The following is a 57,192-nucleotide window of genomic DNA, read 5'->3' as shown; positions in this document are numbered from 1 at the left end:
CGCGGCCTCATGCGGCCCGAGGAGATCGCGGCCCGGCGCGGCCTGCCGCTCGAGGACGTCGCCCCGCCAGCCATGCTGCGCGCCCGCGTGGCCGGGGCCGGTGTGTGATGGCCAAGCTGCGCATCACGCAGATCCGTTCCGGGATTGGCGGCACCCACAACCAGCGGGCCACGCTGCGGACCCTCGGCCTGCGGAAGATCAACGCCACGACCGTCCGTGACGACCGTCCCGAGGTTCTCGGGATGATCAGGACTGTGACCCATCTTGTCCGGGTCGAGGAGGTGGACTCCTAGCCATGGCCGAACTGACCAAGACCGAGGACGCGACCGACAAGGGCCAGACCGGCTCGGCGCAGACCGAGCGTGGCCGCGGCCTGAAGGTGCATCACCTGCGTCCGGCGCCCGGTGCCCACCGCAGCCGGATCCGCGTCGGTCGCGGCGAGGGCTCCAAGGGGAAGACCGCCGGCCGGGGGACCAAGGGCTCCAAGGCCCGCAAGCAGGTGCCCGCCCGCTTCGAGGGTGGCCAGATGCCCCTGCACATGCGGCTGCCCAAGCTCAAGGGCTTCAGTAACCCGGCCCGGGTGGAGTACCAGGTGGTGAACGTGTCCGCGCTGGTTGAGCTGTTCCCCGAGGGCGGAGACGTCACCAAGGCCGACCTCGTGGCCAAGGGGGCCGTGCGTGCCAAGTTGCCGGTGAAGGTGCTGGGCAACGGCGACATCGACGTCGCGCTGCACGTCAGCGCTGACGCATTCTCGGCATCCGCGCGGGAGAAGATCGCGGCTGCCGGCGGGAGCGTCACGCAGAGTTGAGACCCAGGGCGAGGGGCGGCCCCAGAGCCGCCCCTCGCCCTGCTTGTCCGGAGCATCCCGCGCGGCAGCCGGCGCGCACTGGCATCAGCTGGTTCTTCCCGGCCACCGCTGCTTACTGGGCGTGATGTCCGGACGAGTGGACCGGGTGTCCTGTTACAGTCGCCTAACCAACGTCGGCCGCCGGCCGTCGTAGGCGCTCCGCACAGGGCAGGATGTCCACTCCCCGTCGGTCCGCAATCCCAGCAGGAGGAGCCGTGCTCACCGCCTTCACGCGGGCATTCCGCACTCCTGACCTGCGCAAGAAGCTGCTGTTCACCGTCGGGATCGTGGTGCTGTTCCGGTTCGGCAGCGTCATGCCCTCGCCCGGGGTCTCGACCCGCGCGGTCAACACCTGCCTCAACAGCGCGAGCGCCGACAGCAGCAACGTCTACTCGCTGATCAACCTGTTCAGCGGCGGCGCCCTGCTCCAGCTGTCCATCTTCGCGCTCGGCATCATGCCCTACATCACCTCGAGCATCATCATCCAGCTGCTCGTCGTGGTGATCCCGCGGCTCGAGCAGCTGAAGAAGGAAGGCAGCTCGGGCGAGCAGAAGCTCACCCAGTACACCCGCTACCTGACGATCGCGCTCGGCGTCCTGCAGGCGACCGGCATCGTGGCACTGGCCCGCAGTGGACGGCTCTTCCCGAGCTGCTCGGCCGCCATCATTCCGGACACGAGCCTGTTCCGGGTCGCGACCATCGTCATCACGATGACTGCCGGCACCTCGGTCATCATGTGGATGGGTGAGCTGATCACGGCCCGCGGCGTCGGCAACGGCATGTCCTTGCTGATCTTCACTTCGATCGCGGCGCGGCTTCCCTCCGAGGGCACCCGGATCCTCCAGGTCGCCGGAGGCGTGGTGTTCAGTCTGGTGATTCTGCTGGGGATCGCGATCATGGTCTTCGTGGTGTTCGTCGAGCAGTCCCAGCGGCGGATCCCCGTCCAGTACGCGAAGCGACTGATCGGCCGGCGGATGTACGGGGGCACCTCCACCTACCTGCCCATCAAGGTCAACCAGGCCGGGATCATCCCCGTCATCTTCGCCTCCTCCCTGCTCCAGCTCCCGCAGCTCGCCGGACAGGTCTGGAGCAACCAGGGCTTTCAGGACTTCGAGCAGAGGTATCTCTCACGTGGGGACCATCCGCTCTACCTGGTGACGTACTTCGCACTCATCATCGCCTTCACCTACTTCTATGTTGCGATCACCTTCAACCCAACGGAGGTCGCGGACAACATGAAGAAGTATGGTGGGTTCATCCCCGGGATCAGACCGGGTAACCCGACGGCGGAGTACCTCAAACACGTACTTGACCGGATCACGCTCCCCGGCTCCCTGTTTCTCGGAGTGATCACGGTCCTTCCGTTGGCACTGTTGAACCTGACCAAGGACCAGCCGTTCCCCTTCGCGGGTACCTCAGTCCTGATCATGGTGGGGGTGGGGCTGGAAACCGTGAAGCAGATCGAAAGCCAGCTCATGCTCCGCAATTACGAAGGTTTCCTCCGGTAGTGCGCCTCGTACTGGTGGGACCGCCCGGTGCCGGAAAGGGTACGCAGGCCGCGTTCATTGCCCAGGCGCGGTCCATCCCCAAGATCTCGACTGGGGACATCTTCCGAGCGAACGTGCGACAGGGAACCGAACTGGGCGTCAAGGCCAAGACCTTCATGGATGCCGGTGACCTCGTGCCGGACGAGATCACCATCGGGATGGTTCGCAACCGGCTCGCCGAGGATGACGCGGTCAAGGGGTTCCTGCTCGACGGGTTCCCCCGTAACGTCCCCCAGGCCGAGGTGCTCGGGCAGATGCTCGACGGGATGGGGACCCGGCTGGACGTGGTTCTGGAGCTTGTCGTCGACGACGACGAGGTGGTGCGGCGGCTCTCCGGCCGGCGGACCTGCCGCAACTGCGGCCACATCTGGCATCTCGACTTCGACCCGCCGTCGGTCGAGGGCCTGTGCGATCGTTGCGGCGGCGACCTGTTCCAGCGCGACGACGACCAGGCCGGGACCGTGCGCCACCGGCTCGAGGTGTATGCGGACCAGACGTCGCCGCTGGTGGCGTACTACGCGGAGAAGGGCATCCTGATCGGCATCGACGCCACCGGCCCGGTGGACAACGTCACCGATCGGGCGCTCGACGCGCTGCGTCACTACGGGGACTGAGGCTCCCGCCGCTCAGCGTCCACCCACACTCGTGGTGGGGGGTGGGTGCCTCGCGGTGGGTAGGAACCGTCCAGGCGGACGCCGACGGTCGGACGGTCGTCCGCCCTGCCGGTGCCGGCAGGGCGGTTAGCATCGAGAATCGGACCAGTACACGGACACAGACCGAGGCGAGAGCGTGGCGCGACGAGAGCACGTCCAGATCAAGACCGCGGCGGAGATCGCCAAGATGCGGGTGGCCGGCCTGCTCGTCGCCAAGACGTTGGCCCGGCTGCGCGAGGCGGTCGTCCCCGGCGTCACGACTGCGGATCTCGACGCACTCGCCGAGAGAACGATCCGGGCCGACGGCGGGATCCCTTCCTTCAAGGGCTACGCCCAGCCGCCGTACCCGGCGTCGATCTGCAGTTCTGTCAACGACGAGGTCGTCCACGCGATCCCGACGCGCAAGCGGGTACTGCGCGAGGGTGACATCATCTCGATCGACTGTGGAGCGATCGTCGACGGGTGGCACGGGGATGCGGCGATCACCGTTCCGGTCGGCGAGGTGGCCCCCGAGGCCCTCGACCTGATTGCGACCTGTGAGGGCTCGCTGTGGGCGGGCCTCGCGGCTGCCCAGCTCGGTGGCAAGCTCACCGACATCAGCGCCGCCGTCGAGCGCCACATCCGTCCGCACGGCTACGGCATCGTCGACCACTACGGCGGCCACGGCATCGGCACCGAGATGCACCAGCCTCCGCACGTGCTCAACTACGGCCGCCCCGGCCGCGGCATCCGGCTGGTCGAGGGGCTGGCGCTGGCGATCGAGCCGATGATCACCATCGGTGCGCCGGACACGACCGTGCTCGCCGACGACTGGACCGTCGTGACCCAGGACGGCAGCCTGGCCGCGCACACCGAACACTCGGTGGCGATCACCGATCGGGGCCCCTGGGTGCTGACCGAGCCCGACGGTGGGGTCGCCCGGCTCGCCGCGCTCGGCGTCGCCTGCGGACAGCCTGCGGACGCCCCGTCCGGCATCGGCTGAGCCTGTGTTGGCCCTTGACGGATGGGCCACGTACACTCTTCAGTTGGCGGTCTCCTCACGCCGGTGTGCTCCACCGCGTCGATAGCAGTCCTGAAACGTGGCAGTTGCGGTCGGTGGCAGTGTGGTTGGCAGTCCGTGGTCCCTCCTGGGATTCGGGCTTCTGACCTGGGTCTTTCCGGGCGGTTGTTCGGTCAGCTCGACCGGTCGTGACCAAACCGCCGATTCAGTCGTCGACGTCAGGACAGCGGAGGACATGCCGAAGAAGGACGGGGCCATCGAGATCGAGGGCCGTGTGGTGGAGCCGCTCCCGAACGCAATGTTTCGGGTCGAGCTTCAGAACGGTCATCGCGTTCTCGCCCACATCAGCGGCAAGATGCGTCAGCACTACATCCGGATCCTGCCGGAGGACCGCGTCGTGGTCGAGCTCTCGCCCTACGACCTGTCTCGCGGCCGCATCGTCTACCGCTACAAGTAGTCGATCTCCTCCACACTCGCCCGTACCACTACTCATCGCCACGCGCGGCCCGCGGCTGCGCAGGAGGTCCGCAACAGCCGTGAAGGTCAAGCCCAGCGTCAAGAAGATCTGCGACAAGTGCAAGGTGATCCGCCGACACGGGCGTGTCATGGTCATCTGCGACAATCTGCGTCACAAGCAGCGTCAGGGCTAAGGCCACTGACGGGTGGGCCTCTCCCCGTCGCCAGGGTGCGCGTACGCGCCCCGGCGGCTCGGGGTTGGGGAGCTACCGCACTCAAGCGATGCCAGGCGTCCCGCATGGGGCGTCTCACCCCCGGTCGGAGGCCGGGGCCCGGCCGGCACTGCGCCGGTTGGGGCGACATCGCCCGAGACCTCCGGATGCAGGAAGGAAACATCCGTACATGGCACGCCTCTCCGGCGTCGACCTCCCCCGCGAGAAGCGGGTTGAGATCGCCCTGACCTACATCTTTGGGATCGGTCGCACCCGTTCCCGGGAGACCCTCGCTGCCACCGGCGTCAACCCGGACACCCGTGTCCGGGACCTGAGCGAGGACGAGATCGTCCGGCTGCGTGAGTGGATCGACGCGAACTACCGGGTGGAGGGCGACCTCAACCGGGAGATCAAGCAGGACATCCGTCGCAAGATGGAGATCGGCTGCTACCAGGGCCTGCGGCACCGGCGGAACCTGCCGGTCCACGGTCAGCGGACGCACACCAACGCCCGCACCCGCAAGGGCCCGCGCCGCGCCATCGCCGGCAAGAAGAAGGCCGGCAAGAAGTAGTCAGGGCGCCCGGCGGGCCACTCGGCCCGGCCCCGGACGACCACTGATCGACGACCTCGCAGACGGAGACCACACGCAAAGATGCCTCCCAAGACTCGCACCGCCGGCGCCAAGAAGGTCCGGCGCAAAGAAAAGAAGAACGTCGCCCACGGGCACGCTCACATCAAGAGCACGTTCAACAACACGATCGTTTCGATCACCGACCCCAGCGGGAACGTGATCTCCTGGGCCTCCGCCGGCCACGTCGGCTTCAAGGGCTCCCGCAAGTCGACCCCCTTCGCCGCGCAGATGGCCGCCGAGAACGCGGCCCGCAAGGCGCAGGAGCACGGGATGCGCAAGGTCGACGTGTTCGTGAAGGGCCCTGGTTCCGGCCGGGAGACCGCGATCCGCTCGCTGCAGGCCGCGGGCCTGGAGGTCGGGGCGATCCAGGACGTCACCCCTACCCCCCACAACGGTTGCCGCCCGCCGAAGCGGCGCAGGGTGTGACCGTGCGGCGTGACGATCGTGGTCGGGGTGGCGCCCCGGCCGGAGTCGTGGCGTCGCGTTCGAGTTCGCGCCAGGAGACGAGAGAGAAGGACTAGATGGCCCGTTACACCGGCGCGGACTGCAAGCGTTGCCGCCGCGAGAAGACGAAGCTGTTCCTCAAGGGCACCAAGTGCGACACCCCGAAGTGCCCGATCGAGATCCGGCCCTACCCGCCGGGCGAGCACGGCCGGGGCCGCACCAAGGACTCCGAGTACCTGCTGCAGAAGCGCGAGAAGCAGAAGTGCGCGCGGATCTACGGCATCCTGGAGAAGCAGTTCCGCGGGTACTACGACGAGGCGAACCGGCGGGCCGGCAAGACCGGTGACGAGCTGCTGAAGATCCTTGAGTCGCGGCTCGACAACGTCGTCTACCGGGGTGGCTTCGCGCCGTCCCGCGACGCCGCTCGTCAGGCCGTCCGGCACGGCCACGTCCAGGTCAACGGGCGCAAGGTCGACATTCCGAGCTACCGGATCAGCGAGAACGACATCGTCGAGATCGCACCGAAGGCCCGGGAGCTGACCCCGTTCATCGTCGCTCGGGAGACCGCGGGCCAGGGCCGGACTGTCCCAGCCTGGCTGGAGTCCATCCCGAGCCAGATGCGGATCCTGGTGCACTCCCTGCCGGCCCGGCAGGTCATTGACACCCAGGTCCAGGAGCAGCTGATCGTCGAGCTCTACTCCAAGTAGGACCAGACGCCCCCGGGGGCGGTGCAGCGGTGGCCCGGCCACCGGCGGCCCCGCCTTGGGGGTGACCTACGCTCCCGCCACCGGGCCGGTGGCACCGTGCCCGTCACTGCTGTGCGGCGGCGAGGCACACTGAAGGAGCGACAACCGGTGCCGTGCGCACCACCCGGGTGGTTCACCGGGTGGGCGGGCGTGCACCGGGCTCGCGGGTGGAACGGACCGATGTCCCACCCGCCGGCTCCCGAACCGGGAGCCTGCCCTACACGGCGTCATATGGCGGTCGCCGTGGTCGGAAGGATCGCAACATGCTGATCGCTCAGCGTCCCACCCTCGTCGAGGACCCGATCTCCGAGTTCCGGTCACGTTTCGTGATCGAGCCGCTGGAGCCGGGCTTCGGCTACACCCTCGGTAACTCGCTGCGTCGGACCTTGCTGTCCTCCATCCCCGGCGCGTCGGTCACCAGCATCCGCATCGACGGGGTGCTGCACGAGTTCTCCACCGTGCCCGGCGTCAAGGAGGACGTGACCGACCTGATCCTGAACCTCAAGGAACTGGTCGTCAGCTCCGACAACGACGAGCCGACGGTGATGTACCTGCGCAAGCAGGGGCCCGACGAGGTCACGGCGGCGGATATCGCCCCGCCGGCCGGCGTCGAGGTCCACAGCCCCGAGCTGCGCCTGGCCACTCTGAACGACAAGGGCAAGCTCGAGATCGAGCTGACCGTCGAGCGAGGCCGCGGGTACGTCAGCGCGGCGCAGAACAAGCAGGCCGGCCAGGAGATCGGGCGGATCCCGATCGACTCGATCTACTCACCGGTGCTGAAGGTGACCTACAAGGTCGAGGCAACCCGAGTCGAGCAGCGCACCGACTTCGACCGGCTCATCGTCGACGTCGAGACGAAGCCGTCGATCTCCCCGCGCGATGCGATGGCGAGCGCCGGCAAGACCCTGGTCGGCCTGTTCGGGCTGGCCCAGGAGCTCAACGCCGAGGCCGAGGGCGTGGACATCGGCCCGTCCGCTGCGGACGCGGCGCTGGCGGCGGACCTCGCGCTGCCGATCGAGGAGATGGACCTGACCGTCCGCTCCTACAACTGCCTCAAGCGCGAGGGCATCCACACGATCGGCGAACTGGTCTCGCGCAGCGAGGCCGACCTGCTCGACATCCGCAACTTCGGGCAGAAGTCGATCGACGAGGTCAAGACGAAGCTCGGCGCGATGGGCCTGCAGCTCAAGGACTCCCCGCCCGGATTCGACCCGCGTCAGGCCGTGGACACCTACGGCACCGACAGCTACAACCCGGCGTTCTCCGACCCGTCCGACGACGGCGCGGAGTTCGTTGAGACTGAGCAGTACTGACCTTCACGAGGGCCCCCGCCCACCCGCGGGGGCCCTCGACGACCTCCGGTGGCGCATGCCGCCGTCCTACGGGCGGGCAGCCTGGCGGGACAGTGAAAGGAACGAGGAGCACTCATCATGCCCACGCCAACGAAGGGCGCCCGGCTCGGCGGCAGCCCCGCACATGAGCGGCTGCTGCTGGCCAACCTCGCCACCGCGCTGTTCGAGCACGGCGGCATCACCACCACCGAGGCCAAGGCGAAGCGGCTGCGCCCGTACGCCGAGCGGCTGGTGACCTTCGCCAAGCGCGGCGACCTGCACGCCCGGCGTCGCGTCATGCGCCACGTGCGGGACAACTCGGTGGTGCACACCCTGTTCACCGAGATCGGTCCGCGCTACGCCAACCGCGACGGTGGCTACACCCGGATCATCAAGCTCGGCAACCGCAAGGGTGACAACGCTCCGCTGGCCCGCATCGAGCTGGTGGAGGCGCTGACCGTCGGCCAGCAGGCCGTCGGTGAGGCCGAGCGCGCGCGCGGCACCCGCTTCTCCGAGCGGCGCACGCCGACCGGTGCCACCGCCGAGGCCGCCGAGGACCTGGCCAGCGAGTCGCCGACCGCCGCCGCCGTGGCCGCGCAGTCCGCCGAGGCTGCGCAGTCCGCCGAGGAGAAGCCGGCCGGCGAGGAGAAGCCCACGACGGCCCAGGCGTCCGAGGCTTCGGCTGCCAGCGCCGAGGCGACGGACGACGACGGTTCGGCCGAGTCGAAGTCCTGACCACGGCGACTTGTCGTCACAGGCACGGATTCGCACCGATACCCGCGTCACGCCAGTAGCTCCCGCAAGGCCCGCCGCCCATCATGGGCGGCGGGCCTTCGCCGTTCATGTCGCTGCGTTCGGCCCGCACCGGGGTGTCGTCAGGTCCGGCCGCGTCCTGCCCCACCGCCACGCCGCCGTACGGGGAGAAGCAGATGTCCGATGTCGTGGGATCCGGTCCGAGTGCGCCTCATGCGGTGCCCGGCGCCGGGGCGGACGTGACGGTGATGGCGGCGGGCCTGGTCCGGCTGCGCCTGGACATCGCCTACGACGGCACGCCGTTCGCCGGCTGGGCCCGCCAGCCTGGTCAACGGACCGTGCAGGGCGACGTGGAGGACGCTCTCATCCGGGTCGCCCGGCTGCAGGCCGTGCGCCTCACGGTCGCCGGGCGGACCGATTCCGGAGTGCATGCCGCCGGGCAGGTGGCCCACGTCGACCTCCCCGCTGACGTGCCACTCGGCGGGCTCGCCCGGCGGCTCAACGGTGTCCTCGACCGGTCGGTCCGGGTCACCGGTCTCGCGCCCGCTCCGGCCGGGTTCGACGCCCGGTTCTCGGCGCTGTCCCGGCGCTACGTCTACCGCATCACCGACGCGCCGTTCGGTGCCGAGCCGCTGCGGCGTTTCGACACCCTCGCCTGGCCGCGGCCGCTGGACGTGCCGGCGATGGCATCGGCGGCGTTGCTGCTGGTCGGCGAACACGACTTCGCGGCCTTCTGCCGCCGGCGGGAGGGAGCGACGACCGTGCGTACCCTGCTGCGCCTGGACGTGCTGCGCCGCCCCAACGGGGTGGTCGTCGCCGACGTCGAGGCGGACGCCTTCTGCCACTCGATGGTCCGGGCGCTGGTCGGGGCGCTGCTGGCGGTGGGCGAGGGACGCCGGCCGCCGCAGTGGCCGGCGGCGGTCCTACGCCGTGGAATGCGGGACCCGGCCGTGACGGTCGCTCCCGCGCACGGGTTGACGCTGGTCGAGGTGCGCTACCCGCCAGACGCGGAGCTGGCGGCGCGGGCCGAGGTCACCCGGGCGGTGCGGGTGCCCACCACCCCGTCGGGGTGAGACACGCCCGGGTCTCGGTCGGTCCGGGCGAGATCGCCGCCGCCTCAGCTGGTCAGCGCCGCGGGCCGTGCCCGAGCACCGCCCGGTCACCGATCGGCTCGGTGGCGAGGGTGGCCAGGTCGGTCTGGGCGTTGCGCAGCGGCTGGTCCGTCGCCGTGCCCGAGGTGCCGTCGACGTAGGCGACCTGGGTGTAGATGAGGTAGTGCCCGCGGCTGACCGCGCCGCGCCAGGAGTTGTTTCCACCCGGGCCGGTGATCTGCGCGTTCTGGATCGAGCCCGCCGGGATCGGCAGCGGCGCGATGCCGCCACGGCCCTGGTTGAGCACCTGCGCGGCCTGGGTGGCCGTCGCGCTGGTGTCCAGGGAGAACACGGTCGCTCCCGCCAGTACCTGGCGTTCGCCTTGCTGGGGACGGCTGAGGAACAGCGAGCGCACCACCTGCCGGCAGCGCGCTGCCTTCAACTGAACGATCAGATCGCCGGTGAGGTTCGGGCAGCCGGCGTCGAGCTTGCGCGCGAGTCGCTGGTAGCCGTGCGTGTCGACGGCGACGGACTGTTCGGGGAAGAACTCGTCGGGGGTTATCGGATCGGCGTCGACCGCGGCGGTGCTCAGGAAGTTCGCCGGAACTGGCGGCAGCGTGCCCGACGCGGTCGGCGCGTCACCGCCCTTGTCATCGTCCCCGCCGCGCAATGCGACGATCGCCACGGCCGCGATGAGCACCAGGACGGCGCCGGCGACGATGGCCAGCAGCCGCCGAGAACTGCGGGCCCGGCCCGCCAGGCCGCGCCGTTCGCCGGTCCCTGCCGGTGGAGTATCGGCGTCGGCGTGTTCGCCGCCGGAGTCGGTCTCGCCCGGGTAACCGTCTGCGTTCGGGTGTCTGTCGAGGGCTGCCTGTTCGTCCAGGTCACCGCGGTCGGCCCAGGCGGTCGCGGTGAGCGGGTGGGTCGTGCCAGCCGAAGGAACCCTTCCGGGGAGGGGATACGGCCCGGTGGGGGGATTCGGGTCGCTGAGGGGGGTGATGCCCGTCAGCTGTCCGGGTGCGCCCGACCAGCCCGGGATCGACCAGCCGGTCGCCGGTCCGGAGGGACCGTGCGTGGTCTCTGACTGCGGTGGGAGGCCGGTCGGCGCGGACGAATGCGCCGGGAGGACGATCTGCTGCCCCGATGACGGCGACGGCTGGGCCGCCGTGGTCGGCTCCGCCGTGGTCGACTCCGGCGTGGTCGACTCCGGCGTTGACGCCGTGGAGGTCGACCAGGCCGGGTCCGGATCCGGCAGGTCCGCCGCGCCGGCGGGAGCGACCCCGCCGTCCCCCATGGGATCGGACGGGCTGCCCGCGGACCCGGTCGGTGCCTCCGGCCGGGCGGAGCGGTCCGGTCGGTCGCGCCGCGGAATGCCCGACCCCGCGCGTTTCTCGTATCCCCCGCCACCCAATTCAGTCATCTCGGTCAGAATAGCTAGCTCGCTGGAGGGCGCCAGCCCGCGCTCGGGCATCGCCGCACCGGGCTACCCGCCGGCGTCCGCCCGATACGCTGATCCTCCAGCGAGGTTCCGACAGGCCGGGCGGGTCAGACCCGAGTGGTGCGGGGGTGTAGTCCAGCGGCGGTGGCCGGTCGGGCCGCTCGCGGTCCACTCCGATGGCCTGGTAACCTCAAAGACTGCTGCGCGTGACACGTCCCGTCTGCGCGCTCACCATTCTTGACGAGATCCGTCCGAGGCCCTTCGGAGTTCCCGGGCGGGATCGTCCGAACGAGAAGGCAGACCTGTGCGCACGTACCAGCCCAAGCCCGCGGATGTCCAGCGTGTGTGGCACGTCATCGATGCCACCGACGTGGTGCTCGGTCGGCTGGCGACCCAGGCCGCCGCGCTGCTGCGCGGCAAGCACAAGCCGTACTTCGCTCCGCATATCGACACCGGCGACTTCGTCATCGTCGTCAACGCCGGCAAGGTCGCGCTGAGTGGGAACAAGCGCCAGCAGGCCCAGTACCACCGGCACTCGGGTTTCCCGGGCGGTCTGCGCAGCACCTCGTACGGCGAGCTGCTCGACACGCGGCCGCAGATCATCATCGAGAAGGCCATCAAGGGCATGCTGCCGAAGAGCAAGCTCGGCCGCGCCCAGGGCACCAAGCTGAAGGTCTACGCGGGGTCGACGCACCCGCACGACGCTCAGCAGCCCACCCCGTTCGAGATCATCCAGGTCGCGCAGTAACCGCTGACCTCCTCCAGCCGGTCAGCGGGCGGTGCTGATCCGCCCCGGGCGCCGGCTACGGGAACCACGCATCAACCGAGGAAGGAACGCGACGTGGCTGTCGTGACCGACGTACAGGGCAATCCCCGCGCGACCGGGCGGCGCAAGGAGGCGGTCGTCCGAGCGCGCCTGCTTCCGGGCTCCGGAAAGTGGACGCTCAACGGGCGGACGCTGGAGGAGTACTTCCCGAACAAGGTGCACCAGCAGCTCGTCAACGAGCCGCTGAAGGCGCTGGACAAGGCCGAGTCCTACGACATCGTCGCCCGGCTGCACGGCGGCGGTGTGTCGGGCCAGGCCGGCGCACTTCGACTCGCCGTCGCCCGCGCGCTGACGCTGGCGGAGGAGGAGTCACGGCCTACTCTCAAGAAGGCCGGCTTCCTGACCCGGGACGCTCGGGTCAAGGAGCGCAAGAAGTACGGGCTGAAGAAGGCCCGCAAGGCTCCGCAGTACAGCAAGCGCTGACCTTGCGCCCCCCTCCGCAGGCGCGCCCCCGCGGTGGGCGCGCCTGCGGAGGGGGGCGGGTGCCGCCGGTGCGTGCCTTGGTCTCCGCCTGAATCTTCGACTTCATGGGGGACCTCAGTGACGAGGCTTTTCGGCACCGACGGCGTCCGAGGCATGGCGAACGTGAACCTCACCGCGGAGCAGGCGTTGTCACTGGCCTCCGCGGCCGTGGAACTACTCGGCGCCCCGGGCGGCCGGTCCACCGAGCCGGCGAGGCCTCGGCCGCTTGTCGTCGTCGGTCGGGACACCCGTCCGTCCGGAGAGTTCCTCGAGGCCGCGGTCGTGGCCGGCCTGGCCGCCTCGGGTGCCGACGTCGCCCGCATCGGCGTCGCCCCGACCCCGGCCGTGGCGCACGCGGTCGCCGCCAGCGGCGCGACCTTCGGCGTGATGCTCTCCGCCAGCCACAACCCCATGCCGGACAACGGCATCAAGGTGTTCGCCGCCGGCGGCCTCAAGCTCCCCGACGAGGTCGAGGACGCCGTCGAGCGGCGGATGGCGCAACCGCCCGGCCCCCGACCCGTCGGTGCCGCCGTCGGGCGGGTCAGGGACGAACCAGGACTTCTCGACCGCTACGCGGACCATCTGCTCGCGGCCCTTCCGATGCGGCTCGACGGCCTGCGGGTTGTCGTCGACTGCGCCCAGGGCGCGGCCTCTGCGCTCGCGCCGCGAGTGCTGCGCGCCGCCGGTGCGGATGTCATCGGACTACACGCCGACGGCGACGGCACGGCGATCAACGACGGCAGCGGCGTCACCCATCTGGACAGCCTGCGCGCGGCGGTCGTCGAGCAGGGCGCCGACGTCGGCATCGCCCACGACGGCGACGCGGACCGCTGCCTCGCGGTGGACGCCGTCGGCGAGATCGTCGACGGCGACCAGATCCTCGCCATCTGCGCCCTGGCCATGGCCGAGCGCGGCGAACTCGCCGACGACACGGTCGTCGTCACCGTGATGTCGAACCTGGGCTTCCACCATGCGATGCGCGAGGCCGGGATCACCGTCGTGACCACGCCCGTCGGCGACCGGTACGTGGTGGAGGCGATGCGCGCCGGCGGCTATGTGCTCGGCGGCGAGCAGAGCGGGCACGTCGTCTTCCTCGATCACGCCACCACCGGTGACGGGCTGCTGACGGCGCTGCGGCTGCTCGGTCGGGTCGCCGAGACCGGCCAGCCCCTTGGCGAGCTCGCCAAGGCCATGACCAGGCTGCCACAGGTGCTCGTCAACGTCCGTGGTGTTGACCGGACCCGGGCGGGCGCCTCGCCCGAGCTGCTGGCCGCCGTCGCCGCTGCCGAGGCCGAGCTCGGTGACGGCGGCAGGGTGCTGCTGCGGCCCTCCGGCACCGAGCCGCTGGTCCGTGTGATGGTCGAGGCGGAGACCGACGCCGTGGCTCGGGACACCGCCCACCGCCTCGCGGCTGTCGTTCGCGCCGCGCTGCCAGCCCCCCGCTGAACCTGCCCGCGTCAATCCGCCGGCGAGGCCACGCCAGGACAACTTGCGGTCCGTTCGGCCGGGCACGTCCGCCGGCCATGGGAACCTGCGTACGCTGAGGCGCATGTGCGGGATCATCGGGTACGTCGGTGACCAGTCGGCCCTGGACGTCGCGTTGAACGGCCTGCGTCGCCTCGAGTATCGAGGTTACGACTCCTCCGGCATCGCGGTCGTCGGCGCCGGGGCGCTGCGGATAGCGCGGCGGGCCGGCAAGCTCGCCAACCTGGAGAAGTTGCTGTCCGAGGGCGCGGAGGCGGACCCGATGCCCGGGACGACCGGGATGGGGCACACCCGGTGGGCTACCCACGGCGGCCCGACCGACGCCAACGCCCACCCTCACACCGACTGCACCGGCGCGATCGCCGTTATCCACAACGGCATCATCGAAAACTTCGCCGCGCTGCGCGCTGAGCTGGAGGCGGTCGGGCACGAGCTCGCGAGCGAGACCGACACCGAGGTCGTCGCCCATCTGCTGGAGGTCGAGCTGGGCAACGTCGCCGCCGCGCCGGCAGCGGCGGTCCCGGAGGACGTCACCCCCCGACCGATCCGCCCCGGTACGGGTGGCGCACCCGGCCCTGGCGCATCGGCCAATCTCACCGCCGAGCCGGGGACGCACCCGTTGACCATGGCGCTGCAGCGTGTCTGCCGGCGGCTGGAGGGTGCCTTCACCCTCGTCGTGCTGCACCGCGACTTCCCCGAGGTGGTCGTCGGTGCCCGGCGCAACAGCCCGCTGGTTGTGGGGCTGGGGGCGGGCGAAGCCTTCCTCGCCAGCGATGTCTCGGCGTTCATCGCCCACACCCGCGAGGCGATGGAGATCGGGCAGGACCAGGTGGTCGAGGCTCGCCGGGACGGCGTCACCGTGACCGACTTCGCCGGCGAGGTCATCGAGGGGCGCCGCTACCACGTCGACTGGGACGCGGATGCAGCCGAGAAGGGCGGTTACCCGTACTTCATGCTCAAGGAGATCAACGAGCAGCCGACCGCGCTCGCGGACACCCTTCGGGGTCGGCTTTCCACCGACGGCGCGATCGTCCTCGATGAGGAGCGGCTGTCCGTCCAGGACTTCCGGGACGTGGACAAGGTCTTCATCGTCGCCTGCGGGACGGCGTACCACGCCGGCCTGATCGTGAAGTACGCCATCGAGCACTGGACCCGGCTGCCCTGCGAGGTCGAAATGGCCTCGGAGTTCCGCTATCGGGACCCCGTGCTGGACCGTTCCACCCTCGTGATCGCGATCAGTCAGAGCGGCGAGACGTTGGACACGCTCATGGCCGTCAAGCACGCCCGCGAGCAGAAGGCCCGGGTTCTCGCGATCTGCAACACGAACGGGTCGACGATCCCGCGGGAGTCCGACGCGGTGCTCTACACCCGCTGTGGGCCGGAGGTGGGCGTCGCCTCGACCAAGACCTTCCTCGGCCAGGTCGCGGCCTGCCTGCTCGTCGGCCTCTACCTGGGGCAGGTACGCGGCGTGCTCTATGGCGACGAAGTCGCCGCCTACGTCGAGCGGCTGCAGCGGATGCCCGACCTGGTGGAGCGGACGCTGGGCCGACTCGAACCGATCCGCGAGCTCGCCCGCAGCCTGGCCGACGCCAAGGCCGTGCTCTTCCTCGGCCGCCACGTGGGCTACCCGGTGGCACTGGAAGGGGCACTCAAGCTCAAGGAACTCGCCTACATGCATGCCGAGGGCTTCCCGGCCGGAGAGCTCAAGCATGGGCCGATCGCGCTCATCGAACCGGGCCTGCCGGTGATCATCGTCGCGCCGTCGCCGCGCGGGCGCGCGCACCTGCATGGCAAGATCGTCTCTAACATCCAGGAGGTCCGGGCGCGCGGCGCGCGGACCATCGTGATCGCCGAGGACGGTGACGTCGTGGTGGAGCCCTACGCCGACCATCTCATCCGCGTGCCGGCGACCTCGTCCCTGTTCGCGCCCCTGGTGACGACCCTGCCGCTGCAGGTGTTCGCCTGCGAGCTCGCCCTCGCCCGAGGCCTCGACGTGGACCAGCCGCGCAACCTCGCCAAGTCCGTCACCGTCGAATAGCGGCGTATCACCAGGCCCCTGGCCGCGGGACTGCGGTCAGGGTGAGGGGGGGGCGGCGTGCTGGCGGCCGTGCCAGGCGACGGTGGCCTCCCAGAGGGCGTCGGCGACCGCCTCGCTGTCGTCCGCGGCATCGAGCAGCGTCTCCACGAGCTCGGCGCGGGGGGCGCGGCTGAGGAACACCCGCATCGCTGCGTGCACCGGGTCGTCGGTGAACAGCGAACTTTCGCCGATGATCCCGCCGTTCTCGCCGTCGCCGTCGCCGTCGGCCAGGCCCGCGGAGCCGGTGGCGACGAGGGCGACGGCGACCGCGTGGCGGCAGAACGAGCCGGTTGCGCCCTCGGGACACGTGCAGCCGGTGCGCGGCCCGTCGTCGGCCGCCTCCAGCCGGACCTCGTGAGGCCCGGCGTCGTCGACCGTGCCCGAGGCGTTGGTGGGCCGAATGCGGAGCTGCTCGACGCGGCCGAGCAGGGCCAGGTTCACCCCTTCGATGAACACGTCGGTGCCCGCGCGCTGCGCGCAGGCACGTTCCTCGAAGGCTGCTTCGAGCGGGGTGACGGCGTCCGCGTCGTGCCCGTTCTCTCCGGACACAGAAATGATCACTGGCCAATCCTACGGAATGCGAGCGCCGATCGTACCGACCAGGTCCCCCGCACTCACCGAGACCCGCTTGTCTTCCGTAGCATCGCGATATATCGCGAGTGTACGCGATAGCGTGCGGATGGCCTCCGTTGGTCATTCATGGAGACGAAAGGAAAGATCATGACATCGCAAGTGATACCAGGCCCCTGGGGTAGATGGGGGCGCGCGGCGGGGTTCGATCCCGCGAAGCTGTCGGAGTTCTTCGAGACGATGGCCGGATGGGTGGACCGCGAGGTCGGTGGCTGTGGAACGAAGGAGTCGGCGGCGCGTGACCAGACCAGCCGCACGGCGCGCGGCGGACACGGCGGAGGGCACCATGACCATGGCGGACCCGGCGAGGGCCGGCCGCGTGGGCGCCGTGGCGGTCCGGGCTGGCCGCCGTTCGCAGGCTTCCCCGGTCCCGGGTTCGGTCCGGGATTCGGCGGTCCGGGTGGTTTTGGCCGTGGGCCGCGGGTGGGCCGGGGCGACGTCCGTGAGGCGTTGCTGGCCCTGCTCGCCGAGCAGCCGATGCACGGCTATCAGATGATCCGTGAGCTGGCCGAGCGCAGTGGAGGCAGCTGGCGGCCGAGCCCTGGCTCGGTGTACCCGGTGCTGTCTCTGCTCGCCGACGAGGGGCTCGTGCGCGCGGAGGAAGCGGAGGGCAAGCGGGTCTTCCACCTCACCGACACCGGGCGGGCCCACGTCGAGTCCCGGACGGGGCAGCGCAAGCCGTGGGAGACCGTCGCGGCCAGCGACAACGACGAGCTGGCCAGCCTGCGCTCGCTGGCCTTCGCCGTAGGTGCCGCGGTGGTCCAGGTTGCCCAGGCCGGGGACGGCGCGCAGATCGCCGCCGCCCGATCCCTGCTCACCGAGACCCGCCGCAGCCTCTACCGCATCCTCGCCGGCGACGAGGGCGACCCGACCGCCGAGGAATCCGGCAGCACTGAGGAGACCGGCACCGCCGGAGAGGATGACGGCGGTGCCGCGCTGGGCTGGAATGCGAAGCACTGAACCCGGTCGGGTCCCGCCGGGCCGGAGCCACCGGCATGCCACCCCTTCGGACCTGGCGACGTCATGATCCGAAGGGGTGCGTCCGGTGGCAGCGCGGGCGGGGCGCCGCGACGAGGCTCGCGCACGGTTCGCCACGGACTGCCAGCGCCGGTATGGGACGCTTGCCCGATGGCGGTGGTGGGTGTCGGCGTCGACGTGGTAGGCGTCGACCGCTTCGCGGCGACGCTGTCACGCACGCCGGGGATCGCGATGCGCCTGTTCACCCCGGCGGAACGTGATCTGGTCCGACCGGAGCGGCTGGCCGCCCGGTTCGCGGCGAAGGAGGCCGTGGCGAAGGTGCTCGGCGCGCCGCCCGGGCTGGAGTGGCATGACGCCGAGGTCGTCCTGGGCGCGAGTGGACGGCCGTCGCTGCAGGTCCGCGGCACCGTGGCCGCCGCGGCGGCCCGGCTCGGCATCGCCTCCTGGCATCTGTCTCTCACTCATGATGGCGGGGTCGCCATCGCGATGGTCGTCGCCGAGAACTGACCGGCGACCAGCCAGCGCCTGCGCCCGCCTGTGGGATCGGCCGTCCCGGGGGTTTCTGCGGCATCGGCCGCCCGGCGCGGGGCAGCATTGCATCATGCGGAATGCGCACACGGTCGCCAAGATCCGGGACGCCGAGGCGGCGCTGCTCGCCGCCCTGCTGCCCGGTGCCCTGATGCAACGCGCGGTGTACGGGCTGGTAGCCCACGTCGCCCGCCGGCTCGGCCGGGTGTACGGCGCCCGGATCGTCGTCCTTGCCGGGGGCGGTGACAACGGCGGTGACGCCCTGTGGGCCGGCGCACGCCTGGCCGAGCGCGGCGCCCGAGTCGACGCGATCGCGCCCGGCCGCACCCACCCCGAGGGCACCGCGGCTCTGCTGGCCGCCGGTGGCAGGCTGCACGGTCCCGCGCCGGCCCTCGACGACGAGACGTTGCGCAGGCTGTTCGACCAGGCTGAGCTCGTCCTGGACGGGTTGCTCGGCATCGGTGGGCGCGGCGGTCTACGGGCGGACCATGCCCGGCTCGCGGCCCTCGCGCCGCCCGAGCGCACGGTGGCCGTCGACGTCCCCAGCGGCGTCGACGCGGACACCGGCGCCGTCACCGGAGCCGCCGTGCGGGCCAGCGCCACGGTCACGTTCGGCACCCACAAGCGCGGCCTGTGGCTGACGCCGGGGGCCGCCCACACCGGGCCGGTGGAACTGGTCGACATCGGGCTGGAGTTGCCCGAGCCCGACCTGCGAGCGCTCGACGACGCCGATGTCGCCGCGATGATCCCGGTGCCGGGGCCGGAATCGTCCAAGTACCGCCGGGGGGTCCTCGGCCTGGTCGCCGGCAGCGACGCCTACCCGGGCGCCGCGGTGCTCGCGGTCGGCGGGGCGCTGCGCGGCGGCGCCGGCTACCTGCGGGTCGTGACCGAGACGGGGGTAGCCAGCCGGGCGGGGGACTTCGTCCGGCGGGCGCACCCGGAGGCGGTGGTGACCGCCATCCGGGCCGGGGACCGCGCGGCCATGCTCGCCGCCGGCCGGGTCCAGGCCTGGGCGATCGGCCCGGGCCTGGACCCGGGGCCGGCGGTCCGGGAGCTGGTGGCCGGACTGCTCGGCACCGACCTGCCGGTCGTGGTCGACGCGGGCGCCCTCGACCCGCTGGCGGAGCTCCTCGCGGCCGATTCCGCGGCGCTGCGCGCCCGGGACGCGCCGGTTCTCATCACCCCGCACGAGGGCGAGTTCGGTCGGTTCACCGCGACCGCGCTGGGCTGGGATCCCGATCGCACGACGGCGGATCTCGCCGCGGACCGCCTCGCCGCCGTTCGGCGGGCCGCCGCGGCGACGGGCGCGGTGATCCTGCTCAAGGGCACCCGCACCCTGATCGTCGAACCGGTCGGGGCGGCCTGGGTGAACACGAACGGTTCCGGGTGGCTGGGGACCGCCGGCACGGGGGACGTCCTGACCGGCCTGATCGGCTCGCTGCTCGCGGCTGGGCTACCCGCCGCCGGTGCCGGGGCGGTCGGCGCCCACCTGCACGGGCGCGCCGCCGAGCGCGCCGCCGTGCCGCTCGCCGCCGGCGACCTGCCCGACCTGCTGCCCCGGGTCGTCACCGACCTGCTGGCCGCGCCGGATCGGGGCCGCCCGAGGGGCGGTCACGGCGGGTAGTGTAACCGCCATGAGCGTGCAGGCTACCGAGGCGTCGGCCGGGAGCGCACCCCGGACGTATGCCGCCGTCGAGCTCGACGCGGTCCGTGACTCGGTGGCCGCCCTCGCGGCACGCGCCGGCGACGCCGCCACCATGGCCGTCGTGAAGGCAGACGGGTACGGCCACGGCATGGTTTCCTGTGCCCGGGCGGCGCTGGACGGCGGGGCGAGCTGGCTTGGCACGGCGGTTCTGGAGGAGGCGCTGGCGCTGCGCGCGGCCGGGATCACCGCGCCGGTTCTCTGCTGGCTCGCTGCGCCCGGTGAGCGTTTCGCCGAGGCGATCGCGGCCGGCATCGACGTGTCGGCGTCCGCATCGTGGACCCTCTCGGAGATCGCCATGGCGGCGCGGCAGGCCGGCCGACCGGCCCGGGTGCACCTGAAAGCGGACACCGGTCTCGGCCGGGCCGGGGCGATGCCCGGAGACTGGCCGGGGCTGTGCGACCAGGCTGCGTCGCTGCAGGCCGAGGGCGTGATCGAGGCGTTCGGGGTGTGGAGCCACTTAGCGTTCGCGGACGCCCCAGGGCATCCGACCGTGCAGGCCCAGATCGGGGCGTTCCGGGACGCCGTCGACCTGGCTGAGAAGGCCGGGCTGGCACCGACCGTGCGGCACCTGGCCAACTCCGCGGCGACCCTGGTCAGTCCCGAGGCGCATTTCGACCTGGTGCGACCCGGAGTGTCCGTCTACGGGCTTTCGCCCGGACCGGAGGTGGGCACGCCCGCGCAGCTCGGCCTGCGACCGGCGATGTCGCTGGTCAGCCATGCCGCGCTGGTCAAGCGGGTGCCGGCCGGCACGGGTGTGTCCTACGCCCACCGCTACACCATGGCACGAGAGACGACACTCGCCCTGGTACCACTGGGCTACGCCGACGGCATCCCCCGGGCCGCCACGAACATCGGGGAGGTGCTGTTTGGCGGCCGCCGGCGGCGCATCGCCGGCACCGTCTGCATGGACCAGTTCGTCCTCGATGTCGGGGACGATTCCGTGGCCGCGGGGGACGAGGTGCTGCTCTTCGGCCCGGGTGATCGCGGGGAGCCGACCGCGGACGACTGGGCCGCGGCGCTGGGCACGATCAACTACGAGATCGTCACCCGGATTGGCGGGCGCGTCCCGCGCGTCTACGTCTGATGCCGCCTTGGCCCCGATGCCGGGCGCGGCTCCTGGCTGGATCAGCCGCAGCCGCCGGAGGAGCAGCCACCGCCGGTGGGGGTGCTGCCGCCGAGCGCGCCGCGCTCGATCCGACGGCGCATCGGACGGGCTGCGGCCTCGACCGCCTCCCGCTCGGCCTGCTCGATCTTGGAGCGGGTCGTCAGCGTCAGCATGACCGGGCCGGCGGCGGCGGCCACTGGCGCCGCCGCCGGCGCTGCGGCGGGCTCCGGCTCTGGCTCCGATTCCTCGACCATCCCGAGTGCGGCGGCCCGCGCCGGGCCGGTCAGGCCGCGACCGGCGTCCACCGGAATGTCCCTGCTCCTGTGCCACGACAGCTTCACGATTCCCGCCTCCGCAACGAAACATCCACCGCCTCGGCCGGGCTTCCCGGCCTCGCTCCACGGTTAGGCTCCTTCCCAAGGTAAGGGACGCGGCCCGGCTCGGCCCGGCCTGGCGGCCCGGATGTGATCTGGCCGTGCCGTCGGCCAGCCGACTACCGGACCGCATGGCCCGGGGCGCCACCGCCCGCAAAGCCTGCCCACCCAGGGCAGATGGTCCCGCCGCACCCCACCCGTCCGCCGCTGGCGGGGCTCGGGCAGCCTGATGGCTAGAATGTTGGGGAGTCGTGACTGGCGCACAGAGGTGGAACTGACCACCGGGGAGCGACGAGCGGATCGGTGCCGCGCGCCTGGGTGCCTCCGGCTGGATGAGACCTGCCGGAGGTCAGCATGCACAACCCACCCCTTCCCGAGCTCACCGTCGCCGATCCCGAGCTCGCCGGGCTCGTCGAGGCCGAGGCCGCCCGTCAGCACGCGTCGATCAGGCTGATCGCCTCGGAGAACTACGTTTCCACCGCGGTGCTGGAGGCGTCCGGATCCGTTCTGACCAACAAGTACTCCGAGGGGTACGTCGGCCGGCGCTACTACGAGGGCCAGCAGGTCGTCGATCCGATCGAGACGCTGGCCGTAGACCGGGCCAAGGCGCTGTTCGGTGTCGAGCACGCCAACGTCCAGCCGTACTCCGGCTCGCCGGCGAACCTGGCCGTCTACCTCGCCTTCGCCCAGCCCGGTGACACGGTCATGGGGCTGTCGCTGCCGATGGGCGGGCACCTGACACACGGCTGGAGCGTGTCGGCGACCGGAAAGTGGTTCCGTAGCGTCCGCTACGGCCTGCGCGCCGACACCGGCCGGATTGATCTGGACGAGGTGCGCGACCTCGCCCGCACCGAGCGTCCGAAGATCATTTTCTGTGGTGGGACGGCGATCCCGCGAACGATCGACTTCCCGGCCTTCGCCGAGATCGCGCGCGAGGTGGGGGCGGTGCTCGTCGCCGACATCGCACACATCGCGGGGCTGATCGCCGGGGGCGCCCACCCCTCCCCGGTCGGCCATGCCCCGGTGATCTCGACCACCACGCACAAGACGCTGCGCGGCCCGCGCGGGGCCATGCTGCTCTCGGATGCCGAGTACGCCACGGCGCTGGACAAGGCGGTGTTCCCTGGCCTGCAGGGCGGCCCGCACAACCACACCACGGCGGCCATCGCGGTCGCCCTGCGGGAGGCGGCGACGCCCGCGTTCCACGACTACGCCCACGCGATCGTGGCGAACGCCCGCGCCCTCGCCGAGGCGCTGATGGAACGCGGATTCGACCTGGTCACCGGTGGCACCGACAACCACCTCATCCTCATCGACCTCACCGGCAAGGACATCGGCGGAAAGCCGGCGGCGAAGGCACTCGACGCCGCGGGGATCGAACTGAACTACAACGCGGTGCCCTTCGACAAGCGCAAGCCGTTCGACCCCTCCGGTATCCGGCTCGGCACCGCCGCGATCACCACCCGCGGCCTGACCACGGCGCACATGCCGGTGCTCGCCGGCTGGATCGATGACGTCGTCAAGGCCGTCGGCGCCGCCGACACCGCGACGATCGGTCGCGTTCGGGAGCAGGTCACGGAGCTGGTCAGCGGTTTTCCGATGCCCGGCTTCGCCTGAGGCGTCGCGGGCCCGCACGTGTGACCACGCCCCGCCCGGCCGAGGCCGCAGCGTGGTCACACGTGCGTCACGTGAGGCCTGCTCCTGGACCGCGAGCAGTGCATCATCGGTCCAGGGCAGCCTGGAGGAGGGAGCACCGATGGTGAGGACCGTGAACCCGTTCGTGGGTTCCCGGGCGGCGAGGGCCGCCACGGGATCGGTTGGTGTGGTTGGTGCGGCCATCGCGGCCGGCCTGGTCGCCGAGCGGCGGGCGATTCGCCGCCGCCGCAACCGGCCGGACGCCGCGGCGGCGGCGCCCGAGCTGAGGCCGATCGGCGGCCGGGTCACCACGGTGATCGCGGCTGACGGTGTGCCGCTGCACGTCGAGGAGACCGGCCCGCCGGACGCGCCGCTGACGCTGGTGTTCGTGCATGGGTTCTGCGTGTCCGCCGAGTCCTGGGTCCTGCAGCAGCGGGCCCTTTCGGACCTCGGCCGGATGGTCTTCTTCGATCAGCGCGCGCACGGGCGCTCCGGGCCGTCCGAGGTCGGCAACTGCACCATCGACATGCTCATTGACGACCTGTACCGGGTGATCCGCGAACGGGTGCCCGGCGGGCCGATCATTCTCGTCGGCCACTCGATGGGGGGCATGGCGGTCCTGGGCCTGGCCGGCGCCCATCCCGAGCTCTTCGATGACCAGATCATCGGGGTGGCGCTGTTGTCGACCAGCGCGTCGGAGCTGGCCCAGGTGGTCCTGGGGCTGCCGGCTCTGGCGACGGCGGTGGTGCGCCGGGTACTGCCCGGCATCGCAGTCGGCATGCGGCACACCTCCAGCGTGCTGGAGCGGGTTCGCGGGCGGGGCAGCGACATGTCGTGGGAGGTGACCCGGCGGATCGGGTTCGGCGCCACCGACCTGCCGCCGACGGTCATCACCTTCCTCGAGACGATGGTCTCGGACACCTCGGTCGCGGTCATCGCCGCGTTCCTGCCCACCCTGCTCGACAACGATCGGATGGTCGCCGCCGCTCGACTGGCCGCGATCCCCACCGTGTTGGCCGTCGGCGATGCCGACCTGATCACCCCGGTGGCGCACAGCCGGGCGATCGCCGAGATCCTGCCCGACGCGGAGCTGGTCGTCGAGCAGGACGCCGGCCACGCCATCATGTTGGAGCGGCCCGAAGCGGTGAACGCCGCGATCCGCGGGCTGGTGCAGCGGTCCCTTGCCGAGGTCTCGCTGCCGCTGCCTCGGTCGCGGGTGGGACGTCCACCCGCCCCGGTCGGCGCCGCCGCGGACGGTGCGCCGCCGGCCGAGCGGGCGGCTGTCGCGGATCGCGACGCCGGCGGGACGGTCGTCTGACCGGCCTCGGTGGACCCGGGCGGCGGGCACCGGCGGTGCGAGCCCGCCGGGATGCCAGGCTCGGCCGGGTGGTAGCGAGGAGGCGAGGGGCGTGAACGCGGCACGGCAACGCGACGTGGTCGTCGTACCCACGGCGGAGCGGATGCGGGACTTCGGCGCCCGGTTGGGCGCGTTGCTGCGCCCCGGTGACCTGCTCGTGCTCTCCGGCCCGCTCGGCGCGGGCAAGACGGTCCTCACCCAGGGCATCGCCGCCGGGCTCGGCGTGCGCGAGACGGTCACCTCGCCGACGTTCGTGCTCGCGCGGATCTATCCGGACGGCCGGATCCCACTCGTGCACGTCGACGCCTACCGGCTCGGCGGGGTGACCGAGGTCGATTACCTCGACCTCGATGCCGACGCCGAGACCTCGGTGACCGTCGTCGAGTGGGGCGCCAGGCTGGTGGAGGGGCTCGTCCAGGACCATCTGGAGATCATGCTCACCCGACCCACCGCCGACGAGGCCGGCGAGACCAGGACCGTTCGCCTCGTCGCCACCGGCCCGAACTGGGCGCGACGGCTGCGCGAGCTCGCCGAGGGCTGAACGCACCGCCTGGGCCGGGCCGCGGTGGGGTGGGTACCCGTCGTGGCCGATGCGGCGGTCCGTAGTCTGGTTGGGTGCTGGTGCTGGCCCTCGACACATCCACGGCCGCCTGTGCGGTGGCGCTCGCCGAGCTGACGGCGTCCGATCCCGCGCGGCCGGTGAGCACGGCGGCCGGCGGCCCCATCGGTGGTCCTACCGGCCTCGGCGTGCACGTCTGGCCCCGGGGGAGCGTGGTAACCGTCGACGCCCGCCGTCACGGGGAGCTGCTCGCGCCGTCGATGCGGGCGGTCCTCGACGAGGCGGGCGTGCGCCCGACGGACCTTGGGGCCGTCGTGGTGGGGGCCGGTCCCGGGCCCTTCACCAGCCTGCGGGTCGGCATGGTGACCGCCGCGGCCTTCGCCGACGCGCTGGACATCCCGGTGCACGGCGTCTGCTCGCTCGACGGCATCGGCGCGGCCACGGCCGGCTCGGTCGGTGTGGTCACCGACGCCCGCCGCCGCGAGGTCTACTGGGCCCGCTACGACGCCGGGGTGCGGGTAGGTGATCCCGCGGTGGGCCGTCCGGCGCAGGTCGCCCAGACGATGCGGGAGTTCGGCGTCGAGGCTGTCACCGGCCCCGGCTGGGCGCTGTATCCGGAGCCGTTCACCGAGTTCGCCGTCGTCGTCGACGCGGGGCAGGCGCGGGAGGCGGGCCTGCCGGAGGGTGGCTACCCGCGCCCGGAGCTGCTCGTGGGCCTCGCCGGGGCGGATCTGCTGGCCGGTCGCGACCCGAGCGTTCTGGTCCCGCTCTACCTGCGACGGCCGGACGCGACCGAACCGCACTCGCCGAAGGCCGTCAGGGTGTGACCCGGCCGGGACCGTACCCCGACGGCACCGTGCCGAACGCCGTTTCGCCGCGTGCCGCCGCGCCCACGGATCCGGATCCCGATCCGGATCAAGTCCAGGATCCTGGCCAGGACCTGGTGCTCGTCCCGATGCGCTGGTGGCACGTCGCGACCGTCGCCGAGCTGGAGCCGACCGTCTTCGCCAACGACCCCTGGACCGCGGAGCTGTTCTGGTCCGAACTGGCCCAGGGTGATCAGCGGCGCTACCTGACTGCGATGTGGCGGCCCCGGGGGGTGGCCGGACACGACCTGCCGGCGATCGTCGGCTACGCGGGGCTGGCGCTCGCCGACGACGGCGCCTACATCCAGACCGTCGGCGTCGTGCCCCGCGGCCGGGGCCGGGGCATCGGAGCCCGCCTGATGATCGCCCTGCTGCGCCACGCGTGCCAGGCCGGCGCCCGGTCCTGCGGGCTGGAGGTCCGCACCGACAATCATGCCGCTCGGGCGCTGTACAGCCGGCTTGGTTTCGTCGACATCGGCGTGCGCCGCAGCTACTACCAGCCCTCCGGCGGCGACGCCTACGTCATGCGAGCCCGACCGATCGACACGGTCGGGTACGCCGCGCTGCTCGACGAGGTCGAACGGGCGCTGCCCGGCCGGGTGCGCCTGGAGCCGTGACCACCGGCTGGCGTGGGCGCCCCCGGCCGGGGTGACTCAGGCCGCTGCCCGCGCCCGCGGCCCGGCTGCGCTCGTAGAGCTCGGTGAAGCCGGCCAGGGCCGGGTTGACCGGGGCGAGCGTCATCTCCACCCGGACCAGCTCGACGTCGGTCGCCCCGAGCGACTCGAGGACGTGGGCGATGAAGGGGAGCTGGTGGTCCCAGCCCTCCTTGGGGATGCCCACCGCGTACGAACCGCCCTGGGTGGCGATGACGGTGACGCGGCGACCGGTGAGCACCGACTCCTCCGGGGGCTGACGCACGGTGCGCCCGACCAGGATTACCTGGTCCACCCACGCCTTGAACGTGGACGGCACCGAGTAGTTGTACATCGGCAGCGACAGCAGGAGCTCGTCGGCCGTCTCCAGCTCGGTGATCAGTTCCTCGCGCAGCTTGACGCCCTCGCTCTGCTCCGGGGTGTGCTGTTCGAGCGGGGTGAAGCCCGCGGACAGGGTGGCCCAGTCGAGGTGCGGCGGGGGCGTCAGGGCGAGATCGCGGTAGGTGGCGGTGCCTTCGGGGTGGGCGGTGCTCCAGGCCTCGATGAAGGTGGCGGCCAGTGAGCGGGAGGTCGAGCCCTCCTGAGCCAGGCTCGCGTCGACGTGCAGCAGGTTGGACATTGCGGGGCCTCCGTGGTTCCACAGTCGTCAGAGCTCGAGATCATCAGCATTGCGAAGATATGGGGAGAGATTATCTGATCCATATATCGTCTGTGAGTGCACCCATCTGAGGGGAGATTGCTCTGGCCGAGACGGGTAGGCTGAGCCGGTGAGCGACGCCGCAGCGGCCGCGGAGCGCGAGGCTGAAGCCGACGGCCTGCCCGAGGACCTGGGGCAGGATCTGGGCTGGCTGCTGGGCCAGGTGCAGTACGGCTACCTCGCGGCCTCCGCCGCCGCGGTCGGCGAGCTGCCGGGCGGCCTACGCGCGCTGCACGTCCTCGGCGCCGCCGTCGACGGCGAGGCGCGTAACCAGATCGAGGTGGCCCGCCGGTTCGGCATCGACCGGACGGTGATGGTGCGCATCGTCGACGATCTCGAACGGGCGGGCCTGGTCGAGCGCCATCCCGACCCGGCCGACCGGCGGGCCCGCATCATCACCGCGACCGAACAGGGCGCGCGGCTCTACGTGGCGACCCAGGAGGACCGCCGCCTCGTCGGCCAGCACGTGCTGGCCGGGCTGAAGCCGGCCGAGCGGGAGCGGTTCGTCGAGCTGCTGCGGCGGGTCGCCGCGCGCCTGCTGGCCGTCGATCCCACTCACGGCTCGGCCGCCTGCGACGCGGCCCGGCGGGAGATCGACGCGCACGAGGCCGCCGGGTGCCCGCCTGATGATGATCGCCTCCCCGGCGGCGGACCCGCTGCGGGCAGCGACAGCACGGAGCGGACGCCCGCCATCGGCTGACCGCTGGATGGTGGCGGCCCGGTGAAGGCGAGCGGGTTCAGCGGTGCGGGTGGACCTGATGGAACGGCCAGGCGTGCGGGGAACCGGCGACCAGCCCGTCGGGTGGCACGGGCAGAGGCGCCGCGGCCGGCCCGGCGTCGGGCAGCCGAAGGATCACCACGACGAGGTCACCCCCCGACTGGGCACTGTGATATACCTCACCTTCGCGGCCGCTGAGGGCGTCGATCGCCCAGTCCCGCAGGTCCGCCAGACGGCCGGGCGTCGCCCTGGCCTCCCACATCCAGATCATGCTCGGGTCCAATCCCGTGTGGCCGAAGCTGTTCGGGGCCGGTTGCGCGGCCGCGTACCGGGAGCGGGCCGGGGCGAGTTCACTCGTCCGGTGCGGCCGGGCAGGCGGCGCGCGCGCCACAGTCGTCTTGACAGATCCGAACCTTGTTGGTTGACGTGTGTGGTGCGGGTGCTAGGTTGGCACTCGGCACGTGAGAGTGCCAGCGACAACAGGCGCCTGTTCACCCGCGACGGCAGGCCGCCAGGGTCGCTCTCTCATCCAGCGCAGGAAGGGGGAGGTCGATCGTGACGACCGCCACCAAGGTTGCTATCAAGCCTCTCGAGGACCGCATCGTTGTGCAGCCCTCCGACGCCGAGCAGACCACCGCATCCGGCATTGTGATTCCGGACACGGCGAAGGAGAAGCCCCAGGAGGGCACCGTCCTCGCAGTCGGCCCCGGTCGGTTCGAGGACGGCAAGCGCGTCCCGCTCGACGTCAAGGTCGGCGACGTGGTGCTCTACAGCAAGTACGGCGGCACCGAGGTCAAGTACTCGGGCGAGGAGTACCTCGTGCTCTCCGCTCGCGACGTCCTCGCGATCATCGAGAAGTAGGCCGCTCGCCGGTAGCAACGCAAGGGGCGCGCGCCGCTGGTGGCCGTCTGGTTTCCGCCGGGCTCACCGGCAGGGCGCGCCCCTTGCGGTTTTCCACCGCTCATCGGTGTCGGGAGGACAACCAGGTATGCCGAAGATTCTCACGTTCAACGAGGACGCCCGCCACGCGCTCGAGCACGGTGTGAACGCGCTGGCCGACGCGGTCAAGGTGACGATTGGCCCGCGTGGGCGCAACGTCGTCATCGACAAGTCCTACGGCGCGGCGACGATCACCAACGACGGGGTGACGATCGCCCGGGAGATCGAGCTGGAGGACCCGTACGAGAACCTGGGCGCCCAGCTCGCCAAGGAAGTCGCCACCAAGACCAACGACGTCGCCGGCGACGGCACCACCACGGCGACGGTGCTCGCCCAGGCGATGGTCCGCTTCGGCCTGAAGCAGGTCACCGCCGGGGCCGCGCCGCTGTCGCTGAAGCTGGGCATCGAGGCCGCCGTCGAGGCTGTCTCCGCCGCGCTGCTGGAGCAGGCTCTCGAGGTCGGCTCCAAGCAGACGATCGCCCAGGTCGCCGCCATCTCCGCCCAGGACACCCAGGTCGGGGAGCTGATCGCCGAGGCGATCGACAAGATCGGCAAGGACGGTGTCATCACGGTCGAGGAGAGCCAGACCATCGGTCTGGACCTCGAACTGACCGAGGGGATGCAGTTCGACAAGGGCTACATCTCGCCGTACTTCGTCACGGACGCCGACCGTCAGGAGGCCGTCCTCGAGGACGCGTACATCCTGCTCTACCCGGGCAAGATCGCGGCGCTGAACGAGATCCTGCCCGTCCTCGAGCAGGTCGTGCAGGAGCGCAAGCCGCTGCTGATCATCGCCGAGGACATCGACGGCGAGGCGCTGTCCACCCTGGTGGTGAACGCGATCCGCAAGACCTTCCAGGTCGTCGCGGTGAAGGCGCCCGGCTTCGGGGACCGCCGCGCGGCAATACTGCAGGACATCGCCGTGCTCACCGGCGGCCAGGTGGTGGCCAGCGAGGTCGGGCTCTCGCTCGACGCGGTGACCCTGGCCGACCTCGGTCGGGCCCGGCGCGTCGTGGTGGACAAGGACAACACCACCATCATCGACGGCGGCGGCGAGGCCGACTCGGTCTCCGACCGGGTGCAGCAGCTCAAGGCGGAGATCGAGGGCAGCGACTCGGACTGGGACCGCGAGAAGCTTCAGGAGCGGCTCGCCAAGCTCGCCGGCGGAGTCGCGGTCATCCGGGTGGGTGCCCACACCGAGGTGGAGCTCAAGGAGAAGAAGCACCGCCTCGAGGACGCCGTGTCCGCCACGCGGGCGGCCATCGAGGAGGGCATCGTCGCCGGCGGCGGCGCCGCCATGGCGCACGTCACCTCCGTTCTCGACGACGGCCTCGGCCGCACCGGGGACGAGCTCGCCGGCGTTCGGATCGTGCGCGCCGCCCTTGACGCCCCGCTGTCCTGGATCGCGCGCAACGCGGGCCTGGAGGGCGCGGTCACCGTCGCCAAGGTCAAGGAACTCGAGCCGCGCCACGGTTACAACGCGGCGACCGGCGAGTACACCGACCTGATCGCGGCCGGTGTCGTCGACCCGGTCAAGGTCACCCGTTCGGCGGTGGCGAACGCTGCGTCGATCGCGGCGCTGCTCATCACCACCGAGAGCCTCGTCGTCGAGAAGCCGGCGAAGCCTGAGGGCGATCACGGGCACGCCCACGCCCATGGCCATGGGCACAACCACCCGCAGGGCCCCGGTTTCTGACCGGAGCCGGTTCCGCGAGGCCCGGCCGGGCGAACTCTGGCCGGTGCCCCGCCCGCGGCATCGAAGCGGTCCGGCCGGACCCCACTCGGGGGCCCGGCCGGACCGTCTTCGTCTCCAGGGCCCTCGTCCGGCGGCACGCGGCACGGTGTCCGAGCCGGAGCAGGAGCAGCGGCCGCCGCGGGGTGCCACCCGCGACGGCTGGGCGAGACCTGGCTGCGGGCCCGCTCACCCGTCGCGGGTGATCGGCATGGCTGGGATCAGATGTCCGGCCATGTCGTCACCTGCCGCCGGGCCGCTCAGCAGGCCGGCGCGAGTCCCGGCCGGGCGGGAACGCGGCGAGCCACCCCCCGCCGCGAGCGGCCGGTCAGGATCGCCTCGCGTTCCGATTCGCTGAGTCCGCCCCAGACGCCGTAGGGCTCCCGGGCGGTCAGTGCGTACTCCCCGCAGGCGCGGATGACCGGGCAGCGGGCGCATATCGCCTTGGCTGCGGCCTCGCGGGCGGCCCGGGCAGGTCCGCGTTCGCCCTCCGGGTGGAAGAAGAGCTCGGTGCTCTCCCCGCGGCACGCGCCATGCAGCTGCCACTCCCACTTCTCCGCGCCGGGGCCTGGAAGTCGTCGAACGTCGGTCATCGGCCTGCGCCCCCCCTTTAGACCTGAGCGGCAAGTGCCGCGGGCTCACCGTAGTACCGGTCACCCTTTTGGCGATCTTGAAAAATTCACCCGGGCGGCCCCGCGTCGACGGCCGTCAGGTCCGGTGCGCCGTGCTGGCACAGCCCCGCCTGGACGCGGCGCGGGTCCACGTGCCCTCTGCCGGTTCCCGCGCCCGGTCGCCCCCTCCCGACATCCGGTGGGTGCGCCCGGTTGCCCGAGCGGGCCCCGGCTCGGCAGGGACGTCGAGTCCGCGGGTCCGGCGGACAACTTTGTGGACGATGGTTCGCCTACCCCGACGATCGCCTGGTCACACGGCCAGAGGCCGGGAGGATCGCGGGTGAACGCCGGACTCGGGGTGACGAGGGCCCGGAGCGGCGCGGCGGCACGGGGGCTCGCCGGTCCGCACCAGCATCACCGAGCACCAGCATCACCAGAATGGATCGGGCGAACCGAACGGATCCGACGATGGGGATCTCGTGGACGGGGCCGCAGGCCGGGGCGCCCCAATGGCAGAGACATGCCAATGGGGCGGGTGGTACCGGTCGCCAGCCCGGACTGTCCGGGAACGGACAGTCCGGGCTGGCCCGAAAGTCGTAGTGGCGGCGGGGGATGAGGGGGCGCGCGGCACCGGCGAGCTGCAGTGGGCAAGTGGTTCGCCGCAGGCACGCCGCCGACCACACCCCTGGCGATGGCGGGCGCGACGGGACGAGCGGAGGCAGCCACGCGACCGCGGGGCTCCGCTGCCGGCCGGGCCGCGGCCGGGCGGTCAGCGGGAGTCGGCCTCCGAAGCGGCTGACGCTTCGTACACGCCATCGGCGAAGCCGCGGGCGTATTCCCAGCTCACGTAGCACGAGGGGTCGGGGGAGAAGGCCGGCTCGTGGACGCGTGTCCGGCCCTCGTTGAGGAGGTTGCGCAGGTTGCCGGCCAGCAGCTCCCAGTCGAAGTAGTGGGGCTCGGCGCAGCCCTCGCAGTCGACGACAAGGCCGCGGTAGCCGCGCGGCTCGAGCAGCGTGCGGAAGACGTCGAGGTCTCCCAGCTCGGCGAGGACCTCCTCCCGCTCGTGCAAGGACAGCGGTTCGAGCAGGTCGAGGTCGTCGACAGAGTCGAGGCGCGCGAGCTCGGCGGCCGGATCCTCGGGGTCACCCGCGAAGGGGTCGACAGGCTCGTCGCTCACGTCGACCACGCTACGCTTGCCCGGACTGCTAAGTGGTCCCGATCCGGACTCTCGGCACCGTTGTGTGGTGCTTGTGGATGGGTCTGCGTAGGTCCGCCTTCCGTTGCTCTATCCGTGTCGCGCCGGTCGGCCGGCGCAAACCACCCGTTTCCGGCGGTCCACCGCGATCTCCGTCACGCCGCGACCGCCCATAAGCGCCGCCGACCTTTACGATGATGTGCATGCCGCCACCCGGCGACCGGCTCGCCGGCAACGGGTCGATGCCCCGTTCCGCCCGGTGGCCGGCCGGGCCGGTTGCCCACCAGGCGCCCGGCGCGGTCATGGCCGCCGGGCGAGCACCCAGCGCCGCGGCACCGGTCAACGCGGAACGGAAGGTGCCATGAACGCTCCCGTCGCCACCGATCACTCCACGTCGGCTCCCGCCACGTCGGCCCGTGCGACGTCGGCGGGCGGCTCCGTCGGCTCCCAGGCGGACCTCCTGGGAGCCGACGCGCCGGTGCCGCCGAAGCTGGCGATGCTGGGCCTGACCTTCGACGACGTCCTGTTGCTGCCCGCGGCTTCCGATCTCGTGCCCTCCGAGGCCGACACCACGACCCGGCTCTCGCGTTCCATCTCCCTTGCCGTGCCCTTGGTGTCTTCCGCCATGGACACGGTGACCGAGGCGCGAATGGCGATTGCAATGGCGCGCCAGGGCGGCGTCGGGGTGTTGCATCGCAACCTCTCGATCGACGAGCAGGCGCAGCAGGTCGACATGGTGAAGCGGTCCGAATCCGGGATGATCACCGCGCCGGTGACCTGCGGGCCGGAGGCCACCCTCGAGGACGCGAACGTGCTCATGGCGCGCTACCGCATCTCGGGTGTCCCGGTGACGGAGCCGGACGGGCGGCTCGTCGGCATCGTGACCAATCGGGACATCCGCTTCGAGCGGGACTACTCCCGCAGGGTGTCCGACGTCATGACGCGGATGCCGTTGATCACCGCGCCGGTCGGCGTGTCGCCGGAGGACGCGCTGGGGCTGCTGCACCGTCACAAGATCGAGAAGCTGCCGATCGTCGACGGCCAGGGCCGGCTGCAGGGGCTGATCACGGTCAAGGACTTCACCAAGCGTGAGCAGTACCCGCACGCCACCAAGGACGCCGACGGCCGGCTGACGGTCGGTGCCGCGATCGGGGTGGGCGAGGACGCCTACAAGCGGGCCCAGGTTCTTGTCGCGGCGGGAGTCGACTTCCTCATCGTGGACACCGCGCACGGCCACCAGCGGGCGGTGCCCGACATGGTGCGCCGGATCAAGACCGACATTCCGAACGGCGCCGACGGGCGGCCGCTGGACGTGATCGGCGGCAACGTCGCAACCGGCGCGGGTGCGGCGGCGCTTATCGCCGCGGGCGCGGACGCCATCAAGGTCGGCGTGGGTCCCGGGTCGATCTGCACCACCCGGGTGGTCTCCGGAGTCGGCGTCCCCCAGGTCACGGCGATCTACGAGGCGTCCCGGGTCGCCCGGGAGCACGGCGTGCCGGTGATCGGGGACGGCGGTCTGCAGTACTCCGGCGACATCGCGAAGGCCATCGCGGTCGGGGCGGACACGGTCATGCTGGGCAGCCTGCTCGCCGGCGTCGACGAGAGCCCGGGTGAGCTGATCTTCATCAACGGCAAGCAGTACAAGGCCTACCGCGGCATGGGGTCGCTCGCCGCGATGCGCAGCCGCGGCGGGGCCCGCTCCTACTCGAAGGACCGCTACTTCCAGGACGACGTGCTCTCCGACGACAAGCTCGTCCCGGAGGGCATCGAGGGGCAGGTGCCCTACCGCGGCTCGCTCGCGGCCGTGGCGCACCAGCTCGTCGGCGGGCTGCGGGCCGCGATGGGGTACACCGGCTCGCCGACCATCCGGCGGATGCAGGACGACGCGCAGCTGATCCGGATCACCTCCGCCGGCCTGGTCGAGAGCCACCCGCACGACATCCAGATGACCGTCGAGGCGCCGAACTACAACTCCTCGCGCTGAACCGGCGAGCGCGCCGCGCCGGGGCGGCGCAGCCCGGCTCGGGCCGGCTCGCTCGTGTCCGCGGGCGGCGGCCGCCCCTTCGGGCTGATCGTGGCACCGTGTGCACCCCGGGCCCGCTCGATGCCGCCGTGGATGCCCTCGCCTGCGGTATGCCCGCCGTCACCGCAGGCTGTCCCGGCCACCGGCCACCGGCGATCCCGGTCACCGGCATTCGGGTTTCAGCGGCCGGGTCGGCGCGGACGACCCGGAGCAGGTACGTCAGTGTCCGGCCGGCGCGAGCCCGCCGGCCGAACCAGGAGGCGCCAGCAGTGGCAGAAGTCGAGATCGGTATCGGCAAGAGCGCGCGGGTCGCGTACGGTCTCGACGCCGTCGGCATCGTCCCGTCGCGTCGTACCCGGGACCCGCAGGACGTCTCGCTGGCCTGGGAGATCGACGCCTACCGCTTCGACCTGCCGCTGGTGGCGGCTGCCGCCGACGCCGTCACCTCGCCGGCGTCGGCGATCGCGCTCGGCCGGCTCGGCGGCCTCGGCGTCCTGCATGTCGAGGGGCTGTGGACCCGGTACGACCAGCCGGAGAACCACATCGCCGAACTCGGCGAGATCGGCGCCAAGGAGGGCCATCCGGCGGCGACGGAACGGCTGCGCGCGCTGTACGAGTCCCCGGTGCGTCCGGAGCTCATCACGCAGCGTCTCGGCGAGCTGCGCGACGCCGGGGTGGTCGTCGCCGCGGCGCTGCGCCCGCAGAAGGTGCGGGCGCTCAGCCAGCACGTGCTGGCGGCCGGCGTCGACCTGTTGGTCATCCACGGCACGGCGGTCTCCGCCGAGCACCAGTCCCGCCGCAGCGAGCCCCTCAACCTCAAGCGGTTCATCGGTGAGCTGGACGTACCGGTGCTGGTCGGCGGGTGCGCGTCGTTCTCGACCGCCCTGCACCTGATGCGAACCGGCGCCGCCGGCGTCATCGTCGGCGTCGGTTCGGGCCTGGGTGACCGGACCCACGACGTGCTCGGTGTGGGAGTCCCGCTCGCCACCGCCATCGCGGACGCCGCGGGAGCCCGGATGCGCTACCTGGACGAGTCGGGCGGCCGCTACGTCCACGTCGTCGCGCACGGCGACCTGCAGACCGGCGGTGACCTCGCGAAGGCGATCGCCTGCGGCGCCGACGCGGTCATGGTGGATGCGGCGCTGGCGGCGGCGTGGGACGCGCCGGGACAGGGCGGGATGTGGCCGATGGACGTGCTGCACTCCGACCTTCCCCGTGGCCGGTGGGCACCGGTCCCCCCGACGGGCACCCTGGCGCAGATCGTCACAGGGCCCGGCGCGGCCACCGGAACGGGCCTGCTCAACCTGGCCGGCGGTCTTCGCACCGCAATGGCGACGACGGGGTACGCAACCCTCAAGGAGTTCCAGAAGGCCGAGATCATGGTGACCGCCGCATCCTGACCGGCCCGGGGTCGCTGCCGCGGGTGGTGGCCATGGCCGTCACGGCGGCGCTCGGCCGTGCGATGCGCGCCGATACCCGATTCGGACGGAACAGTCCACGGCCCGACGGTGGCGGCGGTACCCGGCCGATCCGGAGCCACGGTGGACATGGCACCCTGGGAGCGTCCGTCTCCGGCACGAAGGACGACAGATGCGCCTCGACGAGCACGGCCGCTGGGTCAGCGATGACGGCGCCTACCTCTGGGATGAAGCCGCCCAGACCTGGCAGCCGTCATCCGCCATGCCCGCGGCCAGCTCCGATGGCGATACGGCGCGGTCGCAGATGGCCGGCACCGCCGACGCGGTCTCGCCCGGCGGCGGGGAGGCGCGCACCGGCGGCCTTCCCCGCGCTGCGACGGCGGGCCCCTCGGCTCACCCAGGTCCGGGTGGCGGGTCCGAACCGGATGGTCAGCCGGGCGGCGGGCGTGGCGCCGCCCCAGCGTGTGGTGCGGCGTTCGGGGCGCCCGCCGCGGTGCGGCACGAGATCCGTCCCGGGACATCCCGTCCCGGCGGGTTGGTCGCGGCCGACCCGCCGGCCGATGTGGATCCGCCGGCCGTTCGTGGCCTGATCGGGGACGCCGGCCCGGTCGGTGGCGCGGGTCCGGCGGGCGGGGCGAATCCGGCAGGTCGCCTCGGCGCGGGTGGTGGTGGCGACCCAGCTGCCGGCGCCGGTGCGGCGACGGGGGAACTGGCGTCCTACGGCGGCACCGGGCAGTTCGTCCAGTGGACGTCGGCGGGCACCGCGCCGGGGGCTGACGCGCGTGACCAGAGCGCCCCGCTCCGCGGGACCGCCCCGACTGCGGCCACCGGGGTCACCCGTGCGGGCACCGCCGGTGCTGGCACGGCCGGGCCCACCGGCGCCGTGCCGGGGGGCCGGGACGACGTCGACTCGACCGGTGAGATCCGTCGGGTCAGCGCGACGACGGGTGGGAGTGCGCCCCCGGCGCGGGCCGCCGGCGTGGCGGACTGGGAGGACGATTTCGACGACGAGTCCGACGGCTACGACGAGTCCGACGGCTACGACGAGTCCGACGGCTACGACGAGTCCGACGGCTACGACGAGTCCGACGGCTACGACGAGTCCGACGGCTACGACGAGTCCGACCGCTACGACGAGTCCGACCGCTACGACGGATCCGACCGCTACGGGGAGCCGTCCCGCGGCAGGCGGCCTTCCCTCGGACGGGGGCTCGACGATGAGCCCGAGTCCGGCTGGGCGCCGTCGGGACCGCGTGGGCCGGCGTCGGCGGTGGACGGCCCGGCCAGCGCGGGTGGGCTGGCCGGGCGCGTCGGCGGGTTGCTCCGGCAGGCCCGCGAGCGTCCCCCGTTGCTGATCGCGGCCATCGTCGTACTGGTCTGCGTGGGCCTTGGTGTCGCGGGATTCCTCGCGCTCGGCGGAGGCGGATCGGACGGCGGGTCGGCCGTGGGCGCCGCGGCAGCAGGCAAGGGCCACTATGCCAAGGCCGTCCGGGAGGCGTATCTCGGCTCCTGCCTGGACGTCAGCAACGGCAATGAGGGCTACTGCACCTGCACGCTGGACAAACTGGAGGCCACCTACACGGAGGAGGAGTACAAGCGGTTCAGCGCCAGCGTCCAGTCGGAGTCGTCACGGCGGATCGTGCGCGAGATGTACGCCGCCTGCCGTGACAAACGATGACCGCGGCGCGTGTACAATGGCTAGTCGGAGCTATCACCACATATCATTCCGGGCTCGTGGGCGACCAACCAGAGGGCTATTGCTTTTCTGGCGCTCGTACGTCGGGACGTCCATCGTGCATAGTTACCCGATCACGGCGAGGCGGCGAAGTGTGCCGCAGGCCGAGATCTCACGTCTTCGAGCGGCGCTGCTCCCGACCGACTGATCTGGCTGGGTGCTGGTTGCGACGACACGGTTCAGACAATGCACGTCCTCACGATGGCTGCCCACATCGTGCTGATCTGGGGGGCAGGAGATGCCGCCCTATGACCATGCGCTGTAGCCCGAGACCTGAGGGCCTCGAGCCGGCCGTTGCCTCCACACGCGACCAGAGTCGGGGGGCAGCCCGGTGACGACCCACGATGCCGATGTGAACGGGCCGGTTCCGCCGGCTGCGCCCCGCCGCGACGACGACTTCTTCGCCGTCGAACGGGTCGGCGAGCCCGAACCCCGCCCATCCGCCGCGCCGCAGTCCGCCGGCGCGATGCCGCCCGCCGGGTTGCCGCGCCGTGCCGACCCCTTCGATGTGACCAGTACCTGGGATGGTCCGGCGCCGCGGCCCGGCGGCGGATCTTTGGCGATCTTCGTGGCTCCTCCGGTCGATGCGGTTCCGCCGAACGGCTCCCGGTCGATGGCCAACCTGCCGTCGATGTCGCCCCTGGCGCCGGCCGCACCCGTGGGCACTGCTGCGGCCGGCGCCCCCGGCCGTCCGGATGCGGGCGTCGACCGATTTGGGGCACCGGCGGTCGGTGGTCGGACCGGGCCCGGTGGCCAGCAGGCATGGGGTGGCCCGTCCGCCGACTCGGTGCGCGTCGACGACTCACCGCGGCTCGCCGCACCCGCGGCGGACCGCGCCCCCGGCGGCTACACCGACCCGTTCACCGGCGGTTTCCCCATCTCCGCCCGCCCAGTCCCCGCGACCGGGTCCCGTACGGGTCCGATCCCGCTGTCGTCCCATCCCCAGGCGCCCCAACCGGTGCTGGCACCGCAGCAGACCGCGTACCCGCCGGTCGCACCCTCGGGCTCTTCTGTGTCCCCTGGTTTTTCCTCGCCCGCCGCCGCCGCCCCGCCCGCGCCACCGGGAACGACCGGCCGGCCAACCGATGCGGCGTTCGCGCCGACGCGGGCGCCCAAGCCGCGCCCCGGGCTGGAGCCGCGGGTGGGGCCGGACGGCTTCGGCGTGACCGGCGCTGGCCCGCGGCCGGCCTGGCCGGCGGCGCCCGGCGGCCGCGGCACGGGTTGGACCAGCCCCGACGGCTACGGGCCGCCCGGCGGAGCCAATCCGCCCGCCGCCACGCCCGCCGGGTCGGCGGGCGGGCGGGAAGCCCCTCGGCAGACAGATTCGTGGAACGGCCACAGCTCGCCGAGGCTGCGGCTGCCGGTGTCGCCCACGGCCGACCCGGCCCAGGGCGCCGGCCGGGGGACAAACGGACAGGCCGCCGAGTACCCCTCGGTGCCGCCGCGCGGCTTCGGTGGGGTGGAGGCCTACCCCGCCCTGCGGCAGTCCGCTCCGGGGGCCGCGGGCGCCGGCCGTTCGGGTAACCCCGGGACGCGCGGCCCAGCGTCCGGCGGGCGATTGCTGGCCGGTGCGGCGCCCGCACCCGCCGGCGGGGGGATCCACGATCGCTCGGGCCCTGGCCCGGTTCACGGCGCCGGTGTGGGGCCGCAGGTCCCGCCGGTCCCGTTGGGACCTGCCGGCGAGAACGCACGGGAGCCCGCGGGTGGTCGCGGCCGGTCCGCTGCCACCGTGACGCCGACCGCTCGGCCGGAACGCTCCTGGGAGGCCCAGGATGGTGCGGCCGGTGGTTCGGGCTGGCGCAACCCGCTGACCGACACCGGTAGCTTCGTCCGCCCGCTTCCGCCGCCCGGCATCCCCGGGGCGCTCGCTGGCCGGGACGACCCCCTGTCGGGGCCACTGCCGACAGGGGGTCGCCGCCGTGAGACCGGAGCCGGGGAAGCCGGGACGGGCTGGCGCGCGCCCGCGGCGCTGCAGGCGAGGGAACGTCCCGTCCCGCCCGTGCGGATGGGGGACCCGACGGGCGCGGACCGGTCAGGGGCCCCGGCCGCGCCGGACGTCGCCCCGGTGGGCATGCGAGCCGGTGGCCCGCCCACGCGGCGGGTCGAGGAGACGATGACGACGGTCCGGCCGGACGCACCGGCCCCCGCCGGGCCGCCCGCCGGCGGTCCTGGGCAGCCCGGCGAGGCCGGCGGGCGCGGCGTCGGCGCGGCCGGACCGACCGGCCGCCGGCCCGAGACGCCGTCCGAGATGACCTCCCTGGTCACCCGGCGCGCATCCGGGCGGGGGCGGGGGACCGCCGCGGGCCCGGCGGGGGATGACGACAGTGGCTGGCAGCCCTCGCGAAGCGTGCGAAAGCCGAATGGGCGCAGCGTGCCGGCCGATCGGCGCCGCACGCCGAATCCGGTGACCGACACCAACAGCCTGCAACCGGTCTCCGCCCCTTCCGGGGGTCGGGCGACCGCCGACGGCCGCGCGGCCGAGAACGGCCGCGCCGACACCGGCGAGCGGCGGCGGCGCACGGCCGACCGGGCGGCCCGGGGCAGTGCGACCGGGCCGGGAGCCCGTCGCGCCGCGGGCCGGCGAGGTGAGGCCGATGGCGGCCGTTCGGGCGGCGGCCATGTGGGCCCGCAGGGTCGGTCCGCACGCGGGGCGACGTCCTCGGGCCTGCTGGAACCGACCGACCGCCGGGGGGCAGTGCCCCACGACGAGCCGCCGCCCGAGGACATGCTGGCCTGGCTCCGGCAGGGCTGGATCGGCCCGCTGGCGGTGGCGCTGGTCGTGGCGCTGCTGGCGGTCGGTGGCTACGTCCTGTTGCGTGGGGGCGGCGGCGCGGGTGGCGGGACGGTCGCCTCGTCCCCGACGGCCGACGCGTCGTCCACCCCGGCGACGACCAACCCGGATGCCCTCACCGGTAAGGCGATGATCGACGGCAGCTGGAAGTGCAGCCTGGTCACCAGCGCTAACCCGATCAAGCTGTCCAAGGAGGTGGTCGGGGTGCTGGTGGTCGAACGCGCGCCCGGCGCCTACACCTGGGACGGCACAGCCGGTCAGTACACGATCACCATGGTGGCCGGCAACGACGGCGGGAATGTGATCGGCGACGTGAAGTTCACCAGCGGTCCGCTGAAGGATCTCGCGGCGGTGCACATCGCCATGCCGGGGGGCGGAATCCGCGGCAAGGCGCAGGGCACCCTGGAACTCAAGGCGAGCGGGACCGCGCCGCATCGATTCTGCGGAGTGAACTGAGAACATCCGTCCCTACGCTGACGGTAAGCGAGAACGGCGAAATGTCTGTTCTAACCGCCGGGTCGGCCTTGCCGGCCGCTCGGCTGCCGACCCCGGTTGTCGGGTTTAGACCGGGGTGCGGCAGGATCAGGTGCCATGCTCAGGTCTGACCGTGGTGTGGGTGGTTGGTGGCGTGCAGCCGCCGGCAACGAAAAGGATGTGGCTGGCGGGACGGGCGATGGCGTCCCGGCAGCTGTCGGGGCCGGTCGACCGGCCGTCGACCGGCGCAGTCTGCTCCGCTGGGCCGGGACCGCCGCGGTGGCCGCGCCGGCCGCCGGGCTGCTCGCAGCCTGCGGCGGGTCGTCGACCTCCGATGGCCCGCGCAAGGTGCGTCTCGGATACGTGACCTCCCGTACCGGGACGCTCAGCGCCTACAGCGTGGTCGATTCGTACATCGTCCAGACGATGCAGACGCTCCTCGCCGACGGGGTCAAGGTGGGCGGCCGTACCTACCCGGTGGAGATCTTCGTCCGCGACTCCGAGTCCGACCGGCACCGGGCCGGGATCGCCGCGACCGACCTGATCTTCAAGGACAAGGTCGACATCGTCCTGGTCGGTGGGACGTCGGACACGGCCATTCCGGTCGCCGACCAGTGCGAGATCAATCAGGTTCCCTGTATCTCGACGAACGCCCCCTGGCAGTCCTGGTGGAACGGGCGCGGCGGTAACGTCGACATGCCCTTCAACTGGACCTACCACTTTTTCTGGGGCATGGAGGACGTCGTCGCCACCTATGTGGCGATGTGGCGCCAGCTCGGGATCACCAAGGTGGGGCTGATGTATCCCGCGGACGACGACGGGCAGGCATTCGCCAACCCCGACTTCGGAATTCCGACCATCCGCAACTTCAATTTTCAGCTGACCTCGCCGGCGAGCTCGGGCTACCAGGCGGGAGCGACATCATTCGAGACGTACCTGACCGCCTTCAAGAACGCCGGCGTCCAGGCCGTGGTCGGGATCCCCCAGGCCGCGGACCTCGCCACCTTCCGGCGCCAGACTCGCACGATGGACTTCACTCCGAAGGCGCTGACCATGTCGAAGGCGCTGGACTTCCAGGAGGATGTCCTGGCGCTCGGGTCCACCGGCGACGGGTTGACCACCGAGATCGCGTGGTCACCGTCCCATCCCTACCGCAGTTCGCTGACCAACAAGTCCTCCCTGGACCTGGCCAACGACTTCGACGGCGCCCGCGGGCGCGGCTGGACGCAGACGCTGGGCTACTCCTACGCGCTGTTCGAGGTGGCGGTGAAGGCGCTCGGCGGAGCCGCGTCCCTGGAACGGGAGGCCATCGCCGCGGCCATCAAGGAAGTCGAGGCCCAGACGATCGTCGGGCCGGTGGCGTTCGGCTCCCAGCCGAACGTGCCGAAGAACGTGGCCCGCACCACCCTGGTCGGCGGCCAGTGGGATCAGGTCGACAACCGCTTCGCCCTCAAGGTCGTGAACAACAGCGGTAACAGCAAGGTCGCGGTGGACGCGCAGCTGCGCGAACTCCCGCCGCCGGTCTGAGCGGCGGCCCGCCGACGCACAACGCAGAGGGGCCCCAGGACAGATGTCCCGGGGCCCCTCTGCGTTTGTCAGGGGTCAGGTGCGGGCGGCCGCCCGTGACATCGTGTGCTCGACCACGGCGATGAGCGCGGTCTTGGTCGAGTCCCGGTTGCGGGCGTCACAGGTGATGATCGGCACGGTTGGGCTGATCTGCAACGCCTCGCGGACATCCTCGATGGAGTGCCGCAGGATTCCGTCGAAGCAGTTGACGCCGATGACGAACGGCAGCTGACGCTGCTCGAAGTAGTCGACGGCGGCAAAGCAGTCCGCGAGCCGGCGGGTGTCGGCCAAGACGATCGCGCCGATGGCGCCGCGGACGATGTCGTCCCACATGAACCAGAAGCGGTACTGCCCAGGAGTCCCGAACAGGTACAGGATCAGGTCCTCGTCGAGGGAGACGCGGCCGAAGTCCATCGCGACCGTGGTCGTGGTCTTGTCGGAGAGGTGGGTGAGGTCGTCGACGTGGGCTCCCGCCTCCGTCATGACGGCCTCGGTACGCAGCGGGACAATCTCGGACACCGAGCCCACGAAAGTGGTCTTCCCGGCGCCGAATCCTCCCGCCACCACGATCTTCACCGAGGTCGTGGCGACGGAGGAGTTGACCCGTCTGTTGTCAGAGCTTTCGAAGGCCACTGAGAACCCTTTCGAGCAACGCGAGATCTGGTGCCTCGTTGCGGCCAGGCTGCTGGTGGACGCGGACGAAGCCTTCGTCCGCCATGTCGCCGACCAGCACGCGGGCGACTCCCAGAGGCACCCGGAGCCCGGCGGCGATCTCCGCGATGGATCGCACCTGCCGGCACATGGCGGCGATGGTCTGTTGCTCAAGGTTGAGGCCGAGGGCCCGTTCCTCGCCGAGCGGCGTCGTGAAGACGAGTGCCTCGATGGCGAGCTCGTAACGTGACCGAGTTCGCCCGCCGGTCATCGCGTAGGGACGGACGACCGGACCGGGCGCGTTCTCAGGATCGATACTCACCCTGACTCCCTGTGCTGCCGCTCATTCACCGCGGAAGCGTTCCCTGCAGTTCGGCGCGCAGTGCCGGGGTCAGAACATCCTTCGCCCGGCTGACCAGCAGTGCCATCTCGTACCCGACCAGGCCGATGTCGCACGACGGTGCTGCCAGTACTGCCATGCTCGCCCCGTCGCTGATCGACATGATGAACAGGAAACCGTGTTCCATCTCGACCACGCTCTGCGTCACGGCGCCCGCCTCGAACACGCGCGCCGCGCCCTGGGTCAGGCTCACCAGCCCGGACGCCACCGCGGCGAGCTGGTCGGCCCGGTCGCGGGGAAAGCCGTCGGAGACGGCCAGCAGCAGCCCGTCCGCGGACACCACCACGGTGTGGGCGACACCCGGGACCCGATCGACAAAATTATTGATCAACCAGTTGAGGTTCTGAGCCTCAGAACTCACGGGTGTCACCGTTCCTCCTGCGCGTCACGTCGAGGATTCCTCGTGGTGTCGACTCCGACATCACGTCCCTGCCGCACGCCCTGGTAGAAGCTGGCAAGCCGGCCACCGACTGCCTCGGGAGACCTGGTCGAGGCTTCGGCGGGACGCCGGCTTGGCGCGGGTTCGGCGCTGCCGGGCACGAGATGGGTCATGGGAACGCGCACCGGTAGGCCCGATCGCGCCACGCCACCGGTGCTCGGCTGGCGCAACGACTCGGCTGCCTGCCAGCCGGCGTCCCCGGGAGAGCTCCAGTCTCCCGAGGCCGGCGGCTGAGGTGCTGCCTGGTGCTGTGGTGCCGACTGGTGCTGTGCCGGCGGATGAGGCTGCCCCGCCGGTTGGTGGGACTGGGGCACCACGGCGTGCTGGGCCGCTGCGGGCTGGTGCTGCGGGCTGGTCCCCAGCTGCCCGGGTCCTGGTCGCGCTGGCCCACCGGATTGTGGGGGCTGCTGTAGTGCCGAAAAGGCGGCCACGGGTGCCGGGTTGAAGGTTGGCTCGGATGGGGCCACCGGGCGGGCACCCGCGCCGGGCTCGGTGGCCGGACGGACCGGACCGCGCTGCCCGAAGGCCCCGCCGATGCCGGGACGCCGGGATGGTCGGGCGGGCTGTGCGGCCGAGACGGCGGCTGCCGGTTCATCGGTCGCCCGCGCGGCCGCTGCGGGGGCCTGGCGCTGGGCCGATGCCGCGTCGGCTGGCGTTCGGCGCTGGAACCACGCCGACACGGAGTCGAAGATCGGCGAGGTCTCGACGTCGTCGGTGTCCGACTCGGCCGGGGCCTGGTCGCCGGTGATCTCGGCAGGCGCCGTCTCCGTGACGCGGCCGGGAGCAGTCCGCGACTGTGGTCCGGTCTGTGTCTGCGGGCGGGTTGGTGACTGCGTTCCGGTGGCGGCCTCGGGGCGCGGCCGCGCCTGTGGATCGGGGCGGTCCTCGGCGCGGGCGAACACATTGCCCGCGCGGGGGCTGGTCGGCTCGACCGGCGGGCGGATGGCGTCGAGATCGGCGAGGTCCCGGAGGTTCGGGCGCTCCCGGATGGGGAGCTTCGGCACCGTTTCGGACTGTTCACCCGCCGCAGGGTCGTGATCCGCGGGCCGGGGGCGGGTCGGCCAGCGGTTGTCCCCGAACGAGACGGGACTCGTCACATCCGGTGCGGGCTGCTCACGCCTGGCCGGACCGCGCCGGTCGATGGACTCGGTGTCTGGAGTGACTCCGCCGGGAGCCGTGCCGCCGACAGCGGGGCCGCTGGGCGGCGTCTCGGCTCGGCCGCGTGGCTCGGTGCCGTGGCCGGGCAGGGCGTCGAGATCGATCTCCTGGCTGTCGAACTCCCGTGGGTCGGCGTCGGCGGGGCCGGCGGACGCCCGGTCCTGCGGGGAGGTGCCCGGGAACTGGGTGGCCCGAGGCGAGGTGCCGCCGTCGATCCTGTGCGACGGGGGCGCCGCCGTGCCGCCGGTGTCGTCGTCGTGTTCGTCGCGGTCGTTGTCCAGGCCGGGGGAGAAATCCTCCAGGCCGAAATCACGGCGGTCCGCGGTGGGCATTGGTCCGGTGCGATCGGAGCCGAGCTGTGCGGCCAGTGGGCCGGTTAGCGGAAACGGACCGGTGTTGGGGAAGCGCCGCGGACCGCTGGAGTCATCGAAGATGTTCTCCCGCGCCGCGGGCTCCGAGACAGGCCGGTGCCCGTTGCTCATCCCGTTGTTCGCGGGGCTGCCCGCCGGGGTCGGCGCGCCGTTCGTGCGGTCGGACGTGACGCCGTTACTCGGTCGCTCGGGGGGCCGCCCGCCGCCGGGTCCGCCGATCGCCGGCGTGGCCGCGGGCCGGTTCAGAGCCGGGGGACGGCCGGGCCCGGTGCCGGCGGCGCTGTCGCCGGTGACCAGCTTCGCGGGCAGCCGGACGACGGCGGTGATACCGCCCGAGGCCGATTCACGCAGCTGGACGCGAATGCCGTGCCGGCCGGCCAGCCGGCCGACCGCGAACAGACCCATCGTCCGCGACACCGACACGTCGACGACCGGGGGGTTGGCCAGTCGCTCGTTGACCCGCTCGAGCTCCTTGGCCGGCATGCCGATGCCTCGGTCCTCGATCTCGATCATCGCGCCGGCGCCGGGGCCGAGCGAATGACTGGTCACCAGCACCTCGGTGACCGGCGGCGAGTAGGAGGTGGCGTTCTCCAGCAGCTCGGCGACCAGATGGACGACGTCGCTGACACCGTTGCCGGCGATAGACACCGGCGCGGCCGAGGTCTGCTTCACCCGGGTGTACTGCTCCACCTCGGAGATGGCGGCCAGGACCACCTCGTTGAGTGGCACGGGGTGCGTCCAGCGGCGGGCGGTGTCCGTGCCGGCGAGGACCAGCAGGCTCTCGTTGTTCCGCCGCATTCGGGTGGCGAGGTGGTCCAGCTTGAAGAGGTTGGACAGCTGGTCGGGGTCCTGCTCGCGGTTCTCCAGGTCGTCGATCAGGCGGAGCTGGCGTTCGACCAGGCCCTGGCTGCGTCGGGAGAGGTTCACGAACATCGCGTTGACGTTGTTCCGCAGCGAGGCCTGCTCGGAGGCCAGTCGGATCGCCTCGCGGTGGACCTCGTCGAAGGCCCGGGCGACTTCACCGACTTCCTCGTCGGTGTTGATACCGACCGGTTCGATCGAGTCGTCGATGTCCTGATCGGTGGAGTCACGCAGGCGGCGGACGGCGTCCGGCAGCCGGCGGTCGGCGATGTCGAGCGCCGCGGTCCGCAGCGCCAGCAGCGGTCGGACCAGGGACCGCGCCACGATCAGCGCGGACAGCAGGGCGGCGGCGAGGATGAGCACGATGAGCAGCCCAGACAGCAGCGCCCGTCGCTGGATGTCGCCGCGCAGGGTGTCGACCCGGTCGTCGACGAGCCCGAGGAGCTTGTCCGCCGCGTCGGTACTGGTGTCGATGGTCTCCTGAGTAGCCCGGTTCCACTTCTCCGACGTGACGACGGACAGCGGCTGACCGATGGGCGCGTCCAGGATCTCCTCGACGTAATTCTGGGTGTTGCGGATGTCGCCATTGTTTTCGGAGTCGATTGTCGGGGTGTAGAGGGCCAGCTGGGCCGGCCCGGCGACGTTCTCGAGGTCGTCCCGCTCCCGTGACCGCTGAGTCTCGTCGGAGAGAAACTCGCGATAGTCACCTTCGGTGAAGGTTTGGTCGCTGCCCCGCCGGAGCAGGCCGTAGACGAGGGCTTGCTGCTGAGCGAGGAGTTCCGTCCCCGCCATGAGGAAGTAGGCCGTATTGACGCCGTTGTCGAGCTGCAGGTCGTCATTTCCCTGCGGGATGAGCTGGACCAGGCTGATCAGCGAGTCGACGATCGACTGAAAGGCCGTCTGGACGGCTTTCGGGTCGACAACTCTTTGGATCGTCTGCCGCTTCGTGGGCAGCGAGTCCATCCTGGTCTGGACGTCGTCGAGGGCCCGACGAACCTCGCTGCCGAAGGAGTCCCGCCGACCGTTGGCCACCGCCTTGTAGGCCTGGTAGGCATCGTTCACCCTCGCCTGGGAGGAGGGGACGGCGGTGGAGTCACGGGAACCGACCGGGCCGCTCGCCACGAATCCGGTGCTGTATGTCCGTTCCGTTTGCAGGGCATGGGCGAGCGTCGATGCGGATCGGCTGATCTCAGTGAGATCCGAGATCCGGTTCACGTCCCGGGTGCTGGTCAGTACCGTGCCGGCCTCGATCGAGGAGTAGACGAGGATCGCGACGACCGGCACGGCCAGAATCGCGATCAGCTTGGTGCGGACCCGCCAGTTGGTGGGGTTAGTGGCGGCGCTACGAAGGCGCGCCAGGCCGGACCCCGCGGGGCGATCGTCGCGTTGCCCGCCGTCTTCGGTGTCCACGGGCAAACCCGGGGCCGAGGTCGGCTCCGGGTCTGCGGCGATGCCCGTGCTGCTGGCCATCGGTTGTCTGCGCACGTACCTTCGCAACCTCTCCGCCAGCCTCCCGGAACACGTCGTACCAGGATGGCTCGGTATCGGGCCCTGATGTCCCTTGCCAGGCACCATAGCGGTACGAAGTCGGCATCCGAAAGGCGCCTACCGTAAGCGCGTTGGTGGCTGTGTGCCAGTTGTGGCGACTGCGCACGGAGTCACCGTCAGCGTAACCGTCACGAAGTCCGACAACGTGCGCCCATCGTGACGTAGGGCTTGTCCCAGTGAGTGGCACTGAAGGTGCAAAGCAGGCATCTGCGACATCCGCCGTTACGGTCTTCGCGGGCCCCGCGATGCACCGCCCGTTCCGCGAACGGCACTCATGGGCCCCTCCCGGGCCGAGCGGGTCGCCAGCGAGGGGCCCGGCCCACAGGTGCCGCCGGGTCCGTAGGCTTGCAGCGTGAGCGAGTTGCAGCGCAGCGATGCTGGTCACGATGCGAGACCGGGGGGCCCGGGCCCGGCTGGGAGCGCCCCGGCGGTACCGGTGACCAGGCCCGGTACCCCTGCCGGCCCGGGTTCGGCGGGGCATCCCGGTTATGACACGGTGCTGGTGATCGATTTCGGCGCGCAGTACGCTCAACTGATCGCCCGGCGGGTCCGGGAATGCCATGTGTACTCGGAGATCGTTCCGTGGGACATGCCCGTGGACGAGATCCTCGCCCGCGGACCGTCAGCGCTGATCCTTTCCGGCGGGCCGAAGTCGGTGTACTCGCCGGGAGCGCCTCGGGTCGACCCCGCGTTGTTCGACACCGGGCTGCCCATTCTCGGTATCTGCTACGGCCATCAGGTGATGGCCCAGACGCTGGCCGGCTCGGTCGCCCGGACTGGAACGGCGGAGTACGGAGCGACTCGCCTGTCGGTGGGTGAGCCGGGCGTCCTGTTCGATGGCCTGTCGGCCACGCAGCAGGTGTGGATGTCGCACGGCGACTCCGTGACCGCAGCCCCGCCCGGCTTCCGGGTGACGGCGTCGACCCCGTCGACGCCCGTCGCCGCCTTCGAGGATCCGGCTCGCCGCCTCTACGGCGTCCAGTTCCATCCGGAGGTCGTGCACAGCGAACGTGGACTCGATGTGCTGCGCCACTTCCTGCTGGTGGGCGCGGGCTGCCGGCCGACCTGGACCATGGTCAACATCGTCGACGAGGCGGTGGCGGCGGTACGCGCTCAGGTCGGCTCCGGCCGGCTGATCTGCGGGCTGTCCGGCGGGGTTGACTCCGCGGTCGCCGCAGCGCTCGTGCACCGCGCTGTCGGTGACGCCCTGACCTGTGTGTTCGTGGACCACGGCCTGCTGCGGGCGGGTGAGGCCGAACAGGTCGAGCGGGACTTCGTCGCGTCCACCGGCGTCGATCTCGTTCACGTCAAGGCGGCCGACCGGTTCGCCGCGGCGTTGGCCGGCGTGACCGACCCGGAGCGCAAGCGGAAGATCATCGGCCGGGAGTTCATCCGGGTCTTCGAGGAATCGGCCCGGGAGCTGGAAGCCCGCGCCGAGGCCGAGGGCGCGACGATCGAGCACCTCGTACAGGGGACCCTGTACCCCGACGTGATCGAATCGGGTTCCCCGACGGCGGCGAAGATCAAGTCGCACCACAATGTCGGCGGTCTGCCGGAGGATCTGCGGTTCGGGCTGGTCGAGCCGTTGCGCACGTTGTTCAAGGACGAGGTCCGCTGCCTCGGCGAGGAGCTCGGCCTGCCGGAGGAGATCGTCTGGCGCCAGCCGTTCCCCGGCCCGGGACTCGCCGTACGCATCATCGGCGAGGTCACCCCCGAGCGGCTCGACGTGGTCCGGGCGGCCGACGAGGTGGTCCGTGACGAGATCCGCCGAGCCGGGCTGGACCGGGAGATCTGGCAGGTTTTCGCAGTGCTGCTCGCGGACGTGCGGTCGGTCGGCGTGCAGGGCGACGAGCGCACCTACGGGCACCCGGTCGTCCTGCGCGCGGTCACCAGTGAGGACGCGATGACCGCAGACTGGGCGCGGCTGCCCTACGGTCTGCTCGAACGCATCTCCAACCGGATCGTCAACGAGGTGGGGCAGGTAAACCGGGTCGTCTACGACATCACCTCGAAGCCCCCGGGCACCATCGAGTGGGAGTAGGCCCGGCCGTCGACAGGGGTGGCCCGGCGGCCCTGACCGCCTCCGGGCGCCTCCGGTTTGACGTCCTGGCAAGTCCGGAGCAAGCTGAGAGCTGTGAACGTGCACCAGATGGCCATTACCTAGGCGCGCACCCGAGCTCCGGGTCCGCGCGCCATGCCTTCCGCCTGCTCGGCGGGGGGCATTTTTGTTGCCGCGGTCACGGCGAGGTGGCCGCACAGCTGCCGGGAGAGGCCTCATGACCGCACCAGCCGCAGACAACCAACCGACGTCCGGGGGCGGGGACCCCGGCGCCGACGGGCCGCCGGAGGTGAACGCGGGTCCAGGCCCGGGTCCAGGTGGCGACGCGGAGCGTGGGATCGGTACGGACCCAGGCGGTGGGGCGGACCTGAGCGTCTCGGCCATCGAGGCGGCGGGGGGGGTGCTCGACGGCGTGGCGCGGCGGACCCGGGTCGTGCGTGATCCCGGCCTGTCGGCAGCGCTCGGCACGCCCGTGTGGTTCAAGTGTGAGAACGAGCAGCACACCGGCTCGTTCAAATTGCGCGGCGCCTACCACCGGGTGGCGACCGCGGACCCGGCAGCGCGCGCCCGGGGCGTCGTTGCGGCCAGTGCCGGCAACCACGCCCAAGGGGTGGCGTTCGCGGCGGCCGCCTTCGGCGTCCCCGCGACGATCTTCGTGCCGGCTGGGGTGAACCCGGTCAAGGTCGCCCGGACCCGACGGTGGGGCGCGCGGGTCGAGGAGGTGCCCGGGGGGGTGGAGGCCGCCCTCGCCGCCGCGGCCGACTACGCCGCCCGCGGCGGGCGCCTGTTCGTGCATCCCTTCGACGACCCGGCCGTGGTGGCCGGTCAGGGCACGATCGGCCTTGAGCTGCTCGACCAGGTGCCGGACCTGGGCACCGTTCTGGTCGGCGTGGGCGGTGGGGGCCTGCTCGGGGGGGTCGCCGCGGCACTGCGGGCGCGCCGGCCCGGCGTGCGGGTGATCGGTGTGCAGTCGGTCCTGGCGCCGGCCTTCGCCGCGTCGCTGCGGGCGGGGCGCCGGCTGTCCGTGGCGGGGGATGCGGGCCTGCCCGGTGCCTCGGCTCGGGCCCGGGTCGTCCCGGTCATCCCCGGCAGCAGGCCGTCCGGGCGGCCGGCCCCGACCCGCCCGGCGGCGGCGGCCCGCACGATCGCCGACGGCATAGCCGTGAGCGAGCCGGGTGCGCTTACCTTCGCGCTCGCCACCAGGCTGGTGGACGAGGTGGTGACCGTGGACGAGGCCGCCTTCTGGGAGGCGATGGTGCTGCTGCGCCGGACCGGCCTCGCCGTGGAGCCGGCCGGAGCCGCGCCGGTCGCGGCGCTGCTGCGCCACGGCGGCCTGGCCCAGGGGCCGACCGTGGCGATCCTGTCGGGGGGCAACATCGATCCCGGGGTGGCCAGCCGGGTCAAGTCGATGGCGGCGGTGGCGATCGAGGATGCCGGCGGGCTGCGGACCACGGCCTGAGGCGGCCCGCCGGGCGGCCGGCGGCCGGGGTGACCTTAAGGTGGCGATACGCGGGTCGGTGACGTCGCGGCCGCGTGACGCTCCACGATGAGCCGCCCCTGGCCGCCCCTGGCCGCCCCTGGCCGGGCCGCTGCCCGGTCCGTCCGGAGGCGGCGTGTCCCGGGCGAGCCCGGCCCCGACCAGTCCGGCGTCGAACGTATGATCGAGGTCTGATGAGCACTCTGTTCGGTGAGTCCCCCGGTGCCTTCGGCGAGTCGGCCGCGGGCGCCGGCGGCGGCGTGCCCTATGACCTGTTCGGTCCGGCGGTGCTCGCCCCACCCGCAGGCGGCGACGCGGGCGGTGGGGCGCCCCGGCTCGACGCCGAGGGCCTGCTCGACGGGCTCAACCCGCAGCAGCGGGCCGCGGTGGTGCACATCGGCGCGCCGCTGCTGGTCGTGGCGGGCGCGGGTTCGGGCAAGACCCGGGTGCTGGCCCACCGCATCGCCTACCTGCTGGCGGCTCGCGGCGTCCGTCCCGGAGAGGTCCTGGCAATCACATTCACGAACAAGGCCGCGGCCGAGATGCGGGAGCGGGTCGGTGCGCTGGTCGGTCCGCGGGCGCGGGAGATGTGGGTCAGCACGTTCCACTCGGCCTGCGTGCGCATCCTGCGGTCGGAGGCGAAGCGGCTCGGCTACGGGTCCTCCTTCTCCATCTACGACGCCGCGGACGCGCAGCGGCTGATCACAATGGTCACCCGGGATCTCGACCTTGACCCGAAGCGACACCCCGCGCGCGGCCTGGCCGCGCAGATCAGCAACCTGAAGAACGAACTGATCGACTGGGAGGCCGCGCGGGATCGGGCGAGCAGCCACCAGGAGCGCACCGTCGCCGAGGTCTACGCCGCCTACCAGCAGCGGCTGGCCCAGGCCAACGCGTTCGACTTCGATGACCTGATCATGATGGCGGTCAACGTGCTCCAGGCATTCCCCGACGTGGCCGAGCACTACCGGCGCCGGTTCCGGCACGTGCTGGTCGACGAGTACCAGGACACCAACCACGCCCAGTACGTCCTCGTGCGGGAACTCGTCGGTCAGCCCGCGCACGTCGATGCCGACGCCCCGGCGGCGGCGGACCCACCGGTCTCGACCGCCACGTGGGCGTCGGGTGCCGTGCCGCCCGCGGAGCTCTGCGTCGTCGGCGACGCCGACCAGTCGATCTACGCCTTCCGCGGGGCGAACATCCGCAACATCGTGGAGTTCGAGGAGGATTTCCCCAACGCCGCGGTGATCCTGCTGGAGCAGAACTACCGCTCCACCCAGACCATCCTGTCCGCCGCGAACGGGGTGATCGCGCGCAACAACCAGCGCAAGGCGAAGCGGCTGTGGTCCGATGCCGGCGACGGAGAGAAGATCGTCGGCTTCGTCGCCGACAACGAGCACGACGAGGCCGCCTTCGTCGCCGAGGAGGTCGACCGGCTCACCGATGCGGGGCTGGCCCGGCCCGCGGGCGTCGCGGTGTTCTACCGGACCAACGCGCAGAGCCGCGTCTTCGAGGAGATCTTCGTCCGGGTCGGGCTGCCCTACCGGGTCGTCGGCGGGGTGCGCTTCTACGAGCGTCGGGAGATCCGCGACCTGCTCGCCTACCTGCGGGTGCTGGTCAACCCGAACGACACGGTGAACCTGCGCCGCATCCTCAACGTGCCGCGGCGTGGCATCGGGGACCGGGCGGAGGCGGCGCTGGCCGGCTTCGCCGAGGTCGAGCGGATCGGCTTCGCCGCGGCGCTGGAGCGCGTCGGTGAGGTGCCGGGGATTGCCACCCGCTCGGCGAAGGCCGTGCGTGAGTTCACGGCGTTGCTCACCGAGCTGCGCGCGGTCGAGGCGAACGGGCCGGTGGCCGTCGTCGAGGCGGCCCGCGAACGCACCGGTTACCTTTCCGAGCTCGTCGCGGAGGACACGGCGGAGGCCCAGGGGCGGGTCGAGAACCTCCAGGAACTGGTCGGGGTCGTCCAGGAGTTCACCGAGCGCAGTCCAGAGGGCACTCTCGCCGAGTTCCTCGAGCAGGTCTCGCTGGTCGCCGACGCCGACCAGATCCCCACCGACGACGGCTCCGATGGCGTCGTCACCCTCATGACCCTGCACAGCGCCAAGGGCCTGGAGTTCCCCGTCGTCTTCCTCACCGGCCTGGAGGACGGCGTCTTCCCCCACCTGCGGACCCTGGGCGACCCCACCCAGCTGGAGGAGGAACGCCGGTTGGCCTACGTGGGGGTCACCCGGGCCCGCTCCCGGCTGTATCTGACCCGTTCCGTCGTCCGCAGTGCCTGGGGGCAGCCGGCCTACAACCCGCCGTCGAGGTTCCTCGGCGAGGTGCCCGACGCGCTGGTCGACTGGCGCCGTCTCGTTGAGGCGGCGCCGGAGCCGGCCGCCCGGCCCTGGGGTGGCTCCGGCGGATTCGGGTCGGGCACGGGCGGGGGGAGCGGGCCGGCGCGCAGGTCGCTGCCGAACTCACCATTCGCCGGGCGCCCGGCGGCCCGGCCCGTGCTGGAACTGAGCCAAGGCGACCGGGTGACCCATGACAGCTTCGGCCTCGGTGTCGTCGTCGCCACCGGCGGGGTGGGGGATTCGGCCGAGGCGACGATCGACTTCGGCGCCGACGCCGGGACCAAGCGCCTGCTGCTGCGCTACGCCCCCGTTGAGAAGCTCTGACGGCACCGTCTCGGCAAGCCACCCGGCAACCTGGCGGGCCACTGCCCCGTTGAACGCCAGCGAGTGATGCCCGAGCCCGGGGACGGTGATGTTCACGGAGTTCAGATCCGGATGCTCGAGCGCGGCCTGGGGCGGGCGGACCACCGTGTCCCGGCCGGCGGCGACCGCGATGAACCGCGTCCGGCATCCCGGGGCCGGCCTGCTGAGCTCGGCCAGCAGCGGCGAGCCCGGCCGTAACTGGGCGAGCAGGGGATAGGGCAGAGCTCGGGGCACCAGCTCGGCCAGCCGGGTGCCGCCGTGCGGGGTGGCGAGGGTGATCAGCGTGTCGACCTGCCGGTCGCCGCCCATTCGCTGAACGTGGTAGCGGGCCACCAGTCCGCCCAGGGAATGGGCGACGACGTGCACGCGGCCGCCGTCGCCCGCCGCGGCCGTCACCGAGTCGGCGAGCAGCCGGGCGCCGTCCTCGACGGTGGTGGTCCACAGGGGCAACTCGACCGCTCGAACCCGGCGAAAGCCCCGTCGGCGTAGCTGATGGTGCAGGCGGACGAAGACCGAACGGTTGTCGACCAGCCCGTGGACGAGCAGGATCGGCGTCCCCGCCGCATCGGGCGCGTGGACCTGAAGGCCACGCTGCAGCGGGGGCAGATCGTCGAGGGAGTACGGTTCGTCGTCCCGGTCCGGCTGGCGGCGCAGCGCGCTCGCCGGATAGAGGGCCAGATGGGCCGCGATCCAGGCTGCCTCGACGGCGAGGCCGCGGGCGTTGTCCCCGGTGGCACGCAGACCCGCGACGAGTGCGCGGCTGCGAGGCCTCGCGACCCCCCAGACCCCCGCGACCGGTGCCGTCGGTGCCCGCTTGGGCGCTGGTGGTGCCGGCTCGCCGATGTTCGATCACTCTCCTTCGTCGCACCGTCGCCAGGTGGGCTCGTGTGCGTTCACCCGACCTCGCCGGGATCAGGCCGAGAAATACAAAGAGATTACAGACTGTCACATAGTTCTGCCGACCATCGCTGCTGGCGCCGTCGCCGACGCTGCACCGGGTCCTGCCAGGCGAGCTCGGCGAGCAGTCCCGTGGCCGCCTGCGCCACCTGATCTGCGCCGGTGGCGGGCAGCAGGCAGTCGGCGAAACCGAGCCGGTACAGATCCGTCGGGCGCAGCCCCGCCCGGTCCGCCGCCTGCTCGACCGGAATGCGCAGGGTCGTCGCGGTGCCCTCCGGAGAGAGCGCCGTAAAGTAGCTGTCCACAGTCATAGCAACCATATCGGTCACCGTAGCGGCGAGCGCGCCGCCCGAACCGCCCTCGCCGAGCACGACTGACACGGTTGGACAGGGGCAGGCCAGGACCGCCGCCATCGCGTCCCCGATCGCCGCGGCGATCCCGGCGGCTTCGGCGGGCGCGTCGCCGGCCGCGCCGGGGGTGTCGACGAGCGTCACCAGCCCGACGCCGAGCTTGCCCGCCAGCTGGGCGGCCCGGACAAGCAGCCGGTATCCTGCGGGGCCCGGCGCGCTGCCGCGCCGGGCCCCGACCGCGGCGACCACCGCGCGCATCCCGCCACCGCCGTGAAGGGCGCCGATCCGGGCACCGACCAGCGGATCGGGCCCGACGAGGTCGACCCCGTCGGGCAGCAGCGCGCACAGCACCGCCACCCCGTCCGGTCGCTCGCCGGTCCGGGCCGCCGTCACCTGCTCCCAGCCGGAGCGGGCGGCCACCTGTTCGAAGCCCGCCGGCACACCGGCCCACGCCGGCCGCGGGACCGTCGGCGTCGGCGCCCGGGTCGCCGGCTCGGGGCTTGGGGGGGTCAGCGGGGTCAGTGCGGTCAGCGCCCGGCGCAGCCAGCCCGCGACGGCGTCGGGTGCGAGCGCGGCGTCGACGAGGCCGCCTGCGAGGGCGGACGCCGCGGTGTGGCTGCCGGCGGGCGGCGGCGTCCCGGTCGTCGCGGCGACCACGCGGGGACCGGAGAAGCCGACCGTCGCCCCGGCCACTGCGCAGCGCACATCGCAGCGCGAGCCGATGGTGACCCAGACCCCGCCGGTCGTCGGCTGGTCGGCGATGGCGACGTGGCCGACCCCGGCCGCGTCGAGGGCCGCGAGGGCGAGGGCCGCGCGGGGCAGCCCGACGAGCCCGGCGACCCCCTCCTGCAGCCGGGTACCGCCGCTGCGCAGGAACGACACCAGCGGACGGCGGCTCGTGACCGCGGCGGCCGCGGCCGCCGCGAAACCGGCGGCGTCTGCCTCGCCGAAGCTGCCGCCGTGGACGGCGAAGTCCCAGACCGCGGCGACCGCCGGCACACCCGCGATCAGGCCGGTCCCCCACCTAAGCGCCGGCCGTCCGTCGTAGTCCGGCCAGCCAGAGCGGTTGACCGCGGGGGCGGTCGACGGCCCCAACGTGATACCGGCGAGCAGATTCGTCCGCCAGTCGGCGGACGTCTGCCGTCCTGGTCGGCTGTCACTGTCCATGTCCGCATCTTGCGGCCGGTGGCGGCCTGACCGGTTGCGCGGGCGCAGGCGGTGTTGCAGGACACGCCGCACCGAGACGCTCACCGGCGGCACCCCGGGCGATGCTCGGATGTCTTACGACGACGAAGGGAAGGGACATCTGTGACCTACCGTGCAGTCTGCTTCACGGCAGTCAGCGACATACCCTTTCGTTCACAGCGCCCTGAGTGGGTGGGTGCCCGCACCACACCCGCGAGATCAGTGGAGTGAGGAGAAGGATGCTCACACCGCTGCTGGAGGACGACCCTCGCCAGATCGGCCCGTACCGTCTGCAGAACCGCATCGGGGCCGGTGGCATGGGAACCGTCTATCTCGGCTTCACCCCGGAACAACACGCGGTCGCGGTGAAGGTGGCCGCCGAGGAACTCGCCGAGGACGCCGAGTTCCGCAGCAGGTTCGAGCGCGAGGTCCACGCGGCGCTGCGCGTGCGGGGCAACGCGGTAGCCGCCGTGCTCGACGCCGACACCAACGCCCCGGCACCGTGGATGGTCACCGAGTACGTCGAAGGCATCAGCCTGGCCGAGGCGGTCCGGGCTCGCGGCCGGCTGGAGAACCATCTCGTCCGCGGTCTCGCGGTCGGGCTGGCCGACGCACTGGTCGCCATCCATGCTGCGGGCGTCGTGCACCGCGATCTGAAGCCGTCGAACATCCTGCTGGCGTGGGACGGGCCGAAGGTGATCGATTTCGGCGTCGCCCACATCAGCGACAGCAGCACGTTGACCCGCACCGGGCACGTGATCGGGACCCTGGCGTGGATGGCACCCGAGCAGATGCGCGGGGACGCG

At 72.0% G+C, this 57,192-nt stretch carries 51 protein-coding genes, 2 pseudogenes and 1 riboswitch (1 of these 54 only partly in view); of the genes and pseudogenes, 39 read left to right on the top strand and 14 right to left on the bottom strand.

Translation table 11 applies throughout. The features are described 5' to 3' along the window. The 14 genes from rpsE to truA form a co-directional block, all read left to right on the top strand. A protein-coding gene (rpsE, locus tag G6R25_RS01390) for a 30S ribosomal protein S5 (protein WP_163551336.1) crosses the window boundary here: on the top strand, positions 1-108 show its final stretch. It extends 501 nt beyond the left edge of the window; the window shows 108 of its 609 coding nt (coding positions 502-609); its start codon lies off the left edge, out of view; the stop codon is at positions 106-108. Continuing rightward, a complete protein-coding gene (gene rpmD / locus G6R25_RS01385; RefSeq protein WP_136446640.1) occupies positions 108-293 on the top strand; it encodes a 50S ribosomal protein L30 in 186 nt (61 codons plus the stop codon). Before rpsE ends, rpmD begins: the two co-directional genes overlap by 1 nt. Positions 294-295: 2 nt before the next feature. Continuing rightward, positions 296-808 carry a 50S ribosomal protein L15 gene (gene rplO, locus G6R25_RS01380; RefSeq protein WP_136446639.1) on the top strand — a complete coding sequence of 171 codons (513 nt, stop codon included), beginning with the start codon at positions 296-298 and terminating at the stop codon, positions 806-808. A gap of 254 nt (positions 809-1,062) precedes the next feature. Further along, entirely contained in the window at positions 1,063-2,355 is a 1,293-nt protein-coding gene (gene secY / locus G6R25_RS01375) for a preprotein translocase subunit SecY (RefSeq protein ID WP_163551335.1), read from the top strand. Continuing rightward, entirely contained in the window at positions 2,355-3,008 is a 654-nt protein-coding gene (locus G6R25_RS01370) for an adenylate kinase (protein ID WP_136446637.1), read from the top strand. Before secY ends, G6R25_RS01370 begins: the two co-directional genes overlap by 1 nt. A gap of 175 nt (positions 3,009-3,183) precedes the next feature. Next, the gene (gene map / locus G6R25_RS01365) at positions 3,184-4,029 is read left to right on the top strand and encodes a type I methionyl aminopeptidase (RefSeq protein ID WP_136446636.1); all 846 of its coding nucleotides are present in this window, start codon (positions 3,184-3,186) and stop codon (positions 4,027-4,029) included. A gap of 253 nt (positions 4,030-4,282) precedes the next feature. Then, a complete protein-coding gene (infA, locus tag G6R25_RS01360; RefSeq protein ID WP_006541558.1) occupies positions 4,283-4,504 on the top strand; it encodes a translation initiation factor IF-1 in 222 nt (73 codons plus the stop codon). A gap of 79 nt (positions 4,505-4,583) precedes the next feature. Continuing rightward, positions 4,584-4,697, top strand: coding sequence for a 50S ribosomal protein L36 (gene rpmJ, locus G6R25_RS01355; RefSeq protein WP_003956441.1), 114 nt, complete (start codon positions 4,584-4,586; stop codon positions 4,695-4,697). A 208-nt stretch (positions 4,698-4,905) separates the two neighbouring features. After that, positions 4,906-5,286, top strand: a complete 381-nt coding sequence (rpsM, locus tag G6R25_RS01350; protein ID WP_009740504.1) for a 30S ribosomal protein S13 — start codon at positions 4,906-4,908, stop codon at positions 5,284-5,286. Between the two features lie 81 nt (positions 5,287-5,367). Further along, positions 5,368-5,772 (top strand): 30S ribosomal protein S11, encoded by a 405-nt coding sequence (rpsK, locus tag G6R25_RS01345; protein WP_136446635.1) that lies wholly within the window; start codon positions 5,368-5,370, stop codon positions 5,770-5,772. Between the two features lie 95 nt (positions 5,773-5,867). Beyond that, positions 5,868-6,497, top strand: coding sequence for a 30S ribosomal protein S4 (rpsD, locus tag G6R25_RS01340; RefSeq protein ID WP_136446634.1), 630 nt, complete (start codon positions 5,868-5,870; stop codon positions 6,495-6,497). A gap of 302 nt (positions 6,498-6,799) precedes the next feature. Then, positions 6,800-7,849 (top strand): DNA-directed RNA polymerase subunit alpha, encoded by a 1,050-nt coding sequence (locus G6R25_RS01335; RefSeq protein ID WP_163551334.1) that lies wholly within the window; start codon positions 6,800-6,802, stop codon positions 7,847-7,849. A 117-nt stretch (positions 7,850-7,966) separates the two neighbouring features. Further along, complete coding sequence (rplQ, locus tag G6R25_RS01330; RefSeq protein WP_163551333.1) at positions 7,967-8,602, top strand: 50S ribosomal protein L17; 636 nt, start codon at positions 7,967-7,969, stop codon at positions 8,600-8,602. Between the two features lie 266 nt (positions 8,603-8,868). Beyond that, on the top strand, positions 8,869-9,693 hold the full coding sequence (gene truA, locus G6R25_RS01325) for a tRNA pseudouridine(38-40) synthase TruA (RefSeq protein WP_136446654.1): 825 nt from the start codon (positions 8,869-8,871) through the stop codon (positions 9,691-9,693). A 52-nt stretch (positions 9,694-9,745) separates the two neighbouring features. Here truA and G6R25_RS01320 read toward each other — a convergent pair whose 3' ends face one another. Next, the gene (locus G6R25_RS01320) at positions 9,746-11,131 is read right to left on the bottom strand and encodes a hypothetical protein (protein WP_235947063.1); all 1,386 of its coding nucleotides are present in this window, start codon (positions 11,129-11,131) and stop codon (positions 9,746-9,748) included. Positions 11,132-11,453: 322 nt separating this feature from the next. Between G6R25_RS01320 and rplM the strand changes: the two genes are divergently transcribed. The 4 genes from rplM to glmS all read left to right on the top strand — a co-directional run bounded on the left by rplM (position 11,454) and on the right by glmS (position 15,960). Continuing rightward, positions 11,454-11,897: a 50S ribosomal protein L13 gene (gene rplM / locus G6R25_RS01315; protein WP_136447125.1), complete on the top strand. Its 444-nt coding sequence runs from the start codon at positions 11,454-11,456 to the stop codon at positions 11,895-11,897. Between the two features lie 93 nt (positions 11,898-11,990). Beyond that, entirely contained in the window at positions 11,991-12,398 is a 408-nt protein-coding gene (rpsI, locus tag G6R25_RS01310; protein ID WP_163551331.1) for a 30S ribosomal protein S9, read from the top strand. Between the two features lie 117 nt (positions 12,399-12,515). Beyond that, the gene (gene glmM, locus G6R25_RS01305) at positions 12,516-13,883 is read left to right on the top strand and encodes a phosphoglucosamine mutase (protein ID WP_163551330.1); all 1,368 of its coding nucleotides are present in this window, start codon (positions 12,516-12,518) and stop codon (positions 13,881-13,883) included. 103 nt (positions 13,884-13,986) lie between these two features. After that, positions 13,987-15,960 (top strand): glutamine--fructose-6-phosphate transaminase (isomerizing), encoded by a 1,974-nt coding sequence (gene glmS / locus G6R25_RS01300; protein ID WP_163551329.1) that lies wholly within the window; start codon positions 13,987-13,989, stop codon positions 15,958-15,960. Between the two features lie 36 nt (positions 15,961-15,996). Here glmS and G6R25_RS01295 read toward each other — a convergent pair whose 3' ends face one another. Further along, positions 15,997-16,560 carry an SWIM zinc finger family protein gene (locus G6R25_RS01295; RefSeq protein ID WP_163551328.1) on the bottom strand — a complete coding sequence of 188 codons (564 nt, stop codon included), beginning with the start codon at positions 16,558-16,560 and terminating at the stop codon, positions 15,997-15,999. A gap of 159 nt (positions 16,561-16,719) precedes the next feature. Between G6R25_RS01295 and G6R25_RS01290 the strand changes: the two genes are divergently transcribed. The 4 genes from G6R25_RS01290 to alr all read left to right on the top strand — a co-directional run bounded on the left by G6R25_RS01290 (position 16,720) and on the right by alr (position 20,924). After that, a complete protein-coding gene (locus G6R25_RS01290) occupies positions 16,720-17,589 on the top strand; it encodes a PadR family transcriptional regulator (RefSeq protein WP_163551327.1) in 870 nt (289 codons plus the stop codon). Between the two features lie 168 nt (positions 17,590-17,757). After that, entirely contained in the window at positions 17,758-18,114 is a 357-nt protein-coding gene (locus tag G6R25_RS01285) for a holo-ACP synthase (RefSeq protein WP_136447119.1), read from the top strand. Between the two features lie 94 nt (positions 18,115-18,208). Continuing rightward, positions 18,209-19,759, top strand: coding sequence for an NAD(P)H-hydrate dehydratase (locus tag G6R25_RS01280; RefSeq protein ID WP_163551326.1), 1,551 nt, complete (start codon positions 18,209-18,211; stop codon positions 19,757-19,759). 10 nt (positions 19,760-19,769) lie between these two features. Then, a complete protein-coding gene (gene alr / locus G6R25_RS01275) occupies positions 19,770-20,924 on the top strand; it encodes an alanine racemase (protein ID WP_163551325.1) in 1,155 nt (384 codons plus the stop codon). 41 nt (positions 20,925-20,965) lie between these two features. Here the strand turns inward: alr and G6R25_RS01270 are convergent, their stop codons facing one another. Beyond that, positions 20,966-21,250: a hypothetical protein gene (locus G6R25_RS01270; protein ID WP_235947059.1), complete on the bottom strand. Its 285-nt coding sequence runs from the start codon at positions 21,248-21,250 to the stop codon at positions 20,966-20,968. 310 nt (positions 21,251-21,560) lie between these two features. Continuing rightward, positions 21,561-21,646, top strand: a riboswitch (ZMP/ZTP riboswitch). Between the two features lie 27 nt (positions 21,647-21,673). Between G6R25_RS01270 and G6R25_RS01265 the strand changes: the two genes are divergently transcribed. The 5 genes from G6R25_RS01265 to rimI all read left to right on the top strand — a co-directional run bounded on the left by G6R25_RS01265 (position 21,674) and on the right by rimI (position 26,353). After that, the gene (locus G6R25_RS01265; protein ID WP_163551324.1) at positions 21,674-22,936 is read left to right on the top strand and encodes a serine hydroxymethyltransferase; all 1,263 of its coding nucleotides are present in this window, start codon (positions 21,674-21,676) and stop codon (positions 22,934-22,936) included. A gap of 139 nt (positions 22,937-23,075) precedes the next feature. Then, on the top strand, positions 23,076-24,272 hold the full coding sequence (locus tag G6R25_RS01260; RefSeq protein WP_163551323.1) for an alpha/beta fold hydrolase: 1,197 nt from the start codon (positions 23,076-23,078) through the stop codon (positions 24,270-24,272). 91 nt (positions 24,273-24,363) lie between these two features. Continuing rightward, positions 24,364-24,852 carry a tRNA (adenosine(37)-N6)-threonylcarbamoyltransferase complex ATPase subunit type 1 TsaE gene (gene tsaE, locus G6R25_RS01255; RefSeq protein ID WP_163551322.1) on the top strand — a complete coding sequence of 163 codons (489 nt, stop codon included), beginning with the start codon at positions 24,364-24,366 and terminating at the stop codon, positions 24,850-24,852. Positions 24,853-24,926: 74 nt separating this feature from the next. Then, positions 24,927-25,697 (top strand): tRNA (adenosine(37)-N6)-threonylcarbamoyltransferase complex dimerization subunit type 1 TsaB, encoded by a 771-nt coding sequence (tsaB, locus tag G6R25_RS01250; RefSeq protein WP_163551321.1) that lies wholly within the window; start codon positions 24,927-24,929, stop codon positions 25,695-25,697. A gap of 128 nt (positions 25,698-25,825) precedes the next feature. After that, positions 25,826-26,353 carry a ribosomal protein S18-alanine N-acetyltransferase gene (gene rimI / locus G6R25_RS01245; RefSeq protein ID WP_163551351.1) on the top strand — a complete coding sequence of 176 codons (528 nt, stop codon included), beginning with the start codon at positions 25,826-25,828 and terminating at the stop codon, positions 26,351-26,353. A 52-nt stretch (positions 26,354-26,405) separates the two neighbouring features. Here the strand turns inward: rimI and G6R25_RS01240 are convergent. Continuing rightward, positions 26,406-27,008, bottom strand: a pseudogene (locus G6R25_RS01240) (FMN-dependent NADH-azoreductase); the annotation flags it as partial. 148 nt (positions 27,009-27,156) lie between these two features. On the opposite strand from G6R25_RS01240, the gene G6R25_RS01235 reads away from it, so the two are divergent. Beyond that, positions 27,157-27,786: a MarR family winged helix-turn-helix transcriptional regulator gene (locus G6R25_RS01235; protein WP_235947055.1), complete on the top strand. Its 630-nt coding sequence runs from the start codon at positions 27,157-27,159 to the stop codon at positions 27,784-27,786. Positions 27,787-27,823: 37 nt separating this feature from the next. On the opposite strand, the gene G6R25_RS01230 is transcribed toward G6R25_RS01235, so the two are convergent. Then, positions 27,824-28,066 carry a hypothetical protein gene (locus G6R25_RS01230; RefSeq protein ID WP_235947052.1) on the bottom strand — a complete coding sequence of 81 codons (243 nt, stop codon included), beginning with the start codon at positions 28,064-28,066 and terminating at the stop codon, positions 27,824-27,826. Positions 28,067-28,359: 293 nt separating this feature from the next. On the opposite strand from G6R25_RS01230, the gene groES reads away from it, so the two are divergent. After that, positions 28,360-28,665, top strand: a complete 306-nt coding sequence (gene groES / locus G6R25_RS01225; protein WP_009740479.1) for a co-chaperone GroES — start codon at positions 28,360-28,362, stop codon at positions 28,663-28,665. Between the two features lie 127 nt (positions 28,666-28,792). Beyond that, positions 28,793-30,439: a chaperonin GroEL gene (groL, locus tag G6R25_RS01220; RefSeq protein WP_163551318.1), complete on the top strand. Its 1,647-nt coding sequence runs from the start codon at positions 28,793-28,795 to the stop codon at positions 30,437-30,439. A gap of 296 nt (positions 30,440-30,735) precedes the next feature. On the opposite strand, the gene G6R25_RS01215 is transcribed toward groL, so the two are convergent. Both G6R25_RS01215 and G6R25_RS01210 read right to left on the bottom strand, forming a co-directional pair. Beyond that, positions 30,736-31,068 carry a WhiB family transcriptional regulator gene (locus tag G6R25_RS01215; RefSeq protein WP_011602341.1) on the bottom strand — a complete coding sequence of 111 codons (333 nt, stop codon included), beginning with the start codon at positions 31,066-31,068 and terminating at the stop codon, positions 30,736-30,738. A 787-nt stretch (positions 31,069-31,855) separates the two neighbouring features. Further along, the gene (locus G6R25_RS01210; protein ID WP_009740476.1) at positions 31,856-32,272 is read right to left on the bottom strand and encodes a DUF5319 domain-containing protein; all 417 of its coding nucleotides are present in this window, start codon (positions 32,270-32,272) and stop codon (positions 31,856-31,858) included. 370 nt (positions 32,273-32,642) lie between these two features. Here G6R25_RS01210 and guaB point away from each other — a divergent pair, with 370 nt between their 5' ends. Beyond that, positions 32,643-34,265, top strand: coding sequence for an IMP dehydrogenase (gene guaB / locus G6R25_RS01200; protein ID WP_163551317.1), 1,623 nt, complete (start codon positions 32,643-32,645; stop codon positions 34,263-34,265). Here guaB and G6R25_RS01195 read toward each other — a convergent pair. Then, a complete protein-coding gene (locus G6R25_RS01195) occupies positions 34,247-34,447 on the bottom strand; it encodes a hypothetical protein (protein WP_163551316.1) in 201 nt (66 codons plus the stop codon). The genes guaB and G6R25_RS01195 overlap by 19 nt on opposite strands. Before the next feature lie 126 nt (positions 34,448-34,573). Between G6R25_RS01195 and G6R25_RS01190 the strand changes: the two genes are divergently transcribed. The 4 genes from G6R25_RS01190 (at position 34,574) to G6R25_RS01175 (ending at position 42,249) form a co-directional block, all read left to right on the top strand. After that, complete coding sequence (locus G6R25_RS01190) at positions 34,574-35,704, top strand: GuaB3 family IMP dehydrogenase-related protein (RefSeq protein WP_163551315.1); 1,131 nt, start codon at positions 34,574-34,576, stop codon at positions 35,702-35,704. A 190-nt stretch (positions 35,705-35,894) separates the two neighbouring features. Next, positions 35,895-37,400 carry a hypothetical protein gene (locus G6R25_RS24870; protein ID WP_205446769.1) on the top strand — a complete coding sequence of 502 codons (1,506 nt, stop codon included), beginning with the start codon at positions 35,895-35,897 and terminating at the stop codon, positions 37,398-37,400. Positions 37,401-37,788: 388 nt separating this feature from the next. Then, complete coding sequence (locus G6R25_RS01180; protein WP_163551314.1) at positions 37,789-40,704, top strand: hypothetical protein; 2,916 nt, start codon at positions 37,789-37,791, stop codon at positions 40,702-40,704. Between the two features lie 198 nt (positions 40,705-40,902). Continuing rightward, on the top strand, positions 40,903-42,249 hold the full coding sequence (locus tag G6R25_RS01175; protein ID WP_235947049.1) for an ABC transporter substrate-binding protein: 1,347 nt from the start codon (positions 40,903-40,905) through the stop codon (positions 42,247-42,249). A 75-nt stretch (positions 42,250-42,324) separates the two neighbouring features. Here the strand turns inward: G6R25_RS01175 and G6R25_RS01170 are convergent, their stop codons facing one another. The 4 genes from G6R25_RS01170 to G6R25_RS01155 are packed head-to-tail and all read right to left on the bottom strand — an operon-like array spanning position 42,325 to position 47,578. Continuing rightward, positions 42,325-42,921 carry a GTP-binding protein gene (locus G6R25_RS01170; RefSeq protein WP_163551312.1) on the bottom strand — a complete coding sequence of 199 codons (597 nt, stop codon included), beginning with the start codon at positions 42,919-42,921 and terminating at the stop codon, positions 42,325-42,327. Further along, a complete protein-coding gene (locus G6R25_RS01165; RefSeq protein WP_163551311.1) occupies positions 42,902-43,261 on the bottom strand; it encodes a DUF742 domain-containing protein in 360 nt (119 codons plus the stop codon). Before G6R25_RS01165 ends, G6R25_RS01170 begins: the two co-directional genes overlap by 20 nt. A 25-nt stretch (positions 43,262-43,286) precedes the next feature. After that, positions 43,287-43,709: a roadblock/LC7 domain-containing protein gene (locus G6R25_RS01160; protein ID WP_009740465.1), complete on the bottom strand. Its 423-nt coding sequence runs from the start codon at positions 43,707-43,709 to the stop codon at positions 43,287-43,289. Continuing rightward, positions 43,706-47,578 (bottom strand): sensor histidine kinase, encoded by a 3,873-nt coding sequence (locus G6R25_RS01155; RefSeq protein WP_336500089.1) that lies wholly within the window; start codon positions 47,576-47,578, stop codon positions 43,706-43,708. The genes G6R25_RS01160 and G6R25_RS01155 overlap by 4 nt, the downstream gene beginning before the upstream one ends. A 574-nt stretch (positions 47,579-48,152) precedes the next feature. Between G6R25_RS01155 and guaA the strand changes: the two genes are divergently transcribed. The 3 genes from guaA to pcrA all read left to right on the top strand — a co-directional run bounded on the left by guaA (position 48,153) and on the right by pcrA (position 53,915). Continuing rightward, the gene (guaA, locus tag G6R25_RS01150; protein ID WP_205446768.1) at positions 48,153-49,757 is read left to right on the top strand and encodes a glutamine-hydrolyzing GMP synthase; all 1,605 of its coding nucleotides are present in this window, start codon (positions 48,153-48,155) and stop codon (positions 49,755-49,757) included. A 235-nt stretch (positions 49,758-49,992) separates the two neighbouring features. Continuing rightward, complete coding sequence (locus tag G6R25_RS01145; RefSeq protein ID WP_163551308.1) at positions 49,993-51,234, top strand: threonine ammonia-lyase; 1,242 nt, start codon at positions 49,993-49,995, stop codon at positions 51,232-51,234. A 212-nt stretch (positions 51,235-51,446) separates the two neighbouring features. Continuing rightward, positions 51,447-53,915, top strand: coding sequence for a DNA helicase PcrA (gene pcrA, locus G6R25_RS01140; RefSeq protein WP_163551307.1), 2,469 nt, complete (start codon positions 51,447-51,449; stop codon positions 53,913-53,915). Between the two features lie 213 nt (positions 53,916-54,128). On the opposite strand, the pseudogene G6R25_RS29365 reads toward pcrA, so the two are convergent. Beyond that, positions 54,129-54,500: pseudogene (locus tag G6R25_RS29365) on the bottom strand (esterase/lipase family protein); the annotation flags it as partial. Between the two features lie 389 nt (positions 54,501-54,889). Next, positions 54,890-56,368 (bottom strand): carboxyl transferase domain-containing protein, encoded by a 1,479-nt coding sequence (locus G6R25_RS01130; protein WP_163551306.1) that lies wholly within the window; start codon positions 56,366-56,368, stop codon positions 54,890-54,892. A 257-nt stretch (positions 56,369-56,625) separates the two neighbouring features. Here G6R25_RS01130 and G6R25_RS01125 point away from each other — a divergent pair. Then, positions 56,626-57,192: serine/threonine-protein kinase (locus tag G6R25_RS01125; RefSeq protein ID WP_163551305.1), on the top strand; the 567-nt coding region annotated here is incomplete at its 3' end.

Origin of the sequence: Candidatus Frankia alpina, assembly GCF_902806485.1 — a bacterium.
Classification (GTDB): Bacteria; Actinomycetota; Actinomycetes; order Frankiales; family Frankiaceae; genus Frankia; species Frankia alpina.
The sequence above is the reverse complement of the archived record's forward strand: the minus strand, read 5'-3'. Positions and strand labels throughout refer to the sequence as shown.

Excerpts from the sequence above, each read along its gene's own strand:
- rpsD (WP_136446634.1), top strand. The coding sequence starts at position 5,868 with ATGGCCCGTTACACCGGCGCGGACTGCAAGCGTTGCCGCCGCGAGAAG.
- G6R25_RS24870 (WP_205446769.1), top strand. The coding sequence starts at position 35,895 with ATGCGCCTCGACGAGCACGGCCGCTGGGTCAGCGATGACGGCGCCTAC.
- infA (WP_006541558.1), top strand. The coding sequence starts at position 4,283 with ATGCCGAAGAAGGACGGGGCCATCGAGATCGAGGGCCGTGTGGTGGAG.
- rplO (WP_136446639.1), top strand. The coding sequence starts at position 296 with ATGGCCGAACTGACCAAGACCGAGGACGCGACCGACAAGGGCCAGACC.
- rpsM (WP_009740504.1), top strand. The coding sequence starts at position 4,906 with ATGGCACGCCTCTCCGGCGTCGACCTCCCCCGCGAGAAGCGGGTTGAG.
- G6R25_RS01335 (WP_163551334.1), top strand. The coding sequence starts at position 6,800 with ATGCTGATCGCTCAGCGTCCCACCCTCGTCGAGGACCCGATCTCCGAG.
- G6R25_RS01265 (WP_163551324.1), top strand. The coding sequence starts at position 21,674 with ATGCACAACCCACCCCTTCCCGAGCTCACCGTCGCCGATCCCGAGCTC.
- glmS (WP_163551329.1), top strand. The coding sequence starts at position 13,987 with ATGTGCGGGATCATCGGGTACGTCGGTGACCAGTCGGCCCTGGACGTC.
- G6R25_RS01215 (WP_011602341.1), bottom strand. The coding sequence starts at position 31,068 with ATGACCGACGTTCGACGACTTCCAGGCCCCGGCGCGGAGAAGTGGGAG.
- alr (WP_163551325.1), top strand. The coding sequence starts at position 19,770 with ATGAGCGTGCAGGCTACCGAGGCGTCGGCCGGGAGCGCACCCCGGACG.
- rpsK (WP_136446635.1), top strand. The coding sequence starts at position 5,368 with ATGCCTCCCAAGACTCGCACCGCCGGCGCCAAGAAGGTCCGGCGCAAA.
- rplQ (WP_163551333.1), top strand. The coding sequence starts at position 7,967 with ATGCCCACGCCAACGAAGGGCGCCCGGCTCGGCGGCAGCCCCGCACAT.
- G6R25_RS01145 (WP_163551308.1), top strand. The coding sequence starts at position 49,993 with ATGACCGCACCAGCCGCAGACAACCAACCGACGTCCGGGGGCGGGGAC.
- G6R25_RS01230 (WP_235947052.1), bottom strand. The coding sequence starts at position 28,066 with ATGTGGGAGGCCAGGGCGACGCCCGGCCGTCTGGCGGACCTGCGGGAC.
- G6R25_RS01260 (WP_163551323.1), top strand. The coding sequence starts at position 23,076 with ATGGTGAGGACCGTGAACCCGTTCGTGGGTTCCCGGGCGGCGAGGGCC.
- truA (WP_136446654.1), top strand. The coding sequence starts at position 8,869 with ATGGCGGCGGGCCTGGTCCGGCTGCGCCTGGACATCGCCTACGACGGC.
- G6R25_RS01285 (WP_136447119.1), top strand. The coding sequence starts at position 17,758 with ATGGCGGTGGTGGGTGTCGGCGTCGACGTGGTAGGCGTCGACCGCTTC.
- pcrA (WP_163551307.1), top strand. The coding sequence starts at position 51,447 with ATGAGCACTCTGTTCGGTGAGTCCCCCGGTGCCTTCGGCGAGTCGGCC.
- G6R25_RS01280 (WP_163551326.1), top strand. The coding sequence starts at position 18,209 with ATGCGGAATGCGCACACGGTCGCCAAGATCCGGGACGCCGAGGCGGCG.
- guaB (WP_163551317.1), top strand. The coding sequence starts at position 32,643 with ATGAACGCTCCCGTCGCCACCGATCACTCCACGTCGGCTCCCGCCACG.
- G6R25_RS01320 (WP_235947063.1), bottom strand. The coding sequence starts at position 11,131 with ATGACTGAATTGGGTGGCGGGGGATACGAGAAACGCGCGGGGTCGGGC.
- rpmD (WP_136446640.1), top strand. The coding sequence starts at position 108 with ATGGCCAAGCTGCGCATCACGCAGATCCGTTCCGGGATTGGCGGCACC.
- G6R25_RS01130 (WP_163551306.1), bottom strand. The coding sequence starts at position 56,368 with ATGGACAGTGACAGCCGACCAGGACGGCAGACGTCCGCCGACTGGCGG.
- rimI (WP_163551351.1), top strand. The coding sequence starts at position 25,826 with ATGCGCTGGTGGCACGTCGCGACCGTCGCCGAGCTGGAGCCGACCGTC.
- groL (WP_163551318.1), top strand. The coding sequence starts at position 28,793 with ATGCCGAAGATTCTCACGTTCAACGAGGACGCCCGCCACGCGCTCGAG.
- G6R25_RS01290 (WP_163551327.1), top strand. The coding sequence starts at position 16,720 with ATGACATCGCAAGTGATACCAGGCCCCTGGGGTAGATGGGGGCGCGCG.